Origin of the sequence: Streptomyces sp. NRRL S-337, assembly GCF_000720175.1 — a bacterium.
Lineage (GTDB): Bacteria > Actinomycetota > Actinomycetes > Streptomycetales > Streptomycetaceae > Streptomyces > Streptomyces siderophoricus.
The window spans coordinates 1-57,520 of sequence record NZ_JOIX01000043.1; the positions used below are offsets into that span (position 1 = coordinate 1).

General features: G+C 72.2%; 48 protein-coding genes and 2 pseudogenes (1 of these 50 cut by a window edge). 17 read left to right on the forward strand and 33 right to left on the reverse strand.

Annotation, left to right across the window (positions count from 1 at the left end; genetic code table 11):
- Positions 1-1,460 precede the first annotated feature (1,460 nt).
- A complete protein-coding gene (locus IG62_RS0126290; RefSeq protein WP_030808163.1) occupies positions 1,461-2,042 on the reverse strand; it encodes a Dps family protein in 582 nt (193 codons plus the stop codon).
- 274 nt (positions 2,043-2,316) lie between these two features.
- On the opposite strand from IG62_RS0126290, the gene IG62_RS0126295 reads away from it, so the two are divergent.
- Positions 2,317-3,480 carry a low temperature requirement protein A gene (locus tag IG62_RS0126295; protein ID WP_037839368.1) on the forward strand — a complete coding sequence of 388 codons (1,164 nt, stop codon included), beginning with the start codon at positions 2,317-2,319 and terminating at the stop codon, positions 3,478-3,480.
- A 55-nt stretch (positions 3,481-3,535) separates the two neighbouring features.
- Here IG62_RS0126295 and IG62_RS0126300 read toward each other — a convergent pair whose 3' ends face one another.
- Both IG62_RS0126300 and IG62_RS0126305 read right to left on the reverse strand, forming a co-directional pair.
- Positions 3,536-4,255 (reverse strand): alpha/beta fold hydrolase, encoded by a 720-nt coding sequence (locus tag IG62_RS0126300; protein ID WP_030808167.1) that lies wholly within the window; start codon positions 4,253-4,255, stop codon positions 3,536-3,538.
- A gap of 21 nt (positions 4,256-4,276) precedes the next feature.
- A complete protein-coding gene (locus tag IG62_RS0126305) occupies positions 4,277-5,248 on the reverse strand; it encodes an alpha/beta hydrolase (RefSeq protein ID WP_030808169.1) in 972 nt (323 codons plus the stop codon).
- Positions 5,249-5,611: 363 nt separating this feature from the next.
- Between IG62_RS0126305 and IG62_RS0126310 the strand changes: the two genes are divergently transcribed.
- The 5 genes from IG62_RS0126310 (at position 5,612) to IG62_RS0126330 (ending at position 10,011) form a co-directional block, all read left to right on the forward strand.
- On the forward strand, positions 5,612-7,501 hold the full coding sequence (locus IG62_RS0126310; protein ID WP_030808171.1) for an amidohydrolase: 1,890 nt from the start codon (positions 5,612-5,614) through the stop codon (positions 7,499-7,501).
- Between the two features lie 103 nt (positions 7,502-7,604).
- Positions 7,605-8,267 (forward strand): hydrolase, encoded by a 663-nt coding sequence (locus tag IG62_RS0126315; protein WP_030808173.1) that lies wholly within the window; start codon positions 7,605-7,607, stop codon positions 8,265-8,267.
- Positions 8,268-8,304: 37 nt separating this feature from the next.
- Positions 8,305-8,829 carry a DoxX family protein gene (locus IG62_RS0126320; protein ID WP_030808286.1) on the forward strand — a complete coding sequence of 175 codons (525 nt, stop codon included), beginning with the start codon at positions 8,305-8,307 and terminating at the stop codon, positions 8,827-8,829.
- A complete protein-coding gene (locus tag IG62_RS0126325) occupies positions 8,810-9,547 on the forward strand; it encodes a YoaK family protein (protein ID WP_030808175.1) in 738 nt (245 codons plus the stop codon). The genes IG62_RS0126320 and IG62_RS0126325 overlap by 20 nt, the downstream gene beginning before the upstream one ends.
- A gap of 116 nt (positions 9,548-9,663) precedes the next feature.
- Positions 9,664-10,011, forward strand: coding sequence for a GNAT family N-acetyltransferase (locus IG62_RS0126330; protein ID WP_030808177.1), 348 nt, complete (start codon positions 9,664-9,666; stop codon positions 10,009-10,011).
- Here the strand turns inward: IG62_RS0126330 and IG62_RS0126335 are convergent.
- The 8 genes from IG62_RS0126335 to IG62_RS0126370 form a co-directional block, all read right to left on the reverse strand.
- A complete protein-coding gene (locus IG62_RS0126335) occupies positions 10,004-10,834 on the reverse strand; it encodes a carbohydrate ABC transporter permease (RefSeq protein WP_199812530.1) in 831 nt (276 codons plus the stop codon). The two genes, IG62_RS0126330 and IG62_RS0126335, sit on opposite strands and share 8 nt — an antisense overlap.
- Positions 10,831-11,742, reverse strand: a complete 912-nt coding sequence (locus tag IG62_RS0126340; protein ID WP_030808183.1) for a carbohydrate ABC transporter permease — start codon at positions 11,740-11,742, stop codon at positions 10,831-10,833. The genes IG62_RS0126335 and IG62_RS0126340 overlap by 4 nt, the downstream gene beginning before the upstream one ends.
- A complete protein-coding gene (locus tag IG62_RS0126345; protein ID WP_030808186.1) occupies positions 11,739-12,989 on the reverse strand; it encodes a sugar ABC transporter substrate-binding protein in 1,251 nt (416 codons plus the stop codon). The genes IG62_RS0126340 and IG62_RS0126345 overlap by 4 nt, the downstream gene beginning before the upstream one ends.
- A gap of 115 nt (positions 12,990-13,104) precedes the next feature.
- Positions 13,105-13,869 carry an alpha/beta fold hydrolase gene (locus IG62_RS0126350; protein ID WP_234326750.1) on the reverse strand — a complete coding sequence of 255 codons (765 nt, stop codon included), beginning with the start codon at positions 13,867-13,869 and terminating at the stop codon, positions 13,105-13,107.
- A 125-nt stretch (positions 13,870-13,994) separates the two neighbouring features.
- The gene (locus IG62_RS0126355) at positions 13,995-16,739 is read right to left on the reverse strand and encodes a helix-turn-helix transcriptional regulator (protein ID WP_030808192.1); all 2,745 of its coding nucleotides are present in this window, start codon (positions 16,737-16,739) and stop codon (positions 13,995-13,997) included.
- 192 nt (positions 16,740-16,931) lie between these two features.
- Entirely contained in the window at positions 16,932-17,957 is a 1,026-nt protein-coding gene (locus IG62_RS42320; RefSeq protein WP_051798619.1) for a helix-turn-helix domain-containing protein, read from the reverse strand.
- 120 nt (positions 17,958-18,077) lie between these two features.
- Positions 18,078-18,695, reverse strand: a complete 618-nt coding sequence (locus IG62_RS0126365; RefSeq protein ID WP_030808198.1) for an FMN reductase — start codon at positions 18,693-18,695, stop codon at positions 18,078-18,080.
- The gene (locus IG62_RS0126370; protein ID WP_030808201.1) at positions 18,692-19,777 is read right to left on the reverse strand and encodes an LLM class flavin-dependent oxidoreductase; all 1,086 of its coding nucleotides are present in this window, start codon (positions 19,775-19,777) and stop codon (positions 18,692-18,694) included. Before IG62_RS0126370 ends, IG62_RS0126365 begins: the two co-directional genes overlap by 4 nt.
- 246 nt (positions 19,778-20,023) lie before the next feature.
- Here IG62_RS0126370 and IG62_RS0126375 point away from each other — a divergent pair, with 246 nt between their 5' ends.
- From IG62_RS0126375 to IG62_RS0126395, 5 genes are all read left to right on the forward strand, one after another.
- On the forward strand, positions 20,024-21,391 hold the full coding sequence (locus IG62_RS0126375) for a cytochrome ubiquinol oxidase subunit I (RefSeq protein ID WP_030808204.1): 1,368 nt from the start codon (positions 20,024-20,026) through the stop codon (positions 21,389-21,391).
- A complete protein-coding gene (locus tag IG62_RS0126380; protein ID WP_030808207.1) occupies positions 21,384-22,646 on the forward strand; it encodes a cytochrome d ubiquinol oxidase subunit II in 1,263 nt (420 codons plus the stop codon). Before IG62_RS0126375 ends, IG62_RS0126380 begins: the two co-directional genes overlap by 8 nt.
- Complete coding sequence (locus IG62_RS0126385; RefSeq protein ID WP_030808210.1) at positions 22,643-24,358, forward strand: ABC transporter ATP-binding protein/permease; 1,716 nt, start codon at positions 22,643-22,645, stop codon at positions 24,356-24,358. The genes IG62_RS0126380 and IG62_RS0126385 overlap by 4 nt, the downstream gene beginning before the upstream one ends.
- Complete coding sequence (locus tag IG62_RS0126390) at positions 24,355-25,986, forward strand: ATP-binding cassette domain-containing protein (RefSeq protein ID WP_030808213.1); 1,632 nt, start codon at positions 24,355-24,357, stop codon at positions 25,984-25,986. Before IG62_RS0126385 ends, IG62_RS0126390 begins: the two co-directional genes overlap by 4 nt.
- A gap of 224 nt (positions 25,987-26,210) precedes the next feature.
- A complete protein-coding gene (locus tag IG62_RS0126395) occupies positions 26,211-26,585 on the forward strand; it encodes an SsgA family sporulation/cell division regulator (protein WP_078872249.1) in 375 nt (124 codons plus the stop codon).
- 48 nt (positions 26,586-26,633) lie between these two features.
- Here the strand turns inward: IG62_RS0126395 and IG62_RS0126400 are convergent, their stop codons facing one another.
- A complete protein-coding gene (locus tag IG62_RS0126400) occupies positions 26,634-27,611 on the reverse strand; it encodes an alpha/beta hydrolase (protein ID WP_030808219.1) in 978 nt (325 codons plus the stop codon).
- A gap of 341 nt (positions 27,612-27,952) precedes the next feature.
- Here IG62_RS0126400 and IG62_RS0126405 point away from each other — a divergent pair, with 341 nt between their 5' ends.
- Positions 27,953-28,948, forward strand: coding sequence for a helix-turn-helix domain-containing protein (locus tag IG62_RS0126405; RefSeq protein ID WP_051798621.1), 996 nt, complete (start codon positions 27,953-27,955; stop codon positions 28,946-28,948).
- Between the two features lie 61 nt (positions 28,949-29,009).
- Here IG62_RS0126405 and IG62_RS42325 read toward each other — a convergent pair whose 3' ends face one another.
- Positions 29,010-29,894 carry an AraC family transcriptional regulator gene (locus IG62_RS42325; RefSeq protein WP_078872250.1) on the reverse strand — a complete coding sequence of 295 codons (885 nt, stop codon included), beginning with the start codon at positions 29,892-29,894 and terminating at the stop codon, positions 29,010-29,012.
- A 209-nt stretch (positions 29,895-30,103) separates the two neighbouring features.
- On the opposite strand from IG62_RS42325, the gene IG62_RS0126415 reads away from it, so the two are divergent.
- A complete protein-coding gene (locus tag IG62_RS0126415; RefSeq protein ID WP_234326751.1) occupies positions 30,104-32,863 on the forward strand; it encodes an AAA family ATPase in 2,760 nt (919 codons plus the stop codon).
- On the opposite strand, the gene IG62_RS0126420 is transcribed toward IG62_RS0126415, so the two are convergent.
- The 8 genes from IG62_RS0126420 to IG62_RS0126450 form a co-directional block, all read right to left on the reverse strand.
- Positions 32,790-35,630 (reverse strand): LuxR family transcriptional regulator, encoded by a 2,841-nt coding sequence (locus IG62_RS0126420; RefSeq protein WP_051798624.1) that lies wholly within the window; start codon positions 35,628-35,630, stop codon positions 32,790-32,792. The two genes, IG62_RS0126415 and IG62_RS0126420, sit on opposite strands and share 74 nt — an antisense overlap.
- Positions 35,631-35,750: 120 nt before the next feature.
- Positions 35,751-35,966 (reverse strand): DUF4232 domain-containing protein, encoded by a 216-nt coding sequence (locus IG62_RS47950; protein WP_199812531.1) that lies wholly within the window; start codon positions 35,964-35,966, stop codon positions 35,751-35,753.
- Positions 35,963-36,238 (reverse strand): DUF4232 domain-containing protein, encoded by a 276-nt coding sequence (locus IG62_RS47955; protein WP_199812532.1) that lies wholly within the window; start codon positions 36,236-36,238, stop codon positions 35,963-35,965. The genes IG62_RS47950 and IG62_RS47955 overlap by 4 nt, the downstream gene beginning before the upstream one ends.
- Before the next feature lie 29 nt (positions 36,239-36,267).
- Entirely contained in the window at positions 36,268-36,408 is a 141-nt protein-coding gene (locus tag IG62_RS47960; protein WP_234326752.1) for a hypothetical protein, read from the reverse strand.
- Entirely contained in the window at positions 36,405-37,382 is a 978-nt protein-coding gene (locus tag IG62_RS0126435; protein ID WP_234326753.1) for a hypothetical protein, read from the reverse strand. Before IG62_RS0126435 ends, IG62_RS47960 begins: the two co-directional genes overlap by 4 nt.
- Positions 37,383-38,130: 748 nt before the next feature.
- Entirely contained in the window at positions 38,131-39,459 is a 1,329-nt protein-coding gene (locus tag IG62_RS0126440) for a class I SAM-dependent RNA methyltransferase (protein ID WP_030808237.1), read from the reverse strand.
- Positions 39,460-39,607: 148 nt separating this feature from the next.
- Positions 39,608-41,659 carry an APC family permease gene (locus tag IG62_RS0126445; RefSeq protein ID WP_030808240.1) on the reverse strand — a complete coding sequence of 684 codons (2,052 nt, stop codon included), beginning with the start codon at positions 41,657-41,659 and terminating at the stop codon, positions 39,608-39,610.
- A 253-nt stretch (positions 41,660-41,912) separates the two neighbouring features.
- On the reverse strand, positions 41,913-44,051 hold the full coding sequence (locus IG62_RS0126450) for an NAD(P)-binding protein (RefSeq protein ID WP_030808243.1): 2,139 nt from the start codon (positions 44,049-44,051) through the stop codon (positions 41,913-41,915).
- 330 nt (positions 44,052-44,381) lie between these two features.
- Here IG62_RS0126450 and IG62_RS0126455 point away from each other — a divergent pair, with 330 nt between their 5' ends.
- Together IG62_RS0126455 and IG62_RS0126460 are read left to right on the forward strand one after the other, a co-directional pair.
- Positions 44,382-45,050: a potassium channel family protein gene (locus IG62_RS0126455; RefSeq protein WP_030412324.1), complete on the forward strand. Its 669-nt coding sequence runs from the start codon at positions 44,382-44,384 to the stop codon at positions 45,048-45,050.
- Positions 45,047-45,724 (forward strand): potassium channel family protein, encoded by a 678-nt coding sequence (locus IG62_RS0126460; protein WP_030412323.1) that lies wholly within the window; start codon positions 45,047-45,049, stop codon positions 45,722-45,724. Before IG62_RS0126455 ends, IG62_RS0126460 begins: the two co-directional genes overlap by 4 nt.
- A gap of 110 nt (positions 45,725-45,834) precedes the next feature.
- Here the strand turns inward: IG62_RS0126460 and IG62_RS0126465 are convergent, their stop codons facing one another.
- From IG62_RS0126465 to IG62_RS0126480, 4 genes are all read right to left on the reverse strand, one after another.
- A complete protein-coding gene (locus tag IG62_RS0126465; RefSeq protein ID WP_078872251.1) occupies positions 45,835-46,659 on the reverse strand; it encodes a DUF3159 domain-containing protein in 825 nt (274 codons plus the stop codon).
- A gap of 3 nt (positions 46,660-46,662) precedes the next feature.
- On the reverse strand, positions 46,663-47,061 hold the full coding sequence (locus IG62_RS0126470) for an OB-fold nucleic acid binding domain-containing protein (protein WP_078872252.1): 399 nt from the start codon (positions 47,059-47,061) through the stop codon (positions 46,663-46,665).
- Between the two features lie 143 nt (positions 47,062-47,204).
- Positions 47,205-47,888, reverse strand: a complete 684-nt coding sequence (locus IG62_RS0126475; protein ID WP_030808251.1) for a response regulator — start codon at positions 47,886-47,888, stop codon at positions 47,205-47,207.
- A gap of 109 nt (positions 47,889-47,997) precedes the next feature.
- Positions 47,998-50,553 (reverse strand): sensor histidine kinase, encoded by a 2,556-nt coding sequence (locus IG62_RS0126480; protein ID WP_030808254.1) that lies wholly within the window; start codon positions 50,551-50,553, stop codon positions 47,998-48,000.
- A 417-nt stretch (positions 50,554-50,970) separates the two neighbouring features.
- Here IG62_RS0126480 and IG62_RS0126485 point away from each other — a divergent pair, with 417 nt between their 5' ends.
- Positions 50,971-51,504, forward strand: coding sequence for a GNAT family N-acetyltransferase (locus IG62_RS0126485; RefSeq protein WP_030808257.1), 534 nt, complete (start codon positions 50,971-50,973; stop codon positions 51,502-51,504).
- Between the two features lie 166 nt (positions 51,505-51,670).
- Here the strand turns inward: IG62_RS0126485 and IG62_RS0126490 are convergent, their stop codons facing one another.
- The 7 genes and pseudogenes from IG62_RS0126490 to IG62_RS0126520 form a co-directional block, all read right to left on the reverse strand.
- Positions 51,671-52,246, reverse strand: coding sequence for a TetR/AcrR family transcriptional regulator (locus IG62_RS0126490; protein ID WP_030808259.1), 576 nt, complete (start codon positions 52,244-52,246; stop codon positions 51,671-51,673).
- 71 nt (positions 52,247-52,317) lie between these two features.
- Positions 52,318-53,115 (reverse strand): ABC transporter ATP-binding protein, encoded by a 798-nt coding sequence (locus tag IG62_RS0126495; RefSeq protein WP_234326754.1) that lies wholly within the window; start codon positions 53,113-53,115, stop codon positions 52,318-52,320.
- 289 nt (positions 53,116-53,404) lie between these two features.
- Positions 53,405-53,954: pseudogene (locus IG62_RS42335) on the reverse strand (hypothetical protein); the annotation flags it as partial.
- Positions 53,953-54,471: pseudogene (locus tag IG62_RS45225) on the reverse strand (HAD-IC family P-type ATPase); the annotation flags it as partial. The pseudogenes IG62_RS45225 and IG62_RS42335, both read right to left, overlap by 2 nt.
- A 165-nt stretch (positions 54,472-54,636) precedes the next feature.
- Positions 54,637-55,404: a DUF3710 domain-containing protein gene (locus IG62_RS0126510; protein WP_030808265.1), complete on the reverse strand. Its 768-nt coding sequence runs from the start codon at positions 55,402-55,404 to the stop codon at positions 54,637-54,639.
- 1 nt (position 55,405) lies between these two features.
- Positions 55,406-55,927 carry a dUTP diphosphatase gene (gene dut / locus IG62_RS0126515; protein ID WP_030808268.1) on the reverse strand — a complete coding sequence of 174 codons (522 nt, stop codon included), beginning with the start codon at positions 55,925-55,927 and terminating at the stop codon, positions 55,406-55,408.
- Positions 55,924-56,517, reverse strand: a complete 594-nt coding sequence (locus IG62_RS0126520; RefSeq protein ID WP_030808272.1) for a PaaI family thioesterase — start codon at positions 56,515-56,517, stop codon at positions 55,924-55,926. Before IG62_RS0126520 ends, dut begins: the two co-directional genes overlap by 4 nt.
- A gap of 58 nt (positions 56,518-56,575) precedes the next feature.
- Here IG62_RS0126520 and IG62_RS0126525 point away from each other — a divergent pair, with 58 nt between their 5' ends.
- Complete coding sequence (locus IG62_RS0126525) at positions 56,576-57,019, forward strand: DUF3093 domain-containing protein (protein WP_030808274.1); 444 nt, start codon at positions 56,576-56,578, stop codon at positions 57,017-57,019.
- A 54-nt stretch (positions 57,020-57,073) separates the two neighbouring features.
- Here IG62_RS0126525 and IG62_RS0126530 read toward each other — a convergent pair whose 3' ends face one another.
- Positions 57,074-57,520, reverse strand: partial view of a hypothetical protein gene (locus IG62_RS0126530; RefSeq protein WP_030808280.1) — the 3' portion only. 321 nt of this gene lie beyond the right edge of the window; only the last 447 of its 768 coding nucleotides appear in the window; the start codon falls outside the window, past its right edge — the gene reads right to left on this strand; it ends in the stop codon at positions 57,074-57,076.

Consider the following 57,520-nt stretch of genomic DNA (forward strand, 5'->3'; position numbering starts at 1 on the left):
AACATATCTGGCGTTGACTTTTGGCACGCTGTTGAGTTCTCAAGGAACGGACGCTTCCTTTGTGCCTGTTTCACCAGGCTCTCCGGGCGCTTCCCTTCGATCTTGCGTTTCCGACTCTATCAGATCCTTGCGGCTCCGATTTTCGCCGGTGCGTTTCGGCCTTTCGGCTTCTTCGCGGCTCCAACCTTACCAGATCCGTTTCCGTCTCCGGCGCCCTGTTGGAGCGGGCTCGGCCGTTCGGCTTTCGCTTTTCGACCTTTCCGACTGTACCAGATTAAATTTCGCTTCCGTTTCCGGTCGAATTCGATTCTGATTCCCTGTCGGGGTCACTACTTTAGCGAAATTCCTCGGTGACTCATAATCGAGTCCCGATGCCAAATTCGGGCATGCCGAAGCTGTTCCCCGTAAGGGGCCGTGCAGTAGTGGCGTGCCGCGAAGCGGCGAGATGGCTGCCGTGGGACCTGTCGGCTCCGCGGCAACTCGAAGAACTTACACGATCCTGTGGGTGCGGCACGACTTGGGGGCACGTCCGCGGTGGTGAGAGCCATCCCGGGCCCGCTAGGTTGCCCGGCCCAACCGGTCGCTGGGGCACCCACAGGCAGGCGCATTCCGACGAGATGATCTGCCCGGGTCAGCACACTCGCTGTGGGAGGCCGCCGGCGAGGGGTCGTGAGGGGACGCCGCCGCTCCCTCACGACCTACCTGGCCTGCCCGGGCACCTTGACGACTACGTCTGCCTCAGCGCGCCGCAACCGTGCCTGGCAATCACCGAGATCGAGACCGGGGGTGCCAGCCTGGAGCGTCGACGTGGACTCGACAGCCGGCTGGGCGAGCGCCATGACGCTCCGCCAGAATCAGTGTCGAACGAGCGGCAAGATGTTCCCCAGCCGCCCCTCACGAAGTCGTGGTATGGCGCTCCTCACCCGCGTTCCGCTGCGCGAAGCCGCAGGTGAGACACGTGGCGCGAGCCAGCGACACGCTCCACGTGGTGGACTTTGGAGACCAGGTCGAGCACACCCGGCCGCGCCGGGCGAATCCGGACGAACCCGCAGGTCAGCGCTGCTTCCGTGCCCGCTCCAAAATCACCACACACTCCACATGATGCGTCATCGGAAAGAGGTCGGCCTGAGCCGATCTGCGAAAAGACCAGGTCAGCGCCCATATTTTGGCGCGTTGTCCCGTGTTCGGGTGCCAGGAGCGTCAAACGAGCGTCAGGACGACATCCCTCCCTCGTCTTCGGGCGGAACTGCCCGGGCCGGCCGGGTGCGCAGATCCTCAACCGGACCCTTCGGCAAGGACATCGACCAGGCGCGGCTGGACCGCGTGGCAGGGTCGGTATCACCTCGTCCACGTGGGTCTCGCTGTCGGCGCCCCGGGCTCGTGATCGGTGCAGCCTGCCGCTCATACGCTTGCGGCGCGCGAACGACGGGCGGGCGGTTCGAAGCGCGATGAGGAGGCGCTCAGGCACGGACACGGACCAAGGGCGTATCGACCAGGTGTTCGGCGAGGAACCACGCCTGGAGTTCGCCGGTCCGGATCACCTGGGAGACCAGTAGGTCGTTGGTGCCGTCGTCGCCCAGCTCGGCGGTGCGGGTGGCCGCGTCATGGGCCTCCGTCAGGATGGCCTCGTGGGCCTCCAGCAGTCGCGAGAGCATCGCCGGGACCTCCTCCACACCGTCCGGAGGGCGCGGGATCGACGTGATCTGGGCGACGTGCCGGGGATCGCCCACAGCGACACCGCCCAGGGTCTGGACCCGTTCGGCGAGGGCGTCGACGAGTTCCAGCTGTTCCCCCGCGTGCTTGTCCAGCACCAGGTGGAGCTGGTAGAAGGTCGCCCCGCGCATCAGCCAGTGGTGCTTCTTGTAGAGGCCGTAAAGGATCTGGGTGTCCGCGAGGACCTTGTTGAGGCGCTGGCAGGAGTACATGCGCGTCTCGTAGGACAGGCCGAGGGGGAACTGCTTCACGGTCCCGAAGTCCTGGATGATCTCGCCCTTCTGGTGCAGCCACGGCTGGCTGCCGACGTGCTGGGATTTGATGGTCATGTTCCGCCTCCTGCTGTCTGGCTGTGGACACGAGTGACGCTAGGTGCCGACACGGTGGGTGTGTTGCCCGGAAGCGCACATGCACGTGCTCGGGAGCGCACGGAACGAGCCGTGCGCGCCCTGGTTCACTCTCGGGCAAGCCCCCGTGCGCCGGCGGGCACGGCCCAGGTCCTCGTCCCGCCTAACGTCGCTGACGACGTGGGCCGGGGGGACGACGAGGAGAGGCATGATGCCGAGCGAGCAGCGGAGGGTGGATCGCGCTCCGGGAGCCTCTGTGCTGAGCCTGCGGGGGCGGGACCCGAGGGAGGCGCACAGAACCGCCACGACGCTGGAGTGCTTTTTCGACCTGTGCTTCGTCATCGCGGTCGCGCAGGCGTCCGCGTGTCTGAGCACGGCGGTGACGAGCGGGCACTGGCTCACCGGTGCCCTGCGCTTCGCGCTGGTCTTCTTCACGATCTGGTGGGCCTGGATGAACTGCACCTGGTTCGCATCCGCCTATGACCCTGACGACGTCCCCTACCGGTTGACGGTGCTGGTCCAGATCGCGGGCTCCCTCATTCTCGCCGCCGGTGTCCCCAGCGCGTTCGAGGACGGCGATCTGCGCGTCGTCACGTTCGGATACGTCGTCCTGCGTACGACGCTGGCCACGCTGTGGCTGCGTGTCGCACGCTCGGATCCCGGTCGGCGGCGGACCGCGCTCCGCTTCGCCGCGGGAGTGACGGTTTGTCAGGTCGGCTGGGTCGGGGTGCTTCCCCTCCCGGCCCTGGCGCGCCTGCCGGCCATCATCGCGTTGATCACTGCCGAGGTCTGCGTTCCGGTGTGGGCGCAGTCCGCCGGAATGACCCCGTGGCATCCGCACCACATCGCCGAGCGGTACGGGCTGTTCGTCCTCATCGTGCTGGGTGAGTCCGTCGCGGCCGCCGCGGCGGCGGTCCGCGGTGCCCTGAACCGGGACCATGGCACCGCGGCCCTGTACCTGCTGGCGGCGGGTGGCCTGCTTCTCGTCTTCGCCCTGTGGTGGCTGTACTTCGCCCGGCCGGCCCACACCCTGCTCGCCACCTCGCACCAGGCCCATCGCAGGAGGTTCACCTGGGCGTACGGCCACTACCTGATCTTCGCCTCGGCAGCCGCCGAGGGAGCCGGTCTGGCGGCGTACGCCCAGCTGATCACAGGGCGCACCGGTGCCCCGCCGTTGTCGGCGGGTGGCGCGGTCACGGTGCCGGCGGCGGTCTTCCTCGTCACCGTATGGGCCGTGCATGTCCGGCCGCACCGGCGGAGCCGGGTCGAACAGCTTGCCTTTCCCGCGGCGGCGGTGGCCGTCCTGACGGCCACTCATTCGCCGGCGCCGGCCCTTCTCGCCGCTGTGGCCGCGGCGGTCCTGGTCGTCGTGGTCACGCTGGTCGACCGGGCCGAGCGGGTACGGCGAGAGGAGCCGTGAGACGGAAGGGGGTGCCGCCCGGAGTACTTCTCCGTGCGGCACCCCTTTCCCCTGGTCAGCTCGTGGCGCGCACCGCCTCGCGGATCAGGTCGGCGACCTGCTTCGGCTGGGAGACGGCGACCGCGTGCGAGGCGCCCTCGATCTCGACGACGGTCGCCCCCGCGCGCTTCGCGCCGAAGCGCTCCACCTCGGGGTTGATCGCGTTGTCGGCGCCCGCGATCAGTGCCCAGGACGGCTTGGCCTTCCAGGCGGCCGCGGGGGCCGTCTCCTCGAAGGCGGCGGCGGCCAGCGGGCGCTGCGCCACGGCCAGGACCGTGGTGACATCTTCGGGGACGTCCGCGGCGAAGACCGAGGGGAAGGCGTCCGCGGCGATGGTGACCTCGACGGCCGGGTCGCCGTCCGCGACGGGGTACGTCCACTGCTTGAGGTTGCTCACCAGCGGGGAGAGCGGGAAGCGGCCCTGCAGCTCGCCGAGGCTCTCGCCCTCTTCGAGGACGTAGGCGGCCACGTAGACCAGCCCGACGACGTTCTCCGTGGTGCCGGCGACGGTGATCAGCGCACCCCCGTAGGAGTGGCCGACCAGCACGACGGGGCCGTCGATCTGGGCGGCCACGGAGGCGATGTACGCGGCGTCCGAGGCCAGGCCGCGCAGCGGGTTCGGCGGGGCGATGACCGGGATGTCGTGGCGCTGGAGCTCCTCGATGACGCCGGACCAGCTGGCCGCGTCGGCGAAGGCGCCGTGGACGAGGACGACGGTGGGAGTGGTGGTGCTCATGTCTGCTGGATCTCCTCGCGGTCAGGCGGTGTGCAGAGCGGCGCGCAGGGTGCCGGCGGCCATCGTGATGGCGGCCCGGGCGGCGTGGGTCCCGCACAGGTCGTTGAGCATCACGAAGTCGTGGATGATGCCCTGGAAGCGCACGGCGGTGACGGGGACGCCGGCCTCGCGGAGCTTGCCCGCGTACGCCTCGCCCTCGTCGCGCAGGACGTCGGCCTCGCCGGTGATGACCAGGGCCGGGGGCAGGCCGGTGAGCTGCTCGGTGGTGGCGCGCAGCGGGGAGGCGGTGATCTGGGCGCGCTCGGTCTCGTCGGTCGTGTACTGGTCCCAGAACCACTGCATGCCGTCGCGGCGCAGGAAGTAGCCGGTTGCGAACTGGTGGTAGGACGGCGTGTCGAAGTTCGCGTCCGTCACCGGGTAGAACAGCACCTGCTGCACCAGGGGGACATCGCCGCGCTCCTTGGCCATCAGGGTGAGGGCGGCGCTCATGTTGCCGCCGACGGAGTCCCCGGCCACGGCCAGCCGCGTGCCGTCCAGGCCCTTGGCGGCGCCCTCCTCCACGACCCACCGTGCGACCGCGTAGTTCTGCTCGATGGCGACCGGGTAGCGGTGCTCGGGCGAGAGGTCGTACTCGGGGAAGACCACCGCGGCGTCCGCGCCGACGGCGAGTTCGCGCACCAGGCGGTCGTGGGTGTGGGCGTTGCCGAACACCCAGCCGGCGCCGTGGATGTAGAGGATCACCGGGAGAGTGCCGGTGACGCCGGCGGGCTTGACGATGCGGGCCCGGACACTGCCCGTGGGGCCGCCGGGGACGGTGATCCACTCCTCGTCGATCGCCGGCTTGTCGATGTCGCCGGACTGCACCTCGTCGACGGCCTTGCGCCCTTCCGCCGGAGGCAGGTCGAAGAGGTAGGGCGGGTTGGCGGTCGCCTCCGCGAAGGCGGCTGCCGCGGGTTCCAGTACCGGCTGAACCGGCTCGACGGTGTGGGACATGTGCCTCTCCCGATGTTCCAAGGGACTGTTTCGTGTGGTGCGCCGGTCACGCTAGGGAGCGTTGCCGGGGCGGGATTCTCCGTGCGCGCACCACCGCTGTTCCGCCAGCGCACTGCGGACTTCCGGCCGCCTTGCGAGCTCGTGGGGGCCTGGGCGACGCAGTGCACTGTGGGACCAAGTCCGGTGCACTGCGGAGACATTGCCGCAGATCGGCCGTGCCTATCGTGAGGGCGAAAGCGAGACCGCGGCCCCTTGCCGGGTCTGCCCTCCATCCCACTGTCGCGGCCCGTATCCCGGACTTCTCCCTGGCGCGCCGCGAGTGGACGGAACCGAACTCCCCTGTCCCGGAAAGGACTTCAAGAGATGTCGACAATGCCGGTCGGCGGGCTCGTTCCGCATGCCGCCGACGATGCCGCAGACCTCGTCGTCCGCAACGCGAAGATCCACACAGGCGACCCGAGACGCCCGCAGGCCGAGGCGCTCGCCGTCCGGGACGGTGTCATCACCGTCATCGGGGACGACAAGGACGTCGCCGAGTACGTCGGTGGCGGCACGAAGGTGGTCGATGCCCTCGGGCGACGGATCGTACCGGGCCTCAACGACGCCCATCTGCACGTGATCCGCGGGGGCCTGAACTACGTGCTGGAGCTGCGCTGGGACGGGGTGCGCAGCCTGCGGCAGGGGCTGGCGATGCTGCGTGAGCAGGCCGCGCGCACTCCGAAGGGCCAGTGGGTGCGGGTGGTGGGCGGCTGGTCCGCGGAGCAGTTCGCCGAGCGCCGGCTGCCGACCGTCGCCGAACTGAACGCGGCCGCCCCGGACACCCCGGTGTTCGTCCTGCACCTGTACCAGTCGGCCGTGCTGAACCGGGCGGCGCTCAAGGCCGCCGGCTTCACCAGGGACACGCCCGACCCCAAGGGCGGCCAGATCGTGCGCGGCCGGGACGGGGAACCGACCGGCATGCTGCTGGCCGCGCCCAGCGCCCTCATCCTCTACTCGACCCTCGCCAAGGCGCCTGTGCTGGAGGGAGAGGACAAGAAGACCTCCACCCGCCATTTCCTGCGCGAGCTGAACAGGTTCGGGCTGACCTCGGCGATCGACGCCGCCGGCGGCTTCCAGAACTTCCCCGACAACTACGCCACCGTCATCGAACTGGCCAAGGCGGGCCAGTTGTCGATGCGCATCGCCTACCACCTCTTCCCGCAGACCCCGGGGCAGGAGGTCGACGATCTCGCCCGCTGGATCGAGATGGCCCGCCCGGAGGACGGGGACGCATGGTTGCGCCTCAACGGCGCGGGCGAGAACCTCACCTGGGCCGCCGCGGACTTCGAGAACTTCGCCGAGCCGCGTCCGGAACTCGCGCCGGACTACGAGGCCGAGTTCGAGAAGGCCGTACGTCTCCTCATGGAGAACGGGTGGGGGTTCCGGCTGCACGCCACCTACGACGAAACGATCCGCCGGGACCTCGCGGTGTTCGAGAAACTTGCCGCGGAAGGGCTCTTCCCGGCCGGTAACCGGTGGCTTTTCGACCACGCCGAGACCGTCTCCGCACACAGCCTCGACCGCGTCGCCGCCCTCGGCGGAGCCATGTCCGTGCAGAACCGGCTGTCCTTCCAGGGCGAGGCGTTCCTGCGGCGCTACGGCCCGGGCAGAGCCGCGGACGCCCCGCCGATCCGGGCCATGCTGGACCGCGGCCTGACCGTGGCCGCCGGCACCGACGCCACCCGGGTCTCCACCTACAACCCGTGGGTGGCCCTGCACTGGCTGGTCAGCGGCCGTACCGTCGGTGATCTGGCGCTGCGCCCGCCGGCGAACCGCGTCGACCGGCAGACCGCGCTCGCGCTGTTCACCCGCGCCGGTGCCGCGCTGACCGGCGAGGAGGAGGTCAAGGGCGTACTGCGGCCCGGATGCTACGCGGACCTGGCGATCCTCTCCGAGGACTACTTCACAGTGCCCGAGCCGCAGATCCCGCACATCGAGTCGCTGCTGACGGTGACCGGCGGCCGGATCGTCTACGCGGCCGGCACGTACGAGGGGCTCGACGAGGAACTTCCGCCCGTCAGCCCTGCCTGGAGCCCGGTGGCCCACTTCGGCGGCTACCAGGCGTCCCGCGGGGCGGCCCTGCTCGGCGCGCGCCAGGCGGAGTCGATCGGCCAGGCCGTCGCCGAGTCGGAGCAGCACCGCCAGTGGCGCATCGCCCGCGGGCTCGTCCCGGAGACCGCGAGCACGCCCTTCGATCCCTGCTTCGACCTCTGAACTCCCGGCATGGGCCGGATCTTGAGCCGGCCCCTGCCGGGCCAACCCACCACACTCCGTCCGCACACGGACGGCTCTGCCGTAACGAGAAAGGCTCACCCCCATGGTCAACATCAGCGACGTCACCGCGGCCCCCAGCCCCGACCTGCTCACCCCCGACAACTGCGCCGTGCTCTTCGTGGACCACCAGCCGCAGATGTTCTTCGCCGCCGCCAGCGGCGACCGCACCTCGATCATGAACGCCACCGAGGGCCTGGCGAAGGCCGCCAAGGTCTTCGACGTGCCGACCGTGCTCAGCACCGTGGCCGCCGAGTCCTTCTCCGGCCCGATCATGCCGCAGCTGGCCGCGGTCTTCCCCGGCCAGAAGATCATCGACCGCACCTCGATGAACGCCTGGGAGGACGTGCCCTTCGTCGAGGCCGTCAAGGCGACCGGCCGCAAGAAGCTGGTCATCGCCGGCCTGTGGACCGAGGTCTGTGTCGTCCTGCCGACGCTGTCCGCCCTCGCCCAGGGCTATGAGGTCTACGTCGTCACGGACGCCTCCGGCGGTGTCAGCCCGCAGGCCCACGAGCACGCGATCCAGCGGATGATCCAGGCCGGCGCGATTCCGGTGACGTGGGTGCAGGTGCTCCTGGAGCTCCAGCGGGACTGGGCGCGCACGGAGACGTACGTCCCGGTCACCGAGGTCGTCAAGGAGCACGCCGGCGCCTACGGCCTCGGGGTCGTCTACGCGCAGGCCGTCATCGGCGCCCACGCCGCCGGCTGACCGCACCGATTCCGATCCAGGAACAGGCAGGAACACGATGGACGCTGGACTGCTGGTCCTCCGGCTGGTGGTGGGCTTGCTCATCGCCGGTCACGGGGTGCAGAAGGTGAGCTTCCGACTCGGAGGCAACGGCTTGGCGGGCGGAACCGAGGAGTTCCGCCGCGACGGATTCCGCGGCGGTGTGCTGACGGCGCTCGTCGCGGGGGCCAGTCAGATCGGTTCCGGCCTGTTCCTGGCCCTCGGACTGCTCACGCCCCTGGCCGCGATGGCGGCGATGGGCGTGATGACGGTCGCGGGCTCGGTCAAGTGGCACAAGGGGCTGTGGGTGCAGAACGACGGCTACGAATACCCCCTGGTCCTCGTCACCGCCTCCGCCGCCCTGACCCTCACCGGGCCCGGACGGTGGTCCGTGGACCACGCGCTGGGCATCACCTCCTGGCCGGTGTGGGTCGCCGTCGCGGCGATCGTGCTGGGTCCGGCGAGCGGACTGCTCACCCGCGTGGTCCTGCACCGGTCGGGCACCGGGACGGAAGGGGTGCGGCATGCGCACGTTGCTGACTGACGCGGTCCGCACCCTCCTTCCCCGCGGCGAGGAACGTCACGGTCCGCTGCCCCCGCTGCTGCTGACCATGACGGTCGTCACCGGCCTGGTGGACTCGGTGAGCTATCTGGCCCTCGGACACGTCTTCGTCGCCAACATGACCGGCAACGTGGTCTTTCTGGGGTTCGCCCTGGGAGGCGCCGAGAGCCTGTCCGCGCTCGCGTCCGTCGTCTCGATGACCGCTTTCCTCCTGGGCGCGCTCGCGGGCGGCAGGCTCGGCACCCGGTTCGCCATGCACCGCGGGCACCTGCTGAGGGCGGCGACGGCGGTGCAGACGATGCTGGTCGCGGTCACCGTGGTGGTCGCCGCGGTGGCCGACGGCCGGGTCACCACCTCCGTGCAGTACACGCTGATCGTGTTCCTGGGGCTCGCCATGGGGCTGCAGAACGCGGTCGCCCGGCGCCTCGGCGTCCCGGACCTCACCACGACCGTGCTGACCCTGACGCTGACGGGCCTGGCCGCCGACTCCACCCCCGCCGGCGGCGAGGCGCCGCGCCCCGGCCGCCGGATCCTGTCCGTGCTCGCCATGTTCCTCGGCGCCCTGGTCGGAGCCGCGCTCCTGCTGCACGGCCATCTGGTCCTCGTCCTGAGCCTCATCCTGGTCCTGCTCGCGGTCACCTCCGTGACCAGCCATTTCCTCTCCGCCGCCGACGCCCCCTGGCTGCGGCCCCGGCCATGAACGCAGCGGTGACCACCCCCGGCTCGGACGCCGGAGCCGGACCTTCGACGCCTCCTCGGGCCCCTCGTCCCGGAGGTCCGGCACACCGCCGACCCGCACCCACCGAAAGGAACCCGATGAGCCGGCCCTCACCCGCCCCGACCGTCGAACGGGCAGACGACAGGCACCGTTACGAGATTCTGGTCGGCGGCCGGCTCGCCGGTCTGACCGCCTATCGCGACCATGCCGAGCAGCGGGTCTTCCACCACACGGAGGTCGACGACGCCTTCGCCGGACAGGGGCTGGCCGCGCGTCTGGTCCAGGAGGCCCTCACCGACGTACGCCGCTCAGGCATGCGCATCGTGCCGGTCTGCCCCTATGTGGCCAAGTACCTGAAGAAGCACGAGGAGTTCGCGGACATCACCGACCCGGTGACCCCGGAGATCCTGCGCCGGCTCGCGACGGAGCTGCGGACCCTCACCTGAGCGCGCCGCTGGTGGCGTCGGCGGTGAGGAAGCGCTGGGCGACGACCAGCAGCACCGCCGCCGGCACCGCCGCCAGGACCGCGGTGGCCATCACCGCGTTCCACTGGGTCGTGTGAGCACCGAGGTACTCGTAGAGGCCCAGGGTGAGCGGCCGGACTGCCTCGGTGGTGGTCAGTGTGAGACCGAAGAGGAAGTCGCTCCAGGTGAAAAGGAAGGTGAAGAGAGCGGCGGTGATCAGCGCGTTCCGGCTCAGCGGCAGCACCACGGCGCGGAAGGTGCGCAGCCTCCCGGCGCCGTCCATGCGCGCGGCTTCGATGATCTCCCGGGGAATGCCCCGCATGAACGAGTGCAGGATGATCACGGCGAACGGGACCCCGGCGGTGGAGTCCGCGAGGACGAGCCCCAGGCGGGAGTTCAGCAGTCCCAGGTCGTTGTAGGCGCTGTAGAGCGCGTTCGCCACGACGATGCCCGGCACCATCTGCGTGATCAGGACCCCGAAGAGTACGAGGCTGGTTCCCCGCAGGGAGAACCGGGCCAGGGCGTAGGAAGCCGGGGCTGCGAGCCCGAGGCTGAACGCGACGCTGCCGAGGGCCACGACGAGGCTGGTGACCAGATTGGGTCCCTGATCGCGCAGTGCCGTGGCGTAGCCGCTGAAGTCCGGGTGGGAAGGGAACCAGCCCGCCCGCAGTGTGGTGCCCGTCGGCTGCAGAGAGGCGTTCACCATCCAGTAGACGGGAAACAGCATCACCGCGAGCAGGACTGTTCCGACGACGGTGGCGAGCAGCCCACGGCGGCGTCCCCGCCGCACCGGACCGCCCCTCATGCGTGCGCGGCGCGCCGGTCGGCACGCAGGAAGACAAGGGCGAGGACGAGCGAGAGGACGATGAGTACGTTGCCCATGGCGGCGCCGCGCCCGAACTCGAACCGCTGGAAGGACAGTTCGTAGGACCGGGTGGCGAGGGTCTGCGTGGCGTCGGCCGGCCCTCCGCCCGTCACGACGAGGATGATGTCCAGGACCTTGAGGGTGTAGACCACGCCCAGCACCAGCACGACGCTGACGGCGGGCCGCAGCAGCGGCCAGGTGATGTGGCGGAACGACGCCACCGGACCGGCGCCGTCCAGCTCTGCCGCCTCGTACAGCTGGGCCGGGATGTTCCGCAGGCCGCTGTACAGGATCGCGGTGTTGAAGGGAATTCCCACCCAGATGTTGACGAGGGTCACCGACACGAGTGCCTGTGAGGTGCCGGTGAGCCAGGGGATGCCGGACGGCACGAGGTGGAGGGCGCGCAGTGCGTTGTTGACGACCCCGTCGTCGGCGTCGAGCATCCACTTCCACGTCGTGGCCGAGACGACCAGCGGCAGCAGCCACGGCAGCAGCAGGAGCGACCGCAGCAGGCCGCCGAGCGGGAAGCTGCGGCGGAAGAACAGGGCCAGGGCGAGACCGAGCACGAACTGCCCGGCGACCGAACCCGCGGTGAACAGGACCGTCGTCAGCAGCGCCCGGGAGAACAGGCCCGACGACAGGATCTCCGCGTAGTTCCGCAGCCCGACGAACGGCGCGGCCCCGGTGTAGAAGGTGGCGGTCGTGTACTGCTGGAAGCTCATCCCCAGGTTCTTGACGATCGGGTAGCCGAAGAACAGCAGCAGGTAGACCGCGGCGGGCACGACGAACAGCCATGGGGCGAGCAGTTCCCGCAAGCGGGTCCTGGGCGCGGCCGACGGCCCGGTCATGAACCGGTCGCGGTCCGCTGCGCGCGTCGGAGTGCCTCCTGCGGCGTCTGCTCGCCGGTCAGCGCGGACTGGATCGCCGTGGAGATCGCGGTCGCCGTCCCGGGCCACTTGACGCCGAGTTCGACGGTACGGGACCGGGCCCGCTCCACGCTGGTGACGAAGCCGGACATCGACGGGACCTGCTCGGCGTACCGGGCCGCCACCGCGGTGCGGGAGGGCACGGTGAAGTGCTCCTTCGCCGAGGCCAGCATGGTCGTGGGGCCGTTCAGGCAGGCCAGGACCTGGGCGGCTTTCTCCTGCCGGGACGGGGAGGAGTTCTGCGGTACCGTCCACACCTCGCCGCCGAGGGGCGTGACGAGCCTCTGCCCCTTCTGGCGGACGGGGAGGGGAGCCACTCCCCAGTGCAGGTCACGGTCCTTGTTCAGCGCGGGGATCCGCCAGGGGCCGTTGACCATCAGGGCGGTCTTTCCGGCGGCGAACTGGTCGTGGAGGTCGGCCTGGGTCCAGTTCAGTGCCGACTTCGACATGGATCCGCTCTTCACCAGGTCGGTCCACAGCCGGAGGGCCTGCGCGGCCTGCGGGGTGTCCAGGTGCTTCTCGTCCCCGCCGTTGGACCACAGGAAGGGCAGCAACTGCCAGGTGCTTTCGGGGGTGGCGTTGGCGGAGACGGCGATGCCGTAGCGCCCCTGGCGGGTCAGGCGGGCGGCCGCCGACTTCAGCTCGCCCCAGGTCCGGGGCACGGCGACACCGGCCTCGGCGAGCATGTCCTTGTTGTAGAAGAGGGCGATCGTGTTGACGGTGGGCGCCAGTCCGTAGACCTTTCCACGGTAGGTGCCCGCCGACAGGATGCCCTCGGCGAAGCCGGTGGTGTCGATGCGGTAGCGGTCCAGCGGCGTCAGGGCGCCGGTGCTCGCGATCTGCTGAAGGTCGGGGTTGTCGAGCATCAGCAGGTCGGGCAGGGTGCGTGACGACGCCTGCCGCAGGACCTTGGGTAGGAGCGACGGCGCCGGGACACTGGTGTGCTCGACCTTGACGCCGGCGGTCCTGCCGCAGTCGGTGAGCCGCTTGCTCCACTGGGCGTGCTCGGTCGCGTCGGTGTAGTAGTCGAGCGCGGTGAGGGAGGTCACCTTGTCCGGGGCCGATGCGGCGCCGGTCCCCCCGCCGCAGCCGGTGGCAGCCAGTGCGAGGGCGACGGTCCCGAGGAGGGTGGTGATCCGTCGCGCCGACGGTCTGGCCGATGAGTTCAAGGTGGTGCCTTCCGAGCGAGCCTGCGGTCGAGGCCAGGCGTCCGCGTCGCCGGGAGAGGCTTTGACACCGGCGTCTTACCGATCGAACAGGGATGTTAACCGATTGACCTGCTCATCAGCTGCGCGGGAGCCCGTAGTCGTCGCCGCGGTCCGTGCCCTGTTCGGCGGCTTCCCGGATCATCGCCGCCACGGCGCCGGGCTGCGACAGGACGACGCCGTGTGAACCGGCCAGCGAGTACTCGGTGGCCGCCATGCGCTGGGCCATGAAGCGCTGGGCCGTGGGGGCGAGCATCCGGTCGGCGGCCGCGATGGCGTACCACGACGGCTTGCAGGCCCAGCCCGGCGGCCCCGACGCACCGGTCAACGCCCGTCGCGCGATGGGGCGTTGGGTCACGGCCAGGGCGTCGGTGACGTGCGGTGGCAGGTCGGCGGCGAACGTCGCCCCGAACTGTTCCTCGACGAGGTACATCTCGTCCTCCGGGCCGCCGGAGAACCGGGCGGGCAGCGCTGCCGTGAGGGTGGTGTCGGTCACCGGCGCGGGGGCGAAGCGGCTCAGGATGTCCAGGACGGACTCCCCGGCGTCCAGGCCGAACGCCGCGACGTAGCACATGGCCACGATCTGGTCGGAGTCGCCGGCGGCATGGGTGATGACCGCGCCGCCGTAGCCGTGTCCGACCAGGACGACCGGGGCGTCGATCTGACGCACCACGCTCCTGATGTAGGCGGCGTCCTGCGCCAGTCCGCGCAGCGGGTTCGCCGGGGCGAGCACGGTCAGACCGGCGGCCTGCAGGAGGGGGACGACCCCGGCCCAGGAGGAGGCGTCGGTGAACGCCTCGTGCACGAGCACGACGGTCGGGGGGTGGGGGGCGGGTCCGTTCACGTTCCGATGACCTCCGGGTGAGTCCTGGCGTGCCAGCCAAGCGCATCGGGTCACCGCGGGCATCGCGTGAACGTACCAAGACGTGCCGGACGTACCGGATGTGGCAGACGTACCGGCGGATCCGCTCAGTCCTCGGGCAACGCCATGACCACATGGGTCAGTTGGACCCTTGAGTTGACCGACAGCTTGCGGAAGGCGGAGGTCAGGTGCGTGTTGACCGTGTGCGGGGAGACGACGAGCAGGTCGGCGGCCGACCGGTTGGTGTGGCCCGCGGCGACCAGGCGCGCGATCTTCTTCTCCGAGGCCGTGAGCGCCTCCCAGCCCTGGACCGGGCGCGGCGTGGCCGCCCTGCGGCGGCCGGCCCCGGCACGGTCCAGATCACGCTGCACGCGTGCCGCCGCGGCGTGGGCACCCGACTCGGCGAACAGGCCGTGGGCACGGGTCAGGGCGGCCTTGGCCTCGGCTCCCCGGCCTGCCGTCAGCAGTGCCCGGCCGAGGTCGGCCTGGGCTCCGGCCCGGACCAGCGGGCGCGGGCTTTCCTCCAGGAGTGTCACCGCGCGTTCCAGCAGGGCGAGGTCGCCCCGCACCAGGCCGGCGGCCTGGGCGGCGATGCCCGTGGCGGTGGGCACGGCCGGGTTGCGTGCGCCGTGGGCCTCGGCCTGTGCGGCCAGATCCTCGGCCAGCGCGTGGTCCGCGCCGCTGAGGGCCATGCGTATCGCGCAGTCGACCCAGGTGCGCAGCAGCCGCCAGCGCATGAAGGGACCTTCCTGCTGCATCTGCCGGATCCTGTCGAGGGCGAGCACGGTGTTCCCCTCGTCGTCGGCGATGAGCGCCTCCAGGAAGCGCACCGCTGCCGTGTTGCCCGGGTTCGGTTTGGTCGCGCGTCGTTCCCGCGCGGCGGTCAGCTGGTGCCGCGCCGCTTCCCGGTCGCCGCGCAGCAGGGCGATCCAGGAGCGGATCACCCGGGCGTTCACCTGCTGGACGCAGATGTGTACGTCTTTCTCCAGGCGCTCCATGGTGACCAGGTCGGCCTCCGCGTCGTCGAGGCCGCCCAGCCCCAGATGCTGCGAGGCCTGCGCCCACAGCAGCATGGTCTGCCGCACCGCGCCACCGTCGTCCGCCGCCCGCAGCAGCAGCCGCCGGCCGGTTTCGAAGTCGTCCATGTGCTGGTGGGCGACGATCTCCTCGGGAAGGAAGGCGGGGTCGACGGCGCTGAGCGCGGTGAAGCGTTCCAAGGCGACGGCGTTCGCACCGGCGTTGAGAGCGCTCTCCCCGAGCCCGAACAGGGCCAGGACGTGTGCCTCCCGGTCGCCGGTCGCGATGGCCGCACGCAGCGCGTTCTCGCCGGCGTCCAGTGCCACGCCGAGATCCTCGCCCCGGGAGAGGGCCAGCGCGCGCAGGGCGGTGAGCCGTGCCTCGACCTCCGGGGCGGCTCCGCCGAGCGCGAGGGCCGTCTCGGCGCGGCGGCGCAACTCCTCGGCGACGTCCATGTTCCACAGCGTCCCGCCGAGGGCGGCCTGGATCCGGCCGAACGTCTCCAGCGGCGGCCGGGCGGCCAGCAGCCGGTCGCCGGTCGCCAGCGCCTCGCGGTTCCGGCCGGCCCGGGTCAGACAGACGATCGCCTGCACACCGACGTCGTACCACAACGGCCGTCCGGGAGGCACCAGTTCAAGGGCGCGCGTCATCAGGTCGGCCGCGAGGCCCGGCGTGACCGACAGGACGTCGTCGGCCGCCTGCCGCAGCAGCGCCACCGCTTCGTCGTCTCCGGGCTGGGCGCCCCGGAGAATGTGCGACACCGCGTCGATCGGCCGGTGCCCGGCCGAGACCAGGTGTCCCGCGGCCTCCCGGTGCAGGGCCTTGCGGGCCGACGGCGGGATGTCCACGTAGACGGCCTGGCGCAGCAGGTCGTGCCGGAAGACCAGCTGGTCGCCGTCGTCGTCCAGGAGGCCGGCGCGCACCGCCTCCTCCAGCTCCGCGAGCAAGCCGGCGGACGGTTGACCGTAGAGCGCGGCGGCGTCGAGGAAGCCGAATCTGCGTCCCAGCACCGCTCCCATCTGCAGGAAGCGCAGGGTGCTGGGCTTCAGTGACCTGAGTCTGCCGCGGACGCCCACCACGAGCCCCTCGGGCACGGTCTCCCCCGACGGGCCGGTGGTCCGCAGTCCCGTGAGCATCTCGACCGCCAGGAACGGGTTCCCGCCGGCTCCGTCGAGCAGCTCCCGTACCCGCTCGTCGACGGCCGCGCCCAGGGTGTCGCCGGCCAGCTGGCCGATCGCCGTGCCGGAGAGCGGCCCCAGGGGCACGGTGACCGTCAGGAGCCTGTCCTCGGCTGCCGCGACGATCTCCTGCGCCGGGCCGTCGGGATCCTGCCGCCCGGTGAGCACCCACAGGACCGGCGATGTCCGCAGGCGTGTCGGGAGTTGCTTCAGGGCGAACCGGCTCAGTGAGTCGGCCCACTGCACGTCGTCCAGAGCGATCAGCACGGGCATCTCGGCGGCCCTGGCCTCGATCGCTTCCGCCACCCGCTCGACCAGCCAGATCCGCTGGTCGTGATGGCGGGTGAGGTCGGCGAACGCGTCACTGGTCAGCAGCGGCCGGTCACCGTACAGGAGGCAGGCTGCCAGCGACGAGAGCGGGACGATGTGGTGCAGCTCGTCGGCCTTGCCCAGACCGACCGAGAAGCATGCCGCGCCGGCCGTGGTGACGACCTCGCCGAGCAGCGCGGTCTTGCCGATGCCCGGCTCCCCTCGGAGCAGGACCAGCGCGCCACTCCCGGTGCGGACGACCGAGGCGAGCACGGCGCGCAGCTGTTCGAGTTCGGCCTCTCGGCCGCGCAGACCGCGCCGGGACAGCGACCCGTCCGACCGCTCCACCCACGCCCCTCTGTCCGCACTCGCCGACCGCCTCCGGTCCAGGCCACGCGGAGCGGCGATGTCGCCCTTCGCCGTCGCCCGCCCGCCCAGGTGGGGCCGGCAGGGGCACGGACGGCGCTCCGCGTGTCCACTATCGCAAGAACCGCAGCTCAGTGCATACCCCGGGGGTGCGTCCAGGGCCGTGCGGTGGCTCTAGGCGGCCGGTGGCGACGTGCGCGTACGACGCTCAAGTGCCGCGCAGTCCCGCCACTCGACGGGGGACATCCCGTAGGCGGCCCGGAACGCCCGGCTGAAGTGGGCGGCGCTGATGAAGCCCCACCGTCGGCCCACCGCGGCGATGGTCCGGCTCGCCGCGTCCCGGCGGGCCAGCTCACGTCGGCACTGCTCCAGCCGGCGGCCCTGGATCCACCGGCGGACGGTGGTGCCCTCGTTCTGGAAGAGGTTGTACAGGTAGCGCAGGGAGATCTGGTTGGCCCGGGCGATGGCCTCCGGGGCCAGGCCCGGATCCGCCAGGTGACGGTCGATGTACGCCTGGACCCGCATCAGCAGCACGCGGGCGGCGCTCGGTGTGCCCGTGGTGTCACCGCCGCGTCGCTCGTCGGCCAGCACCGTGAGCAGGTCCAGGACGTTGCGGGCGATCAGTTCGCCGACGTGCTGCGGATACGCGCCCGCGGTGTCCACGAGCCGGGACAAAAAGGGTGACAGCAGCTCGCCGAGGGGCGTCGTGGAGTCGAGGGGAGAGGCCGTGATCCGGCACAGGTCCGGCTCCCTCAGACTCAGCAGGTGCCGGGGCAGGACGAGGGCCTTCGTCTGGAAGGTATCGGGGAAGGTCAGCCGCAGGGGACGCGCCCGGTCGTAGACGAAGAGCTGCCCCGGCTCCACATACGCGTCGCGCGCGTCCTGCTCGACCCTGGCGAGACCTCTGCTCAGCAGCATCACGACCACGTGGTCGTCGCCGGTGGACCCTGCGATGAGCCGCGGTGTGCGCACGGTCTGCATGGCGTCGCTGTCCACCGTGACGCCCCGGGTCCGGCCCATCGGTGACGCATGGATCGTGCCGGAGAACACCTCCTCGGCGAGCTTGATGTCCACGGCTCCGAAGGTGTGGGCCACGGCGTCGCGCCAGTAGATCCGTCTTCGCTCCCTGGGCACCCCGTCCGTGGTGTAGAAGGTGCCCGCGGGCTGCTCCCCCGTCCCCTTCACCGATACGTCCGACATGATCTCCGCCCTTCAGCCGGTGTGCGTTGCGGACACCGTGCCAGCGGGGCGCTGGGTGGCGCATCGAGTGAACGCACTAGATCCGGGACGCGGGGCGGAGATGAAGGGGACCGCGAGGCCTCAGTCGAAGCGCAGGTCGGACAGCTGCCGTTCGAGGGCGGTGACCTCGTCGTCGGGCGTCGCCTCCGACGCCGGGCGCGCCACCATGGCGGCGGCCAGTTCACCGCCCGCCCGCTGGATGCGGGCGGGCAGGCCCTCGGTGTGGTCGTCGCCGCCGGACCCCCAGTCCTCGGACGCCGCGTACACCGCGGTGGGGACGACACCGGCGCGCAGGTAGGCGAAGAGCGGGCGCAGGGCGTGCTCCAGGACCAGGGAGTGGCGGGCCGTGCCTCCCGTCGCCGCGATCAGGACCGGAGTGCCCGTGAGGGCGTGCGGGTCGATGAGGTCGAAGAAGGACTTGAACAGCCCGCTGTAGGAGGCGGTGAACACGGGCGTCACGGCGATCAGGCCGTCCGCGCCCGTCACCGCGTCGATCGCGGACGCCAGTCGGGGCGGCGGGTAACCGGTCACGAGGTGGTTGGCGACGGCGACGGCCAGTTCGCGCAGCTCGATGACCTCGGCGTGTACGTGGTGGCCCTGAGCGGCCAGTTCGGCGCGGGCCGACTCGGCGAGCCGGTCGGCGAGCAGGCGGGTGGACGACGGGGTGCTCAGGCCCGCCGAGACGGCGACGAGCTTCACGCGGCGGACACCTCCCGCGCGGTCCGCAGGGACTCGTGGGTGGGCGCGTCCGGCACGTCGGCCGGGCGGCCGGTCGCGAACTCCTTGCGCAGCACCGGTACGACCTCCTCGCCGAGGATGTCGAGCTGCTCCAGCACGGTCTTCAGCGGCAGACCCGCGTGGTCCATCAGGAACAGCTGCCGCTGGTAGTCGCCGACGGTCTCACGGAAGGACAGCGTCCGCTCGATGACCTGCTGCGGTGACCCGACCGTCAGCGGAGTCTGCTCGGTGAAGTCCTCCAGGGACGGGCCGTGGCCGTAGACCGGCGCGTTGTCGAAGTACGGGCGGAACTCCCGTACCGCGTCCTGGGAGTTCCTCCGCATGAAGACCTGCCCGCCCAGGCCGACGATGGCCTCATCGGGCCGGCCGTGGCCGTGGTGGGCGTACCGTCGCCGGTACAGCTGGACCATCCGTCGCGTGTGGTCGGCGGGCCAGAAGATGTTGTTGTGGAAGAAGCCGTCGCCGTAGAAGGCGGCCTGCTCGGCGATCTCGGGCGAGCGGATCGAGCCGTGCCACACGAACGGCGGTACGCCGTCCAGCGGGCGGGGCGTGGACGTGAAGCCCTGCAGGGGCGTGCGGAACGTCCCCTCCCAGTCGACGACGTCCTCGCGCCACAGGCGGCGCAGCAGCGCGTAGTTCTCCTTGGCGAGGTTGATGCCCTGCCGGATGTCCTGCCCGAACCACGGATACACCGGCCCGGTGTTGCCCCGCCCCATCATCAGGTCCACCCGGCCGCCGGCCAGGTGCTGGAGCATCGCATAGTCCTCCGCGATCTTCACCGGGTCGTTGGTGGTGATGAGTGTCGTGGCGGTGGAGAGGATCAACTTCTCCGTGCGGGCCGCTATGTAGCCGAGCATCGTGGTCGGGGATGACGGCACGAACGGCGGGTTGTGGTGCTCGCCGGTGGCGAAGACGTCCAGGCCGACCTCCTCCGCCTTGAGCGCGATGGCGACCATCGCCTTGATGCGCTCGTGCTCCGAGGGGGTACGGGCGTTGGTGGGGTCGGGGGTGACGTCCCCCACCGTGAAGATTCCGAACTGCATGGGCGCCTCTTCGTTCCGGCGGACTGTATGGATGCCGGAAATGTAGGCAGGGCTCGGGCGGTGCCCCTTGCCCGTGCGTGCAGCGGAGCTGGTCCCTCAGTGCCCTCCTGCGGCCCACGGGGTGAGCAGCCGCCCTGCCGTCCCCGACTGTGCAGCGTGGGGTCAGTGCACGGGCGCTGAGAGGCAATTCGCCTACCCGGTCGGCTGCCTAGCGTGGCAGTCCCCTCTGCCTCCCCCGGAGTACCCATGGCTTCCACAACCGTCGTCGAACTGTCCCGATGGCAGTTCGCGATCACCGCGATCTTCCATATGACCTTCCCCGCGCTCACCGTCGGCCTGTCCGTGCTCCTCGCGGTCGTGTACACGGTCCACGTGCGCACGGGGAACCCCCTGTATCTGCAGATCTTCCGGTTCTGGAAGAAGATCTTCGCCGTCGGCTTCGGCCTCGGCGTCGTCGCGGGCACGGTGATGACGTTCGAGTTCGGCCTCAACTGGGGCGTCTACGCGCACGCGGTCGGTCCGGTCATCGGGGTCACGATCGGCATGGAGGTGATCACCGCCTTCTTTCTGGAGGCGGGGTTCATCGGCCTGATGCTCTACGGCGACGGACGGATCCGCCCGCGCACCATGGCCCTGGCGAGCTGGATGGTCGCCTTCGGCACGCTGCTGTCCACCACCTGGATCCTGTCGGCCAACAGCTGGATGCAGGATCCCGTCGGCTACGAGAAGGCCGACGGCCAGTTCCACGCCCGGGACTGGATCGACATCCTGCTCAATCCCGCCTTCGCCCACCGCTTCCCGCACATGCTGCTGGCCGTGCTGATCAGCGCCGCCTGGTTCGTCGGCGGGATATCCGCCTGGTACCTGGTGAAGAAACGGGTGCACGCCCGGCCGATGGCCCGCCGCTGCCTGTCCATCGCCCTCGGCGTGCTGGGCGTACTGATGCCGATCCAGCTGTACGTGGGGGACGGCACGGCCGTCTTCATGGGGCAGCACCAACTCCCCAAGCTGGAGGCGTTCGAGGGCAACTGGAAGAGCGACAACAACGGCTACAACCTGCTCGTGGTCCCCGACACCGACAAGGGCGAGAACAGGCTGCACGTCGAGATCCCCTACCTCGGCTCGGCCATCGCCCAGGACCTCAGCGGCAGGACGAACACGCCCGGCCTGCTGCGGACCCCGCCCGAGGAACGCCCCAACATGTGGACCACCTTCTACGGCTTCCGCGCGATGTACTTCACCGCACTCCTCATGTTCGGCACGGCCTTCGCGGGCGTGGTCCTGCGCATGCGGCGCCGCCTGTTCGACTCCCCGCGCTTCCTCAAGTGGCTGGTGTGGACGACCCCGGCCGGGATCATCGCCATCACCGGCGGCTGGATCGTCGCCGAGACCGGCCGTCAACCCTGGGTGGTCTACGGCCAGTTGCGCACCGCCGACGCCGTCTCCCAACTCAGCGTCCTCGAAGTCGCCGTCAGCCTGGCGGGGTTCGTCCTGCTCTACGTCACCTTGCTGGCCATCTGGGCCCGCTACATCGTCCGCACGGTCAAGGCCGGCCCCGAGGCCCTGCCCACGGGCTCCGCCGCGCCCGACGCATCGGAGGCCCACGTTGCTTGAGTACGCCAGTTACGCGCTCGTCCTCTTCTCCCTCGCCCTGTACGTCGTCCTCGACGGCTACGACCTCGGGGTGGGCATGCTCAGCCTCGCCGCGCGTCCGGAGCGCCGGCGGGAGTACGGCGAGATCGTCGCCACCGCCTGGGACGCCAACGAGAGCTGGCTCATCCTGGCCGGGGTCGTCCTGTGGGCCGGACTGCCGGGTGTCTACGCCGTGCTCCTGCCCGCCGTCTACCTGCCGCTGATCGGCATGCTGATCGCCGTCATCCTGCGCGGCCTCGGCCTGGAGATGCACAGCGCGGCCGGCGGCTACCGGCGGGGCTGGGCGCTGCTGTTCGGCGGGGCGTCGCTCGCCGCGACCGTGTGCCAGGGGCTCGTCCTCGGGACTGTGCTCACCGGCCCGCACCAGCGCGACGGCGTCTTCCAGGGCGGGGCGTTCGACTGGCTCAGCCGCTACGGCGTGCTGTGCGCCCTGGGTCTGGTCGCCTTGTATCTGCTGGCCGGTGCCGCCTGGCTGCAGGACAAGACCGAGGGATGGTCAAGGCCGGAAGTCCGTCGCACCGGACGGGGGTTGCTGGTGGCCACGGCGCTCATGGCGGTCGTCCTCGGCCTGCTGCTGCCGGGCGCCGACCCGCAGCGGTTCGCCCTCGACCAGCCCCTGCGGGCCGTACTGTTCTGGCTCGCGGTCGGCGCCGCCGCGGTGGCCGGGGCGGTCGCCTGGTACGGCTTCGGGCGGCGCCCCGACTGGCGGCCGTTCGCCGCGGTGGCCACGATGACGGTCTGCGGGATGCTGGGTCTGGTGGCGCTGACCGCACCGGTCGTCGTGCCGCCCGCGCTCACCGTCCACCAGGCCGCGAGCCCGCACTCCTCGCAGCTCTTCCTGGTCCTGGGCGTCGGGCTGTGCATGCCGTTCGTGCTGGCCTACAACCTCTACGCCTGGCGGAGTTTCCGCGGCAAGTACACCGATCCGGTGGAGCGTCCGCTCCCGCCGCTGCCTGCCCGCGCCCACCCCTCGACGGCCCCCGCCGTGCCCGAGGGCGGCGCGCGGACGGTCGTGCGGCGGATCCTGCTGGTGGTGCTCGGCATCCTGGCGGCCGCTCTGTCGCAGGACGTCTTCGGCGGTGTGGCGGACTGGATCGGTCCCGTCGGCATCACCGTCCTGGGCGGTACGGCACTGGCGGCCTGGATCGCGGGGGACCGCCGGGACCGGCGTGCCGGGTACTTCGATGCGGACGCCGAGGCGGAGAGCACCTCATGACCACCTCGGACCTGCTCCTGGATGAGCTGGCCGGGGACGCGGTGCCTGCCGCCCGGCTGAAGGAGTGGGCGGACGCCGGCCGGGCGGAGCTGTGCAGGGCGGGGCTGCTGCGCGGCGCGGCCCAGCTCGGCACGGTCCTGTGGGCGGGCGGGCTGTCCTGGGGCGCCGAGCGCGGCCTGTCCGCACTCCATGGCGACCCCGCGTCCGCCGTGCTGCCGCCCGCGTTGCTGGTCGCGGGCGGCGTCGCCCTGCGCGCCGTCCTGCTGGCCGCGGGCGACGCCGCGGCCGCGCGCGGCGCCCGTACCGTACGGGAGGCCCTGCGCGGGAGGCTTGTCGAGACGGCGCTGCCCGCCCACGGCCCGGCCCCTGCCGAGGTCGGGGACGCGACTGTGGTCCAGGCCGTCGATGGCGAGGTGGACGAGCTGACCGACTGGCTCACCGACTACCTGCCCGCGCGGACCACCATGCTGCTCGGCAGCGGCCTGGTCCTGGCGGCGATCGCCGCCCGCAGCTGGTTCGTCGCCCTGCTCGTGCTGGCCGCCACTCCCCTGCTGCCCGCCAACCTCAAGGTCATCGGCCTCGGCACGCAGGCCGCCGTACGCGCCCAGCTGACCGCGATCCGCGGCCACCGCGCCCGGCTGCTGGACCATCTGCGCGGCCTGCCCACCCTGGTCGGACTCGGGGCGCACGACCGGGCGGCCGACGAGCTGGCCCGGCACGACCGGGAGGTCGCCGGGCGCACGGAGAAGGTGCTGCGCATCGCCTTCCTGTCGACCGCGTGGGTGGAACTGCTCATCACCGGCACCCTCGCCGTGGTGGCGACCTACTGCGGACTGGTGCTGCTCGACTATCTGGACCTGCCCGTCGTACCGGACCACATGAGCCTGTCCGCCGCCCTGTTCGTGCTGGTCCTGGTGCCCGCCTACTTCGCGCCGGCCCGGGAACTGGCCGCCGGGTACCACGCCCGCGCGCGGGCCGGCGCCGCGGCGAGCCTGCTGGGGCAGGTGCTGGACGCGGGGCCTGAGGTCACCGCGGTGCCACCGGCTCCACCATGTGTCACCGCGCCGCCCGGACTGCGCCTGGAAATGGTGACGGCCCATCACCCTTACTGCAGGACACCGGCGTTGGAGGGAGTAGAGCTGCGCCTTGCGCCGGGGCGGTGCCTCGCGGTGACCGGTCCCAGCGGGGCCGGGAAGTCCACGCTGCTCGCCGTCGCGGCCGGGCTGTACACGCCGCGCGGCGGACGCGCGTTCCATGTGCTGGACGGCCGGCCCGTCCCCGCCGACCCCGGCCGGGTCGCCTGGGTGGGCCAGCCCGCGCACCTGCTGCCGGGCACCCTGCGCGAGAACCTGCTGCTGGCGAGGCCCACCGCGAACGACGACGACCTGCTGGACGCCGTCGCCGCCCTCGGCTTCGAGGACCTCCTCGCCGCGCTGCCGCGGGGACTGGACACCCCGCTCGGCGAACGCGGCTCCGGCCTGTCCTCCGGCCAGTCCCAACAGCTCGCCCTGGTAAGGGCGTTGCTGCGGGACGCGCCGCTGCTGTGCCTGGACGAACCCACCGCGCACCTGGACCCGGAGGCGGAGCGGCGCGTCCTGTCCGTGCTGCGCACGCTGGCCCGCGGCCGTACGGTCCTGCTCGCCACCCACAGCCCCGCGCTGCTGACGCTTGCGGACCAGGTCGTCAGGCTGGATCACGGGAGGACCCGATGAAGCCGGTGAACGGGATCAGCGCCTGGCGGCTGCTGCGTACCGCGGGTTCCTGCCGCGCCCTGCTGACCGGCGTGGTGTACGCCGCCGCGGCGGAGGTCAGCGGGGCCGCGCTGCTCGGGGTGTCCGGCTGGTTCCTGACGACGTGCGCCGTGGTCACTCTCCAGGCCAACACCACGTGGTCCTGGATGTATCCCTCGGGCGCGGTCCGGGCCCTGGCCCTCACCCGCACCGGTCTGCGCTACCTGGAACGCCTGGTCAACCACCGGACCCTGCTGGGCACCCAGGTGGCCCTGCGGGCCCTGCTGGCACGCGGCGCCGCTGGCCTGACGCCTCGTCAGTTGCGCGCCGAGCGCGACGGAACGCTGCTCACCCGGCTCACCGCCGATGTGGAGACCGTCGCGGGCCTGCCGGCGAACGCCCTCGCCCCGCTGACAGCGGCGCTCACGACCGCGGGCCTGGTCGACGTCCTGCTGCTGTGGGCGATGCCGGTCCTGGGCCTGGCCGAACTGGCCGTCTGGGCGGTCGGCCTCGCCTGCGTCCGCCGCTTCCATTTCCGCGCGTGCACCCACCTCGCCGACGCCGCCGCAGCCAGGGCCGCGCTGCGTACCGTGTTGCTGGGCAGCCGGACGGCCTTCAACGAGTTGCGGTGCCTGGACGCGGTGCCGTTGGCGCGGCTAACGGCCACGCGCGCCATGGCGGCGGTCGAATCCGCCGAGTGGGCCGCGGCCCGGGCCGAGCGGCAGGGCCGCCTGGCACTGCGTCTCCTCGCCGCGCTCGGCCAGGCGGCGGTCCTGGTCATCGCCCTGCGCGCCGCCCCGGCCCAGCCGATCGCGGTGGCGGTCGGCGAGGTGCTGCTCGTCGCCGCCGGATGGGAGCTGCTGGAACGGCTCCCGCGACTGGCGCAGCACCTGACTCAGGCCAAGGACGCGGCCGGGCGGCTGGCCCCCCTCGCCACCGAGCCGCACCCGGCGGGCCGGCGGCAGGCGGCCGACGGCATCCTGGACGTGGTCGGCCTTCCGCTCGCCGGCTCCCCCACGGCACTCACCCTGACCGCCGCGGGTCCCGCCCTCGTCCTGATCACCGGCCCCAACGGCAGCGGAAAGTCGACCCTGCTCGGCCAACTCGCCGGGCGCGTACCGGCGCCCGCCGGCACCGTCCTCCTCGACGGCACTCCCTTGCACGACCTGTCCGCCGAGGCCGCCGCCGAGACGCTCACCCTCGTCGAGGCCGACGACTGGCTGGCCGACGACACGGTCGCGGCCAACCTCCGCCAGGCGGCACCGTCGGCCGACGCCGCCGCGCTGCGGGCCGCGCTGGACCTGGTCGGCCTGTCCGCGCTGCCGTTGGAGACCCCGGTGGGTCCCGGCGGCCGTCTGCTGTCCCAGGGGCAGCGAAGGCGCCTCGCCACGGCCCGCGCCGTGCTGAGGCGTCCTCGGATCCTGCTGCTCGACGAGCCGGTGGCGGGCCTGGACCGCGCCACCGCCGAGGCGCTCCTGGCCGCGCTGCCCCGGGCGTTGCCGCGGACCGCGCTGGTGATGGCGCTCCAGGAACAGGACCTCGGCCTGCTGGAGGGCGCCGCGGACGCCGTCGTACGCCTCGGACGGGCCGTGGAGCGGGCGGGGCCATAGGGCGAGGGGCGAGCGGAATCCGCGCACTCCGGGAATACGCATGCCGCACACGTGCCTTTTCGGACAACCCCCGGTGCACTTGTCGACAAGGCAACGAAGCAGCCGCGGCTTACGGTCGTCCACAACCGTACGAACAGTCAGATACAGGGGGCGGAGTGAAAATCCCTCTTTCCGATTCCGCGGATGCGTGCTCGATCGTCTTTCCCACGGAAGTCCATATCAGCGTGGCCGGCGAAGCGTGGGTACCACTCCCCGCCGAACTCCGTTACGACATGGCCGACCCCTATGCCATATGCCTGTCCATGGGCGCCCCCGCGGCCCCTTCCGTCGACTGGGTCTTCGCCCGGTCGCTGCTCGCGGAGGGACTCCACCGGCCCACGGGAATCGGAGACGTGGTGGTCATCCCGCGGCACCGCCGCCGTCCGGAGTCGGTCCGCATCCTCTTCAGGACCCGCACCGGGGCGGCGCTCCTCGCGGTCCACGCCCTCGTGGTCACGGACTTCCTGCGCCGGTCCGAGGCGCTGGTGCCGCCGGGCACCGAACACCACCACATCGATGTGGACCGCGTCATCGACCGGCTCACGGCCGGCCACGAGTGAGACTCCGCCCGGCGCGATCCGGGTGCCGGCCTACCGGCACAGCCGGGGTCAGGCCGCGTGCAGGACGGTGTACAAGGTGTCCGTCACCTGCACCCGGGCCGCCCGGGAGGCGTGCGTGCCGCGGAGCAGGTCGAACAGCACGAATCCGTGGATCGTCCCGTGGTAGCGCATCGACACGACCGGGACCTCGGCCTCCCGCAGACGCGCCGCGTACGCCTCGCCCTCGTCGCGGAGCACGTCGGCCTCGGCGATGAGGACGAGGGCCGGCGGCAGGCCGCGCAGCCGGCGGGACGGTGCGCGCAGCGGGGAGACCATGCCGTGCGTCCGGGTTTCCGGGTCCGGCGCGTACTGCTGCCAGTACTCGGACATGGCGGCCCGGGTCAGGAAGTACCCGTCCGCGAAGTCCCGGTAGGAAGGGGTGTCCATGGCCGCGTCGGTCACCGGGCAGACCAGCACCTGGTGGCGGAAGCTCGGCCCGCCGCGCTCCAGCGCCACGATCGTCAGCGCGGCGGCCTGATGAGCGCCCGCGCTGGCGCCGACGACCGCCATCCTGCTCCCGTCCAGCCGGCACTGCTCGCCGTGGCGAGCGATCCACCGGGCGACGGTGTGCGCCCGCTCGACGGCACTCGGATGCCGCGCGTCCTCCGGTACGTCGTACTCGGGGACGACCACGGCGGCGTCCGCGCCCAGCACCAGGTCCCCCACCAGGTGCCGGTGCGCGTACGCGTCGGTCAGCATCCAGCCCAGCCCGTGCAGGTACAGCACCACCGGGAGGGGTTCGTCGCTGCCGGCGGGGCGGAGGATCCGCACCCGGATCCGGGTGCCGTCGTTTCCCGGCAGGGCGAGCCATTCCTCCTCGATGTCGGGCTTGTCCCGCCCGCCTCCACTCCACAGGGCAGCCATGCGCGCCCTGGCCGCGGCCGCGTCGCCGGTCGAGGAGGTGGGGCAGACGTACGCCTCGGCGAAGGCCCGCGCCGGTCCTTCGAGGACAGGCGTCGCCCGGAAGGGCGGTACATCTTCTTCCAACGGAACTCCTGCGTGGGGGCGAATCGCTGACCGACCGAGGAGCGGCAGCCCGGCCACGGCCGGGCGGCCAGGCGCTCGGTACCGGAAGTGGCTTGTCGGCAGGCGGAACCCACCCTAGGCGTCCCCGGCGGGACACGGGCGGTGCCACGGTATTCACCCATGCCGCTGAGTGCACAGTTCGGCGGCCGTCCGGTCCTTTCACCCCGCCTGCGCCAAGTGCAGTCATATGACCTAACACCTCCTCGGCTCGCCGGCGGAGACTTCAGCATGCGCGTGAAAGGGAGTGACCGTCCCCCTCTCACGCACCCTGCACCGCTTCTGGACGGCTGGAGGAAGTCCTCGTGAGCAGCGCTCTACCCGGAACGACCGTCTCCCCGGGCGCCGGGGCATCCGGCAGTGCCGTCGCGACCGTTTCGCAGTGGCTGGCGCCCGTCCTGGGGCGCACCCGGCAGGACGGATCCGCGACGGGCTCGGTGTCCCTGCACCATTTCGGCTACCTGCGACTGATCGTCTGTGAGACGGGACCGCTGTGCCTCACGCGGGGCGCGGGCTCGATCGCCCAGGACTCCGGGGACGCGATCGCCGTGCTGAGTCCGCGGCACGGGACCGTACGGCTGGTCCAGGACGGCCGCGGCGGCCTCGTGGAGAGCGGGCAGCTGGCGCTGATCGACCTGCGCCGGGCCTTCTCGGTCGAGCAACGGGAGCGGACCCGGTTGCTGTTCTTCCGCCTCCCGGCCCACGCCCTGCACCTTCCCGTGAGCGCCCTGCGGACCGTCACCGCCCGCGCCCTCGCCCCGACGGGCGGGGTGGCCGCGCTGCTGGGACCCCTCCTGCTGAGCCTGGAGGAGTCGGCCGCCCGTATGCCCGCCGCGGTGGGAGAGCGGCTCGGCGGCATCGTCACCGAGCTGGTGGCCGCCCTGGTCCAGGAGTGCACCGAGTCCGCCGAAGAGGGGGACGACTCCCCTCGGACGGGACGCCGGCAGCTGATCGACACGATCCGGGAGTACATCGACCGGCACCTTGAGGACCCCGAACTGTCCGCGGAGCGCATCGCCGCCGCGCACTTCATCTCGGTCCGCTATCTGCACCGCCTCTTCGAAGGCGAGGGCGTCACCGTGGGCAGGCTGATGCTGCGCCGGCGGGTCGAGGAGTGCGCTCGCGAACTCGCGCGGCGCGCGCGGGTGAGCCGCTCGATCTCCGTGGTGGCGTCCCGCTGGGGTTTCCGCAACGCCGCCCACTTCAGCCGTGCCTTCAGGGCCGTCTACGGATGTTCGCCGCAGGAGTGGCGGCGGGAAGCCGTGGCCCAGCCCGGCGTCGGGCCCGGCGCGGCTGCCTGAGGCCGCACGCGAAAGTCCCGTCGCCCTCCTTTCGGGCGACGGGACTTTCGCGCCTCAACGCTCAGCCGTCCGCGTTCCGGGGCGCCCCGGGCAGCCGGGTCCGGTCGTCCCGCCAGTCACTGGGCGGGACCCCGTACGCCGCGCGGAAGCTGCGGCTGAAGTGGGTGGCGCTCGCGAACCCCCAGCGCCTGGCGACCGCGGCCACCGTGGTCTCGTTGGTCCCCGGACGCCCCAGCTCCCGCCGCGCCTCCTCCAGCCGGCGGTGCTGGATCCATCGGCCGATCGTGCTGCCATGGCTCTCGAAGAGCTTGTGGAGGTAGCGGATCGAGATGTGCTGGGCCGCGGCGACCGTCGCGGGGGTCAGCTCCCGGTCCCACAGGCGGGCGTCGACGTGGGAACGGATCTGCCCGACGAGGTCCTGCCGGTCCTGCCCGCAGTCCCGGGGTCCGGAGTCGACGCCCTCGACGGCCAGCAGGGTCACCAGCTCGGCCACGCTGCCGGCCAGATGGAGTGCCGTCCGTGGCGAGTACCCGGACACGGCGCCGACGAGTTCCCGCAGCAGCGGAACGAGCAGCGGCGCCACGGCGCCACCGGCGAACGGGGCCCGGTGGCCGAGGGCCCGCGCCTGGCTGTCGGTGAGCGCCAGGGCGCGGCGCGGTATCCACACCAGGTGCAGTTCGAAGCTCTCGGACGGGTGGAGGGCGAAGGGTTCCGCCGCGTCGCGCACGAAGAGATCCCCGCTCCGGAAGCGTTCGGCCGTCTCCCCGCGGAGCAGGGTCGCCGTGCCGGAGGAGAGCAGGCCCAGCACCAGGTGCGGGTCGGCCGGAGCGCCGCCCGGCTCGCAGACGAATGGCTGTGCCGCTCCCCGGACCGTGCTCACCTGGAGGAAGCCAAGTGCGGTGCGGGTGGCGGCGGGCGCGGGCGGCGGACTCAGCGGCGGACTCATGGGACCCCCTGATCGAAGCGTCGGTACAGGTGCCGGGGGTGGTCCGGCGTCGGGACCGCACGTGACGCGGGGTCCCCGGCCCACCCTGGGGGGTCGCGGTGGGGAGCAGAAGGCCGTTCGGCCGTCTCCGCGGACCGGGGCAAGGATCGTGCACGCTGAGGCAACACGGCGGTGTCACGCTGGCCGGGCGGCACGAGAAGGGAACATGCGTGGACAGCGGCCTGGGCGACACGACACTGGTCGGGCGACGGCGCGAGCGCACGCTGCTGGAGGGGTCCCTGGAGAGGGCACGGTCCGCGGCGGGCGGCTCGGCGATGGTGCTGCGCGGCGACGCCGGCATCGGGAAGACCGCGCTGCTGGACTGGACGGCCGCACGCGCCGGGCAGAGCGGCTTCACCGTTCTGCGGGCCGGGGGCAGCGAGGCGGAGGTCGGCATCGCCTTCGGAGCGCTGCACCAGGTACTCGGGCCCCTGCTGGAGAAGACCCGCGCGCTGCCCCAACAGCAACGGGCCGCACTGGAGCGGGCGTTGGGGCTGCGCGACGGGCTGCCCTCGGGCGGTTTCATGGTCGGCGCGTCCGCACTGGCCCTGCTGGCGAAGGAGACCCGCCGGCGTCCCGTGCTCATCCTGGTGGACGACCTGCACTGGGTGGACTCCTCCAGTGCCGCCGTCTTCCTCTTCCTGCACCAGCGGATCACCGACCTGCGGGCGGTGATGGTGTGTTCGAGCCGCCCCGACGGCCCCGCACTGGACGGCTGGCCCGCGCACCCGGTGGACGTCGAGGCATTGTCGGGCGAGTACTCCCGTGCGCTGCTGCGGCGCTGGCATCCCGCGCTGGCGGCCGCCACCGCCCAGCGGGTGGTGGACGAGGCCGCGGGCAATCCCCTGGCGCTCGCCGAGTTGCCCGGCCAGCTGGCGAGCGAGCACCGCATGGGCATCGTCCCGCTGCCGGAGCGGCTGCCGCTCGGCAAGCGGCTGGAAGCGCTGTTCGTACGACGGCTGGGCCCGCTTCCCCCGGACGCGGCGAGGCTGCTGCTGCTCACCGCGCTCGACGGTGCCGGCGGCGCCCTCGCGGAGCCCGGGTCCGGTGCGGACCGTACGGAACAGGTCCTCGGGCCCATCGAGGCCGGCGGGCTGGCCCGTCTGGACCACGCCGGACGGCTGGTCTTCCGCCATCCGCTGGTCCGCAGCGCCGTGCTCGCCTCCGCCTCACCGGACCAGCTGCGGGCGGCACATCGGACGCTGGCGGAGCGGTTGCACGAGGACGACCCGCGCCGGCTGCTGCACGAGGCCGCGGCCACCGAGGGTCCGGCCGAACCGCTCGCCGCGCGGCTGCAGGAGGCCGGCACACGCATCGCGCTGCGCGGCGGTGACGCAGAGGGCGCCCTGCTGCTGGACCGCGCGGCGGCCCTCAGCGCCGATCCCGAGGCGCGGGCGCGGCGGCTGACCTGGGCGGCCGTGATGTCGGCCCGGGGCGGACGTCTCGCGTACGCGGCGCGGCTGGTGGAAGAGCTCAAGCGGGGACCGGTACCGCAGGATGTCGCCCCGCTGTTCGCCTATGCGGTCGTGTACGTCGACCAGAGCCACCACGTCGACTTCGGCTCGTCGTTCTCGCTGCTGCCCGCGGCCCTGGCCGCGCTGACCGCCCCCGGCGCACCGGGAGCGCCGGTGTACGGGGACCTCGTGGAGCAGATGTTCTTCAAGCTGCTGCTGGCCGCCACGTACACGGGCGACCCCCGGGGATGGGAGACGCTGGAGCGGCATCGCGAGCATGTCTCACCGGCGGCCCAGCTGTGCCATCGCGCCTGGGCGGACCCGCCGCGAACGGCGCACGGCGTGGAGGCGGAACTGCGGGCGACGGTGGCGCGTATGGCGGCCCAGCGGGAAACCGGCCACGCCTGGCTGCTGCTGTGGGCCGCCGCGGCGGTGGACGGCGCCGGCCCGGATCTGTGGCGCCTGTTCAGCGGGGAGCACGCGTACGCCACTCAGGGATCACTGGCGAAGGCGAGGTCCCATCACGCCTTCCTGCGGGGCCGTTGGGACGCGGCGGAGGACTGCCTACGGGAGGCCGACACCGCCGAGGAACTCGGCTATCACACCAACGCCCTGCTCTTCCGGCACTACTACGCGTATTTCCTGGCGGGCCGCGGCGACGAGCAGGGGCTGCGGGAGGTAAGGGAGCGGATCGAACCGGCGGCACGGGCGGCCCGGATGCGGTTCGTCACGGACCATCTGGACCACCTCCAGGCGCTGGCCGCCCTGGCGCACAACCGGCACGAGGAGGCGTACGCGCGGCTGCGCCGCATGACGACGCCGGGTGAGCTGCCGGGCGAACTGACCTGGTTCCACCTGCCGTTCTTCGACTTCGTGGCAGCCGCACTGCACTGCGGTCGCCGTGCGGAGGCACTCGCCCACGTCGCGGCGGCACGGGCGGCCCGGATGGCGGAGATCTCGGCGCACCATGCCTTCCTGCTGGCCGCGGCGACCGCCCTGGTGGCCGGCGACGACGAGGTGGACGCGGCGTGTGCGACGGCGTACGCGGTGCCGGGCGCCGACCGGTGGGTCTTCGATGTGGCCCGGCTGCGGCTGGCCCACGGTTCCCGACTGCGCCGCCTGGGGCGGCGGGCCGAGGCGGACGAGCTGCTGCACGCCGCGTTGCGCACCTTCCGCGAGCTGCGGGCCGCGCCCTGGGCGGAGCAGTGCCGGGCCGCACTGCTTGCCGCGGACGGCCTCCCGGTGGCTACAGCGGCCGGGGCCGACGCGCTCACCGCCCAGGAGCTGCGCATCGCCCGACTGGTGGCCACCGGGCTGACGAACAAGGAAGTCGGTGCCGCGCTGCACCTGTCCCCGCGGACGGTCGGAGCGGCCCTCTACCGGATCTTCCCCAAACTGGGGATCACCTCGCGGGCAGCCCTGGCCCGGGCGCTGCCTGCTCCGCCAGGGCACGGGCCACTCCGGCCCGGGTCGTGATGCCCAGCTTGGGGAAGACCCGGTACAGATGTGCACCAATCGTCCGGGGGGACAGCCCGAGCCGCTCACCGATCTGCCGGTTGGTCAGGCCCTCGGCGGCCAGCTCGGCGATCCGCAGCTCCTGTGCGGTGAGCAGCTGCCGTCCGGCGGCGGAGCCGGGCGGCACGGTGCCCGCGACCGCCGCCGTGTGTTCCCGGGAAGCCTGCTCGGCCCAGACCGGAGCACCGATGCGGGTGAAGGCGGCGAGCGCGGCTTCGCAGTGGACGGCGGCGGCCTCGCCCCGGCCGTGCCGCCTCAGCCACGCGCCGTGAGCCAGTCGGGCCCGGGCGAGGGGAAAGGGCCAGGTGGCCGCGCCGGGAGCGGCGTACACGGCCGCGTACCGCTGTTCCGCCTCCTCGTCGTCGGCGGCGAGCGCCTCGGCGACGGCCACGAGGAAGGCGTGGTGGGCCGAGACGCGGGCGATCCCGGCCATCCGGACCGCCCGCAGATGGCGCTGGGCCTCCGCCCTCCGCCCGCTGTCGACGGCGGCCTGCACCCAGTCGACCAGCGAGAGCGGGAACCACGGGCTGCGGAGCGGGACGGTACCGGGCGCAGTGAGCATCCGCGCCTGCTGCCAAGCCTCTTCGGTACGGCCGTGCGCCAGGGCGCACAGCACCTTCAGGCCCGTCAGGCGCTCGGTGACGGAGCGCATCCGCCGCTCGCGGGCCGACGCGCCCAGGACCGGCTCCAGCTCGGCGAGCCCGGCACGGTCCCCGCGGGCGGCCAGGACCTGGGCCACGTTCTGCAGGAACAGCATCTCGTTGAACGCATGACCGCAGGCTGCGGAGGTCTCGGCGCCCTGGCGGGAGACGGCGAGGGACGCGTCCCAGTCGCCGTGCAGAAAGTCGTCGTGGGCACTCACGATGTCGAGGAACGCCTGCATCGCGTACGCGCGGCGGCGCGCGAAGCGGCTCCACAGCCCGTCGTGCTCGCTGACGCCGTCGACGGCGGCGGCCGTCCACAGCAGGAGCCAGGCGGCGGAGGTCTCCCGGTGCTGCGGCAGCACCGCGACCGCCGCACGCAGCCGGCGCTGCACCTCGTGACCGGTGTCCCAGGGGCCTGCCCACGCCCGGCGGCACAGCACCGCGAGTGCGGAGCCGTCCGCCAGGGGGTGCTCGGTGGCGGCCCAGGCCCGCTCGTCCCCGGTGTACACGGCGACGACGACGAGCAGGAACAGCACGGAGTCGAGCAGGGCTGCGCGCTGCTCCCCTGCCTCCGGTGCGGCCAGCAGGTCCAGCGCCCGAGGGAGCAGCTCGATCGACGGCGTCGGATCACCGTCGAGCTGGAGCCGGGTGCAGGCGATGACGAAGGCGTGCACGGCGGCGGGCTCCGGTCGCCCCGGACCGGCCTCGCTCTCGGCCTCGGCGACGAGGTCCGCCGCGAGGCGCAGGTGTCCGCTGCGTGCGGCCAGCGCGGCGGCGGCGACGAAGCGCGCGGCCCGGCTCGCCGCGTCCGGGCTGAGGCCGGCCGCCCGCGCCATCGTGCGCGCCGCCTCCGCCTGCGCGCCCCGGGCGGCCACCCTGTCCGCTTCCTCGTGCACCAGCGCGGCGAGTGCACCGTCCGTGCCGGCGGTGGCCGCCGCCAGGTGCATGATCCGCCGCGGACTCCCGGCGGGCAGGGCGTCGGCGAGCAGCCGGTGCGCCGCCCGGCGCTCCGCGGGCGAGGCGATGTGCACCAGACCGGCGCGGACCAGCGGATGGTGGAACACCACGCGGCCGGAGTCCGGATCGACGTACGCCAGCCCGGCGGCCTCGATGCGGTCCTGGAAGTCCGGCCGGCTCGTGTCCGCCGCACGGTCCGCCACGTCCCGTAGCACGCTGACACGTTGGGCGAGCGAGCCGCCGAGGGCGGCCACCAGCAGCAGACGGCGGTCGCCGTCCGGCAGGGCGCGCAGCCGGTCCTCGTACAGCCGCCCGAGCCGTTCCCCCAGGGGCAGTTCGTCGAACAGCTCGGTCATGCCGCTCGCCGGCGGTTCCTCCAGGTATGCGGGATCTTCTGCGGCCGCGTCGCGGATCCGCGCCGAAAGCTCGTGCAGCGCGAGCGGATTGCCGCCGGCCGCGCGCAGCACCCGACGGCGCGCCCCGTCGGGCAGCCGCGGCTGGAGGGTGCGCAGGAGCCGTTCGGCGTGCCGCTCGTCCAGCGGCTCCAGATCGATCACGGGGCCCGGCAGCCCCTCGGTGCCGTCCCCCCGGCCGGCGGCTGCCGTGTGCCGCGTCGCCCCGATGACGACGACGGGCACCCGGGCCAGGTGCATCCGGACATGCCCGAACACGGCGGTGCTGGACGGATCGGCCCACTGGAGATCGTCCAGCAGCACGACAACGGGCCGGCGCGCCGCTGCATCGGCGAGCAGGGTCAGGGCCGCGCCCGCCACCGTGAAGCCCGCGGGGGGTGTGCCCTCACACAGGCCCAACGCGCTGTCCAGCGCGTCGCGTTGTTCCGCCGTGAGCGCCCGGGTGTCGTCGAGCAACGGCCAGAGCACCTGGTGCAGCGCGGCGAACGGCAGGCCCGACTCCGCCTCGGCGCCGGTCATGCGCAGCACGCGCAGGCCCGCGCGCCGAGCCGCCGCCTCGGCCACCTTCAGCAGCGCGGTCTTCCCCATGCCGGGATCGCCGCGCAGCAGGACGGACGTGCCGGTGGAGCGGATGTCCGCCAGCGCCGAGCCGATGACCGCGATGTGCGCGTCCCGTCCGGTCAGGACGGGTACGGCCCCGCGGTCCTCGGGCATGCTCACCGCCCTCATGTTCTCGTCTGCCCCGCCCTCTCCGACGACCGTGGCACCGATGCCGTTTCTCCGGGTCGCCCGCTCAGTAGACCAGACGGTGAGTTCTGGGCGCCGTCGTCGGGGTCAGCCGCCATCGCCGGGCCGAAGGGGGCTCACCTGGGGAACCGATGCCTTGCCCGTGTCGGAGACCTCTCCGCCGCTCCAGCGGTCTCTGATCGACGCTGTCTCGCCGGGCGGGGTGACGAGCAGGGCGGCCGGCGTCACGGTGGTGACCCCGAAGGCCGCGGGATGGGTGAAGGACAGCGCCGACCAGGCGCACGCTCCCGGGGCGAGCGTCACGGCACGCGCGTCCTGCCCGCCGGCGGCCCGCTCGGGGTCCGGGTGACGGCCTGGCCGGCGCCGTCGACGAAGGCGAGCCCTGGGAAGCCGTCCACCGTGCAGGTGCGGTGGGAGCCGTTCGTCAGGACGACGGCGAGGTTCTCCTGTCCGGCTCCCGGGTGGTTCGGTCCGACGGACGCCCGCAACCCGGTGCTGTGGCACCGGGATTCCGCCGGAGTCGGGGCAGCGGATTCCAGACCGGTGATGTGCACCGGGTGGTCGTCCGCGGACACCGGCTGGCCCACCGCGGTGTGAGCGCCCGTCAGGGAGCGGCTGGGGCCCGGAAGACCTCGCCGATGCGCAGGTCCCAGAAGGTCCGGGCCGGAACGACCAGGAACGCGTCGGGGTCGAACCCGGCCTCCGCGGCGCCGGCCGGTGACCCGGTGCTCTGCTCCTCCCTCACTCGGCTCGCTCGATGCGGGCGGCGAGCAGGTTGGGGTCGTTGTCGGTGAAGTAGGCGGCGCTGGCGACGTAGGCCGTGCTTCCCCGTACGGCGAGGGACGTCGGACCCTCCAGCCCGTCGGCGGCGGTCAGCACCGTCGTGTGGCTGCCGTCCGGCCTGACGAGAGCGACCGCGTTGTCCGCGTTGATCGCGGCCAGCAAGGTGTCCCCCGTGCCGGTGAAGGCGAAGTCGTCGATATTGACAAGGCCCGTGGCACGCGTCTCGACGGGGCCGGCGACGCCGTGACAGCCGATCGGTATGCGCAGCACGGTGCCCCGGTCCAGGTTGGACACCCAGGCCGCACCGTCGTGGATCTTGATGCCGTTGGCGCCGAGGAATCCGGTGGGCTCCAGTTCAGGCGCGGTCGCCCACTTCACCGGCGTGCCCCCGCCGACCGGCACGCGCCAGAGCGTGCCCAGGGCCGAGTCGGCCACGTACAGCCGGCCGCTGCGCCGGTCGAGGGCCAGGCCGTTGGGCAGGCTGTCGGCCGGGAGAGCGGCGATGCGCTGCGGGCTGCCGCCGGGACGCAGCCGCCATACGCCGGTCAGATCGCTGGTGCCGGTGGCGTACAGGAAGTACAGGGTGCCGTCGGCGGTGCGGACGATGCCACCGAGGAACGGCGCGGACAGGACCGGGGTGCGGGCCCCGGCCGGCGGCGCGGGCAGGGTCGCGAGGACATGTACCTGGCCGTCGGGGCTGATCCGGGCGACCTGGCGGCTGAACGCGAAGGTCACGTCGGCGCCGCCGCCGGGCTCCAGAGTGATGTTCTCCGGCCGTTGGCCCTCGGACATGTTCAGATGCGCGACGACGCGCACGTCCGACAGTGCGGTGGTGCTCGCGGCAGCCGGACCTTCCGCAATCAGGGCAAGCGCCGCGGCCACGGCCACGACCACGGCCAGGCGGCTGGTCCCCGCCCCCGTCATGCTTCCTGGCATGTGTTTCCCTTCCGTCCTTCTGGTGCACGTTCGGCCGGTACGTCGCGCCGGTTTCGGCGGCTTCGATTGATCGTCGCCCAGTCCGGTCACCGGCAGGGCAACCGCGAAGGTTCAGTGCACTGGCAGTACAGGACTTGTGCACCCTGCACCGGAAAGATCACCGATGACGACCTTCGAGGTGCTCTGCGCAGAGCCGGCCAGGAACGATTCCCGACCGACCTAGGCGATGTGCCGGTGTGCTGGTGTGCTGGTGTGCTGGTGCGCCCAACACACATGCGAAGCCGCAGGTCAGACCGGACGATCTGAGAGGAAGGCGCTCTCGATGTCGGCCGTGGGATCGGCTCGGTTCGGCGGCCAGTTGCCCGGGCCGTCTGCGCTGCCACCGGGCACGCCGGCGAAGACCAGCTCGCCAGGTTCGGCCGCCGGCAGCAAGCCAGGTCGATGCCGTCGGTATCAACCAGGGAACCGCTCGCAGGCCTGAGCCGACATAGCGCAACTGCCACCCGGAGCCCCCCCCCGTCCGGCGCGACAGCGCTGACAGACAGTCAGAAGGAGCGTCGACTGAGCGTCAAGACGACCTGCCGCCGAGCGAACCCCGACCCCGAGAGATATATCCGTCGCCCCGGCATGGCTCGCAAAACAGCAGGCCAATGACGTTCACGGGCACCTGACGTGGTTCACGTCGTCCACTTCGGGAAACAGGTCGAGCACAACCGGCCAAGCCTCAGGAACCCAATAAAACCGCAGGTCAGACGCCCTTGGCCGCCTTCTCCAGAATCACCACGCACTCCACGTGATGCGTCATGGGAAACAAATCAAAAGCCCGCATCCGCCGCGGCACATACCCCACCTCCGCGAAGTACTTCAGGTCGCGGGCGAGGGCCGCCGGGTCGCAGGCTACGTAGGCGAGGCGGCGGGGGGTGAGGGAGGCGAGGTGGTGGACGGTGGATTTGCCGGCGCCGGCTCGGGGTGGGTCGAGGACGACGAGGTCGACGTCGCTGATGCCGGTGCGGGGGAGGACGGATTCGACCTTGCCGTGTTCGATGCGGACGCGGTCCAGGTCGGCGAGGTTGTGGCGGGCGTCCTCGACGGCGCGCTTGCCGGACTCGATGCCGAGGACCGCGCCCTTGTCGCCGACGCGTTCGGCGAGGGCGCCGGCGAACAGGCCGACGCCGCAGTAGAGGTCGAGGGCCATGTCGCCCTTCTTCGGCATCAGGCCCTGCATGACGGCGTCGACGAGGAGGTCGGCGGCCTTCGGGTGGACCTGCCAGAAGCCGCCGTTGCCGACGCGCCAGGTGCGGCCGGCGGCGCGTTCGCGGACGAAGGGGCGGCCGTGGACGCGGTGGACCTGTTCGTCCTTCTCGCCGATGCGCAGGACGGAGACGGGCTTGTCGAGTTCGACGATCGGGAGGCGGCCGCCGGGGCGGGGGGTGAGGATGACCTGGCGGTCGTGGGAGCCGGTGGCGGCGATCGCCTCGACGGTGGCGATCTGGGGCCAGTCACGCTTCTCGACGCCGAGTTCGGACACGCCGGGGGCGGCGATCATGCAGTGGGTGACGGGCTCGACGTCGTGCGAGCGGTGCTTGCGCAGACCGGCGCGACCCTCGGCGTCGACGGCGTACTGGACGCGGGTGCGCCAGGCGGGGACCTCGCCGGGGCCGACCTTGTCGCCGGGGGCGGGCTCGACGGTGCCGTCCCAGCCGGCCGCCTCGGGAGTCAGTCCGGCCAGCCGCATCAGCTGCTCGGCCACCACCTCGCCCTTGAGGCGGCGCTGCGCGCCCGGCTTGGCGTGCTGCCAGTCGCAGCCGCCGCAGCGGCCCGGGCCGGAGAAGGGGCAGGGGGCCTCGACGCGGTCCTTGGAGGGCTGGAGGATCCGTACGGCGTCGGCGCGGAGGAAGCGTGCGCCTTCCTCGCCCTCGGTGACCTTGGCGATCACGCGCTCGCCGGGGAGGGTGTGGCGGACGAAGAGGACCTGGCCCGCTTCGGTACGGGCGATGCAGTGGCCGCCGTGCGCGACCGGGCCGATCTCGACCTCGTACTCCTCGCCGACCAGCGACTTCTTGGGTTCTGCCTGCATGGCGGGAGGGCTCCTGAGGTGGGTGGTACGAGGGAACGACGACGGCCGGCCTCCGGGGGGAGGCCAGCCGTCAAGTCTACGTCCCGGCGCGGTGTGCCCGGTCGCGCGCCCGGCCGGTGGTGCGCCGGCCCGCGGCCGCGGCCGGCCGCTACTTCTTGGTCGCCGTCTTCTCCTTCTTCGGCTGGGTGACCGGGCCGCGGCGAACCGCGCCCGGGGCGTTCCACTCGGCGCGCTTGCGGGCGCGCAGCTTGGCGGCCTCGGAGGAGTCCAGCTGCCAGGGCACGGAGGTGACCATGACGCCGGGGGTGAAGAGGAGGCGGCCCTTGAGGCGGAGGGCGCTCTGGTTGTGCAGGAGGTGCTCGTACCAGTGGCCGACGACGTACTCCGGGATGTAGACGGAGACGGCGTCGCGCGGGCTCTCCCGGCGGAGCGACTTGACGTAGTCGATGATCGGGCGCGTGATCTCGCGGTAGGGCGAGGCCAGGACCTTGAGCGGCACCTCGATGCCGCGGCGCTCCCACTCCTCGCGCAGGGCCTTGGTGTCGGCCTGGTCGACGTCCACGCTGACCGCTTCGAGGGTGTCCGTGCGCATCAGCTTGGCGTAGTTCAGGGCGCGCAGGGTGGGCTTGTGCACCTTGGAGACCAGGACGAGGGAGTGCACGCGGGAGGGGCGGGCGACGTCCTCGTCTGCGGTGTCCTCGGCGGCGATCTCGTCGGCGACCCGGTCGTAGTGGCGGCGGATCGCGGTCATGGTGGCGAAGAAGATGACCATGCCGAGCAGGGCCACCCAGGCGCCGTGGGTGAACTTCGTCAGCAGGACGACGACGAGGACGAGCCCGGTGAAGAAGGCGCCGAAGGCGTTGATCGCCCGGGAGCGGTGCATCCGGTGGCGCTTGGCCGGGTCCTTCTCGGTGAGCAGGTGGCGGTTCCAGTGGCGGACCATGCCGGTCTGGCTGAGCGTGAAGGAGACGAAGACGCCGACGATGTAGAGCTGGATGAGGCGGGTGGAGTCCGCGCCGTAGAGGTAGACGAGGACCGCGGCGGCACCGGCCAGCAGCACGATGCCGTTGGAGAAGGCCAGCCGGTCACCGCGGGTGTGCAGCTGCCGCGGCAGGTAGCGGTCCTGGGCCAGGATCGAGCCGAGCAGCGGGAAGCCGTTGTAGGCGGTGTTGGCGGCCAGGAACAGGACCAGCGCGGTGGCGGCGGCCAGGACGACGAAGAGGAAGCTGCCCTTGCCGAAGACGGCCTCGGCGACCTGGGAGATCACCGGGTTCTGGGTGTAGCCGGAGCCCAGCGGCTTGCCGTTGTTGAGCAGGTCGGTGGCCGGGTTCTCGGCCATCCTGACCCGCGTCGTCATGGCCAGCGCGATGATGCCGCAGAACATGGTCACGGCCAGGCCGCCCATGAGGGCCAGCGTCGTGGCGGCGTTCTTCGACTTGGGCTTGCGGAAGGCCGGGACGCCGTTGGAGATCGCCTCGACACCGGTCAGCGCGGCACAGCCGGAGGAGAAGGCGCGCAGCAGCAGGAAGATCAGCGCGAAGCCGGCCAGACCGCCCTGTTCGGCGTGGATGGTGTAGTCGGCGGTGGGGGCCTTCATCGTGTCGCCCATGACCGCGGAGCGGATGACGCCCCAGATGATCATGATGAAGACGCCGGCCACGAAGACGTACGTCGGGATCGCGAAGAGCTTGCCGGATTCCTTGACCCCGCGCAGGTTCATCAGGGTCAGCAGGACGATGACGGCGATCGCACAGAGCGTTTTGTGCTCGACGACGAACGGGATCGCGGAGCCCAGGTTCTCGATGCCGGAGGAGATGGACACCGCGACGGTCAGCACGTAGTCGACGAGCAGGGCGCTGGCGACGGTGAGGCCGGCCTTGGGCCCGAGGTTGGTGGTGGCGACCTCGTAGTCACCGCCACCGCTCGGGTAGGCGTGCACGTTCTGCCGGTACGACGCGACGACGGTGAACATCAGCACCACGACCGCGACCGCGATCCAGGGGCTGAAGTGGTAGGCCGACACTCCCGCGACGGACAGGACGAGCAGCACCTCGCCCGGCGCGTAGGCCACGGAGGAGAGCGGGTCGGAGGCGAAGACGGGGAGTGCGATGCGCTTGGGGAGCAGGGTCTCCCCGAGCCGGTCGCTGCGCAGTGCGCGCCCGATCAAGATCCGTTTGGGCACGTCGGTCAGTTTGGACACGCAGAGGATGCTAAGGCTTGGTCAAGCCGCCTGCCCACCCGCCACCCGCACGGGGGAGCAACCCGCCGTGGCGCGGACCACACCGGGCCAGGTCGTGAGCGGTCCCAACTCCCGTGCCTGCACAGGATCCGCACGTCGTACGCACAGCACACCCGCCGGGCCCGGGGTGCCGGCGGGCTTTCGTGGCCTTCGTCACGTGGGGCGAAGCCGGTCGCGAGCGCTCCGCCGCGCGCCACGCTCCGTCTGCCCGTCGTCACGCCGAGCCGCTCGCCGCTCCCCCGGCGCGTGCCGTGGCCGCCGGTCCGGGGCCGGACGGGCGGGGGCGCCGGGAGTGCAGGGCGCCCAGGCCCTCGCGGGTGGCGACCAGCAGCACCCGGTCCTGGGGCCGCAGGACGTAGCCGTCGCCCAGCTCGTGGGCGAGATGGGCCGGCTCGCGCTCGGCGGGCGGCGTCGGTGCGGCGGCCGTGGCGTTCGGGTCCGGGTCGTCGGGGGCCGAGGTGTCGACCGCCAGCACCCGCAGCCGGCCCGGCCGGCGGACCTCGCCGACCGTGCGGCCCTCCAGCGCGGCGTGCCCGCGGACCCCGACCCGGGCGACCAGCACCACCCGGCGTTCGACCGGGATCGCCCCCAGGATCTGCCGTCCCATCATGGCGCCGGCGAAGGCGGGCGCGGCCAGGAAGGAGACGCTGCGGCTGCGGGTCAGCGCCCGGGGGTGGGCGGCGCGCAGGGTGCGGTAGACGGCGGTGGCGAAGCGGTCGTCGAACAGCCGGAGGGTCACCCGAAGCTGCGGGGTGACCGAGCGGGCGTAGAGGGCGGCCTCCAGGTTGGTGGTGTCCTCACTGGTCAGCGCGAGCAGGCCGGACGCCCGCCCGATCATCGCGGCCTCCAGGACGCCTTCGTGGGTGACGTCCCCGAGGACGGTCGGCACCCGCAGCCGCCGGGCCAGTGCGAGCCCCCGCGCGTCCGGGTCCGCCTCGATGCACACGACGGGGATGCCCATCTCGTGCAGCCGGGCCAGCACCCGGGTGCCGACCTTGCCGAGGCCCAGCAGCACCACGTGGCCCGACAGCCCGCGCGGCGGCCGGCGCAGTGCCGAGGCGCTGCGGAACGTGCCCAGCCCCTCGAACGCCGCGGCGACCAGCACCGGCAGCAGCAACAGGCCGGTCAGCCCGGAGAGCAGTTGGATGATCTTGCGGGGCAGCGGTTCGCCGAGCGCCGGGTCGTTGATCGCGAAGAGGTCCAGCAGCGTGAGGTAGGTGGCGTGCAGCGGGTCCTCGCCGGTGGTGAGCGAGGAGGCGACGGCCAGGGCCAGCACCGCGCCGACGATGCCGGCCAGCGACCAGCGCAGCCGTCGGGAGAACAGCGAGGCGAGCGGGGCGCCGCGGCCGCGCAGCCCTCGCCGGCGCACCGGCCGCCCCGCGCCCGTACCCGCGGAAGGATCCGCACCCGTGGAGGAGCCCGGACCCGTGGAGGAGCCCGTGCCCGTATAGGAGACGGTCTCCAGGACGATGCGGGCCCGGCCGGTGGCGGCCTCGGCCGCCTCGTCGTCCGGCAGCAGCACCGGCCCCTCGTCCGGCAGGGCGCCCGAACTCGGCATTCCCTCAAGGGAGTTGGCGGCAGCGGGCGTACGCGGGACGGTAAAGGAGTCGGAGCCCCCGGCCGCTTCCGGGTCGCCGGCGGAGGCCGGGAGCACCGCCAGCGTGCACAGCTCCGGGTCCCCGGACCGGCCGGCCTGCACCGGCGTACGTTCCACGGCGCGCAGCAGCAGCCCGTCCGCCTCGATGACCTTGCTGGTCCCGGCGACCGCGGTGGCGACCAGCGCGGGGGCCACGGTGTCGGCGTCGGACAGCACGGTCGTCGAGGTATCGATCCCGGCCGGACCGTCGACGAGCCCGGCGGGCCCGTCCACACCGGCACCCAGGGCGGCGACCGCCGCGGCCTGATCGAGCAGCTCCTCCAGGTGCTGGCCGAGTTTGCGGTTGTAGAGGCGGATGACCAGCCGCAGCCGGGGATTGAGCCGGCGGGCCCGCAGCGCGGCGTGGATGTTGAGCTCATCGTCGTCGTAGACCAGGGCCAGCGCCTCCGCACCGGCGATGTCCGCCTCGATGAGCGCGGCGTCGTCCGGCTGTGCGGCCTCCAGGATCCGCAGCGGCTCGGGCGGCGGTTCGGGGCCCTCGCCGGGCGGCTCCGCGGGCAGCGCGGTCCGCGTCACCGCCGCCGACACCCGGCCGAGCAGTGCACCGGCCCGGCCCAGCGGGCTGGCCGGCGGCGGGATCCGCGGCCGGTGCGGCTCGCGGGCGGAGGGGGTCACCAGCGTCACCCGTTCGCCGTAGACGTCCCGGAGCTCGGCGGCGAGCCGGTGGGCGAGCGCATCATCGCCGCAGACCACCATGTGCGGGGCGGCAGAGCCCTGTTGGGGCTGGAGAGGCAGGTTGGGCACACCACGTAGCGTGCCTTACCGGCGGCGGGCGGCGCAGCCCGGCGCGGGAGGCCGTCGCTCCGCCCGGCCGATGAGCCCCCAGCTGGTGCCTACCGCGCCCCCTACAGGAGCCGCTGTTGCGGCTACGGTTGTACCGGACCACCGGTGCGACCAGCGTGCCCGTTGCCGCACCCGGTCCGTATCGCGAGCTGTGGCTTCGTGTCGCCGGTACTGGGAGAAGGAAGTAGTGAGCAGGGTGTTTGTGCAGGTCAGCGCGCTAGTACAGGGCACGGGGTAATCAGCATGCACATCGTCATCATGGGGTGCGGGCGGGTCGGATCCGCGCTCGCGCAGACCCTGGAGAGCCAGGGCCACACCATCGCGGTGGTCGATCAGGACCCGACCGCCTTCCGCCGCCTGGGCTCGTCCTTCGGCGGCCGCCGGGTGACCGGCGTCGGCTTCGACCAGGACACCCTGCGGGAGGCCGGTATCGAGGAGGCGGGCGCCTTCGCGGCCGTCTCCAGCGGTGACAACTCCAACATCATCGCCGCCCGGGTGGCCCGCGAGATGTTCGGGGTGGAGAACGTCGCGGCCCGGATCTACGACCCGCGCCGCGCCGAGGTCTACCAGCGGCTGGGCATCCCCACGGTCGCCACCGTCCGCTGGACGGCCGACCAGATGCTGCGCCGGCTGCTGCCGTCGGGCGCCGAGCCGCTGTGGCGGGACCCCAGCGGCGGCGTCCAGCTCGCCGAGGTGCACACCGCCCCGGCCTGGGTCGGCCACAAGATCAGCAAGCTGCAGGAGGAGACCGGCGTACGCGTCGCCTTCCTCACCCGGCTGGGCGAGTCGATGCTGCCGACCTCCCAGACGGTGCTGCAGGAAGGCGACCTGGTGCACGTCATGATGCGCACCGACGAGGTCGAGAAGGTCGAGGCGGCATTCGCCACGGGTCCCGAGGAGGCGCACGCATGAGGGTCGCAATTGCGGGCGCGGGCGCGGTGGGCCGTTCCATCGCGGGCGAGCTCCTGGAGAACGGGCACGAGATCCTGCTCATCGACAAGGCGCCGACCGCCATCTCGGTCGAGCGGGTGCCGCTCGCGGAGTGGCTGCTGGCCGACGCCTGCGAGATCACCTCGCTCGACGAGGCCGCGCTGCAGCGCTGCAACGTCGTCATCGCGGCGACCGGCGACGACAAGGTCAACCTCGTCGTCTCCCTGCTCGCCAAGACCGAGTACGGCGTGCCGCGGGTGGTTGCCCGGGTCAACAACCCGAAGAACGAGTGGCTGTTCAACGAGTCCTGGGGCGTCGACGTCGCGGTCTCCACGCCGCGTCTGATGTCCGCCCTGGTCGAGGAGGCGGTCAGCGTCGGCGATCTGGTCCGGCTGCTGCGCTTCAGCCACGGCGACGCCAACCTCGTCGAGCTGACGCTGCCCCCGGAGGCCGCGCTGGCCGGCACCCGGGTCGGCGATGTGGCCTGGCCCGAGGACACCTCCCTGGTCACGATCATCCGCGGTACGCGGGTGCTCACGCCCAACAAGGAGGACGTCCTGGAGGCGGGCGACGAGCTGCTGTTCGTCGCGGCCCAGTCCCGTGAGGAGCAGCTGGAGGACCTGCTGTCGGTCCGGCGCGAGGACGCGGCGGGCTAGCGGGCCCGGTCGTACGGCCGGCACCCGGCTTACGGCACGAGCACGGACGAAGGGCGCTCCCGGAGATCTCCGGGAGCGCCCTTCGTCGCATGCGGGAGCGGAAGCCGTGGCTAGGACTCGCGGCGGTGGCGGCCCGTCGTCGACCCGCCGCCGTCCTTCGCCAGTGCCGCCTTGCCTTCCTGCTCAGCCAGCTCGGCCGCCTCCATCTCGGCGAAGACGTCGATCGGCGGCGGCGCCTTCACCAGGAAGACCCAGGTCAGATAGACCGCGAGCAGGAACGGCGGGATCTTCAGCGCGATCAGCACCCAGCCGAGCTGGGTGGTGTCCGCCCACCAGTACAGCGGGAAGAGGATCGCGCACTTGCCGAGCAGGATCAGTCCCCAGGCCCAGCTGGCCTTGGCGTACGCCTTCTTCCGGCCGGGGTTGCGGGTGCGCCAGGAGAGGTTCTCCTTGAAGACCGGGCCCAGGATCAGGCCGATCAGCGGCACGCCGGCGAGCGTCGTGACCATGTAGGCCACGGCCAGGCCGAGGGTGTAGAGCATGCCGGGCAGGTAGAAGTCCTTGGCGTTGCCGGTCATCATCGCGAAGACCACGCCGAAGGCCACACCGAAGACCCCGCCGAAGGCGTGCTTGACGGTGTCCTTGCGGACCAGGCGGACGGCCGCCAGCACCAGCGAGACGGCCAGCGCGGCGATCGCCGAGACGTGCAGGTCCTTGTTGACCGTGAAGATCGCGACGAACAGCAGGCCGGGGAGCACCGTCTCCACCAGGCCCCGCACCCCGCCGAACGCCTCGAACAGCGCCGCCTCGGTCACCTCCCGGCCGGCTCCGCCACCGTCGTCCGGCGGGGCCGGGGCGGCGGGGGCGGGGTCGGTGCCGGGGGTGGCACCGGCGGCGGCGTGCGGATCGGTGGTCGGTCGGTCGTAAGACGGCACCGGCTACTCCTGTCCGAGCGGTCGGAGTTCGTACTTCGGATTGAAGAGCACCCGGCGTCCGTGACTCAGCGAGATCCGGCCCGAGGCGATGAGCTTACGGCCCGGCTCGATCCCGACGATGGAGCGGCGGCCGAGCCACACCACGTCGAGCGCGGCGGAGCCGTCGAACAGCTCCGCCTCCAGCGCGGGCACACCGGCGCGCGGCCGCAGCGTGACATGCCGCAGGGTGCCGGTGACCTTGACTATCTGGCGGTCGTCGCAGTCGCAGATGCGGGTGCACCCCGCGTCCTCCGCGTCCTGCTGCAACTCGGCGGACTGCAGCTCCTCCTCGGAGGAGGACAGCCTGTCGAGCATCCGGCGAAAGCGACCGGCCGGCTTCTCGGATCGGGTCCCAGCACTCATAAAGCCAGCGTACCGGTGCCCGGGTCCGCGGATCACGGTTGTCCACAGGGAGGTCTCGCCCCGCCTTCCCCGCTCGGCTTGGCCCTCCCCGCACGGTTCGGTCCTCCCCGCCCGGCCGGCTCCTCCCCGTCCACCCGCCCGGCTCACTGCTCGAAGCGGTACCCCATCCCCGGCTCGGTGATGAAGTGCTTCGGGTGCGAGGGGTCGCTCTCCAGCTTGCGGCGGAGCTGGGCCATGTAGACCCGCAGATAGTTCGTCTCGGTGCCGTAGGACGGGCCCCAGACCTCCTGGAGCAGCTGCTTCTGGCTGACCAGCCGGCCGGCGTTGCGGACCAGGACCTCCAGGAGGTGCCACTCGGTGGGCGTCAGGCGGATGTCCCGGCCGCCGCGGTTGACCTTCTTCGCGGCGAGGTCGACGGTGAAGCCCTCGGTCTCCACGACCACGGCGGTGTCGGCCGGACCGGTCGGCTCGGCCCGGCGCACCGCCGCCCGCAACCGGGCCAGCAGCTCGTCCATGCCGAACGGCTTGGTGACGTAGTCGTCCGCGCCCGCGTCCAGCGCCTCCACCTTCTCGTCGGAGGTCTGCCGGGCGGAGAGCACCAGGATCGGCACCCGGGTCCAGCCCCGCAGCCCCTTGATCACTTCGACGCCGTCCATATCGGGCAGGCCGAGGTCCAGGACGATGACGTCGGGGTGGCGGGCGGCGGCGAGCTTGAGGGCGGTGGCCCCGTCGGGGGCGGCGTCGACCTCGTACTTGCGCGCCTTCAGGTTGATCACGAGGGCGCGGACGATCTGCGGCTCGTCATCGACCACAAGCACCCGGTTCACTGGCGATCTCCTCGTGGTGTGGTGTCGTGACCCGGCGGGGCGGGGTCGGTGCGTTTCCCGGCGGGGCGGCGCGCGGGAGGTGGGGTGGAGGGCGGCGGTGGGGTCCGGCTCATGTCGTGACCTGGGCCGGGAGGTCGGGCCGGACCGGCGGCCGGCCGCCCGCGGCCCGGAGGGTGAGGACCATCGTCATACCGCCTCCGGGCGTGTCCTCGGCGGCGAGCGTGCCGCCCATCGTCTCCGCGAAGCCCCGGGCCACGGCGAGCCCCAGTCCGACGCCGGCGCCGCGCGGCACGTCGCCGTAGCGCTGGAACGGCTCGAAGATCCGGTCCTTGGCGCTGTCGGGCACGCCCGGACCGCGGTCGGCGATCCGCAGCTCCACCCGGTCGCCGAGCGCGCTGGCCGCGACCAGCACCGCCTCGCCGTCCGGGCTGTACTTCACGGCGTTCTCGACGAGATTGGCGACCGAACGTTCCAGCAGCCCGGGGTCGACCGCGACCATCGGCAGCTCCTCCGGGATGTCCAGGGTGACGCTGCCCTCCGGTACGCCGCCCAGCGCCATCGGCACGACCTCGTCGAGGTCGATCTCGCGGATCAGCGGGGTGACCGTGCCGGTCTGCAGCCGGGACATGTCCAGGAGGTTGCCGACCAGGTGGTCCAGCCGGTCCGCGCCCGCCTCGATACCCGCCAGCAGCTCCGCCTCGTCCTCCGGCGACCAGGCCACATCGTCCGAGCGCAGGGACGTGACCGAGGCCTTGATGCTCGCCAGCGGCGTCCGCAGGTCGTGGCTGACCGCGGCCAGCAGCGCCGTCCGGATGCGATTGCCCTCGGCCAGCTCCCGGGCCCGTTCCGCCTCGCCGACCAGCCGCTGCCGGTCGAGCACGACGGCGGCCTGGGCGGCGAAGGCGGCCAGCACCCGGCGGTCCTCGGCGGGCAGCACCCGCCCGGTCAGCGCCAGCGCCATGTGGTCGCCCACCGGCATGTCGACGTCCGCGTCCTCGGGGCGCAGCAGCGGCTCGCCCTTGTCCGGGCCGCCGGCCCGGCCCGCGCAGGTCCACGGGTCGACGTCGCTGCGCCGCTCCAGCAGCGCCACGGTGTCCATGCCGAAGGTCTCCCGCACCCGCTCCAGCAGGGCGCTCAGCGTCGTCTCGCCGCGCAGCACACTGCCGGCGAGGAAGGACAGAATCTCCGACTCGGCGCGCAGCCGGGCCGCCTGGTGGGTGCGGCGGGCGGCGAGGTCCACCACCGAGGCGACCGACACCGCGACCGCGAAGAAGATCGCGATGGCGACGATGTTCTGCGGGTCGCTGATGGTGAGGGTGTGGGTCGGTGGCGTGAAGTAGAAGTTCAGCAGCAGCGAGCCGACCGCGGCCGACGCCAGCGCGGGCAGCTGCCCGCCGAGCAGTGCCGCCACGACGGTCAGGAAGAGGAACAGCAGGACGTCGTTGGCCAGCCCGGGGCCGTTGGCGAGGCCGGACAGCAGCAGCGAGAGCAGTGCCGGGCCCACCACGCCGACCAGCCAGCCGGCGATGATCCGGGCCCGTCCCAGCCGCGCGCCGCGCGCCACCGGCAGCCCGCGGCCCTTGGCGACCTCCTCGTGGGTGACGATGTGCACGTCGAGGTCCGGCCCCGATTCTCGGGCGACGGTCGCCCCGACCCCCGGGCCGAAGACGTACTGCCAGGTCTTGCGGCGGCTCGACCCCAGCACGATCTGTGTGGCGTTCACCCCGCGTGCGAACTCCAGCAGCGCACTCGGTATGTCGTCCCCGATGACGTGGTGGAAGGTCCCGCCGAGGTCCTCCACCAGCGTCCGCTGGACGGCGAGTTCCTTGGGCGAGGCGGAGGTCAGCCCGTCACTGCGGGCTATGTAGACGGCGAGCACCTCGCTGCCCGAGCCCTTGGCCGCCATCCGGGCGGCGCGGCGGATGAGCGTACGGCCCTCGGGGCCCCCGGTCAGGCCGACCACGATCCGCTCGCGGGCCTGCCAGGTCGACCGGATCGAGTGCTCCGCCCGGTACTCCTGCAGGTACTCGTCGACGCGGTCGGCGACCCAGAGGAGCGCCAGCTCGCGCAGCGCCGTGAGGTTGCCCGGCCGGAAGTAGTTCGACAGGGCGGCGTCCACCTTGTCGGGCTGGTAGATGTTCCCGTGCGCCATCCGGCGCCGGATCGCCTGCGGTGACATGTCGACCAGCTCGATCTGGTCGGCCCGCCGCACCACCTCGTCCGGTACGGTCTCGCGCTGCCGGACGCCCGTTATGGACTCCACGACGTCCCCGAGGGACTCCAGGTGCTGGATGTTCACCGTCGAGATGACATCGATGCCGGCTTCCAGCAGCTCCTCGATGTCCTGCCAGCGCTTGGCGTTGCGCGAACCGGGCACGTTGGTGTGGGCCAACTCGTCGACCAGGGCCACGGCGGGCTTGCGGGCCAGCGCCGCGTCCACGTCCATTTCAGTGAAAACCGAGCCGCGGTACGTCAGCTCGCGGCGCTGGATCTGCTCCAGGCCGTGCAGCATGACCTCCGTACGGGGCCGCCCGTGGTGCTCGACGAACGCCACCGCGATGTCGGTGCCCCGCTCCACGCGCCGGTGTGCCTCGGACAGCATCGCGTACGTCTTGCCGACGCCGGGCGCCGCCCCGAGATAGATCCGTAGCTTGCCGCGTGCCATGGCCCCATTGTCTTACGTGAAGGCCGCCCCCACCGGGCTGGCCTGCTGCGACCCTACCGACCCACAAGGGAACAAAAGCCGCAGTTGACGACTTCACCCCCGGTCTTGACGCGACTCTGATACGAGGCTCCGACCCCGGCCCGGCCCGGGACTCCCGCTCGCGATTCCATGGCCCGCGCTTCCGGCCCGCGACTTGCGACCAGCGCCAACGACGGCCCCTCCAGGCCCGCCACCTCGCCCTTCCCCGGCGGTCCCCTCCGTTCCACTCCCCCGCCCGTTCCGCGCGGCGGAAACACCTCGCCGGACGACACGACCGACTGCGACGATGCCCTCATGACGGACACCGCGCCCGCATTCGAGCCCGCCCCCAGCACCGGCCACTGCCCCGCGCCCGGGGGAGATCTGACGACGGGCCGCATGCCGGCGGTGCGGGTCGCCCACACCGCCGACCTGGATGCCGCAACGCTCGGGGCGGTGCACGCCCTCCTCCACGACGTCTTCGACGACATGACCGAGGAGGACTGGGACCACGCCCTCGGCGGTCTGCACGCCCTGGCCTACGAGGACGGCGAACTCATCGGCCACGCCTCCGTGATCCAACGCCGGCTGCTGCACGGCGGCCGGGCGCTGCGCTGCGGTTACGTCGAAGGGGTCGGCGTACGCGCGGACCGCCGCGGCCGCGGTCACGGTGCGGCCGTGATGGCCGCGATGGAACGAGTGATCCGCGCCGGATACGACCTCGGCGCGCTCGGCGCCTCCGACGAGGCCGCCGCCTTCTACGCCGCCCGCGGCTGGCAGCAGTGGCGCGGCCGTTCATGGGCCCTCACCCCGTCCGGCGTCCGACGCACCCCCGACGAGGACGACTGCCTCTACGTCCTGCCGACCCCCGCCGCCACCCTGGACCTCGACTCCGACCTCACCTGCGACTGGCGCGAAGGCGACGTCTGGTAACGGCGCGCGGGACGGGGCTGACGCACCACCAGCGGGTGGCGGCGGGTGGCTGGTGGTGGGCGGCTGGCAGCGGGTGGCCGGAGACCGGCAACGGGTGGCCGGAGGCTGGCAGCTGGTGGCTGGAGGCCGGCAATCACCCACCCGCCGGGGCTCAGCCGTATCGCTCTTACCTGGGAACGAAGCGGTCGACCAGGAGGGTGAGGCGGTCGGCGACCCGGTCGGCGGGCAGGCGTCCGGCGCGGGTGAGGGTGACCAATCCGTGCAGCGCGGCCCAGAACGTCTCGACGAACAGCCCCGGTTCGTCGGGGTGCGCATGGTCGACGAGCGGGTCCAGCAGTGCCTGGAACGCCTCGCGCAGCGGTGCGGGCGTGGCCTCGTCGGCGAACGGGAGGCCGTTGTCGAGGCTGAACATCGCGTCGTACAGGGCCGGATTGCGCGCGGCGAAGTCGGTGTAGGCGCGGGCCGGCGCCGCCACCGCCTCCCGGCCGGCGGGCCCTTCCGGCACCGCGGCACGCAGCGCGGTCGTCAACCCGGCGAACCCCTCCAGCGCGACCGCTCCAATGATCTCCTTCTTGCCCCGGAAGTGGCTGTAGAGCACGGGCTGGCTGTACTCGATCTGTTCGGCGAGGCGGCGCGTGGTGACGGCGTCCCGTCCGTGCGCCTCGGCCAGCTCGCGGGCCGTACAGACGATCAGCTTGTGGCGGTTGGCCCGCTCGCGTTCCTTGCGTTCACGTACCGACACACGATCGCCCTTACCTAACGCCGCGCCAGGCCGCTGCCACCCTCTGCTGCCTGCTGCCCTGCTGCCGCTGTTTACAGCGGCCCCTGAGCCCGCCGGGAGCGGCCTCTGTTCACAGCGTCGCCCCCTTCATCGCCTCCATCGCCTTCGCCCCCTCCATCGCCGTCATCGCCTTGATCGCCTTCATCGCCCTCGTGCTCCTCGCGGATCAACCCGTCGTTCAGCGTCAGGACGCGGTCGGCCAGGCCCAGGAGGGTGTTGTCGTGGGTGGCGACCAGGGCCGTGACGCCCTCGCTGCGGACGACGGCGCGGAGGAGTTCCATCACCTCCAGACCCGTTTCTGCGTCGAGTTGGCCGGTGGGCTCGTCGGCTATGAGCAGGGCGGGGCGGTTGGCGAGGGCGCGGGCTATCGCGACGCGCTGTTGCTGACCGCCGGAGAGTTCGCCCGGGCGCTGTCGGGCGTGGTCGGCGAGGCCGACCAGGGACAGCAGGAGCGCGACCCGTTCTTCTCGCTCACGCGCCGGGACCTTGCGGAGCCGCATGGGCACTCCGACGTTCTCGGCGGCGCTCAGGATCGGTATCAGCCCGAACGACTGGAAGACGAAGCCGATGCGGTCGCGGCGCATGGCGAGCAGTCCGGTCTCATCGAGCTCGGCGAGCGGGGTACCGTCGACGGTGATCCGCCCCGAGTCCGGGGAGTCCAGGCCGCCGATGAGGTTGAGCAGTGTCGTCTTGCCGGACCCGGATCGGCCGCGCAGGGCGACCAGTTCGCCGCGCGGGATCCGGCAGGAGACTCCGCGGAGTGCGTGGACGGCGCCGGCGTCACTGCCCTCGCTGCCGTAACTGCGGTGCAGGTCCTCGACGATGACCATCGCGGCGGAAGCGGAATCGGCCGCCTCCGCGCCGGCTGTTTCTGACGCTGTGCTGGTTGCGCTTCCCCCGCTTGTGCTTCCCCCGCTGTGCATCTTCGCTCCCCCAGTCCCCTTGCGGCTTCGGTCCGCATCGGCCCGCCGCGCCGGCCGGCCCCCCGGCGGTGCCTGCCGATGGCGTCAGTATGCGGACACCGCAGTTCGGCAGGCAACGCCTGTGGATAACTCCCGGACCGGCCCGGGGAAGGGCAGTTGGGCCGGTGCGAGGGTCAGTTCGGGTTCTGGGTGAGGGTCAATTCGGGTCCTGGGCGTGGGGCAGGGTCTCCCAGGCCACGAAGAGGTTGTTGGAGCCGGCCGGGCGCTGCTGTTCGGTGAGCTTCTGGGTGTTCGGCATGGCGTAGTGCAGGCGGTTGTGCAGGGCGTTGTAGCCGACCTCGGTGACGGGGCCCAGGCCGCGCTTGACGGTGCCGCCGCACAGCCAGGACGGCGGGGCGGTGCCGAGTTCGTAGGTGGCCTGGAAGCCGAGGGGCGCGGCGCAGTCGTTCGGCGACCTCGGGGTAGAGGTCCTGGCCCTGGAGCCGGGTGGTCTCGGCGATGTGGGCGATGGCCGACAGGCCGTATCCGGTGTGCGTGAAGTCGCGGCAGGTTTCCTGGGTCAGGCCGTCGACGAAGGTGGACTGGCCCTGCCAGTACTTGATGATCTTCTCGCGGGTGTTCAGGCCGCTCCCCGGTGTGGTCCTGGGCAGATCGCCGTCGGACGTGAGGTAGATGTACGCGGGGACGCGGGCGCGGAAGGTGGCGAGGGCCTTGTCGTAGGAGGTCTTGTCCTCCAGGAAGACGGAGCAGGTCGATGGGTTTGATGCCGAGGAAGGGGGCGATCAGGCCGCCGAGGCCGTAGACGGTCAGGTTGCGGCGGAGCATCCGGTCGGCGCTGACCGGGCGGTACCGCACTCCCTTGAGGGCGAGTGGCACCAGCGCGACGATGATCAGCGCGTTGAAGATGATCGCGGACAGGATGGCGGAGTTGGGGCTGGACAGCCGCATGATGTTGAGGGTGTCCAGGCCCGGGTAGGCCACCGCGAACATCGCCGGGATGATGGCGAAGTACTTGGCGACGTCGTTGGCGATCGAGAAGGTGGTCAGCGCGCCCCGGGTGATCAGGAGCTGTTTGCCGATCTCGACGATCTCGATGAGCTTGGTCGGGTCGGAGTCGAGGTCGACCATGTTGCCGGCCTCCTTGGCGGCCGACGTACCGGTGTTCATCGCCACGCCGACGTCCGCCTGGGCCAGGGCCGGGGCGTCGTTGGTGCCGTCGCCGGTCATGGCGACGAGCTTGCCGCCGGCCTGTTCGCGCTTGACTTCCCTTACGGCCATTGGCGCCCTTGACGGATCTCCTACGCCGCTCGGCCTGACCTGCACAAACACGGAGGGCCCGCGCCCCCTCCAAGGGGGTGCGGGCCCGTATGACCGTCGTGTTCCGGCCGGTCCTGGCGCCCTTTCGGGCCCCGCCGGCCGGAGCGTGTGTCAGCGGATCTCCGTGATCTCCGGTCCGCGCTCCAGTCGCTCCACGCCGCCGCCGAAGCGGGACTGCTCGGCCGGCTCCTGCTGCACGCCGTCCGGCACCATCTGGGCGTCGTCCGGCAGCTTCAGGACGATCGGGTCGCGCGGCGCCATCGGGCCCTCGCCGCGGACGATGACGGTGTCCCGGAAGATGTGCTCCAGCACGCCCGCGGCCTGCGGCTGCACCGCGCCCTGGCCGGAGATCACGCCGCGCAGGAACCACCGGGGGCCGTCCACGCCGACGAAGCGCACGACCTGCACGCCGTTCGTGCCGTCCGGCAGCTGTACCGGCACCTGGGCGCGCAGCTCCCAGCCCAGCGGGCCCTCGACCTCGTCGATGATCCCGCCCTGCTGGGTGATGCCGGCCGCGATCTCCTCGCGGACCTCGCCCCAGATGCCCTCGTTGCGGGGAGCGGCGAACGCCTGCAGCTGGACGGCGCTGTCCTGCAGCACCACCGTCGCGGCGACGATCGCGTCGCCGGCGACCTCCACCCGCAGCTCCATGCCCTCAACCCCGGGCACGAACAGTCCGCCGAGGTCGACCCGGCCCTCGCCGGGGTTGGTGACCTCGGAGGAGTCCCACGGCCCGTCGGGGCGCGGCGCGGGCGGAAGATTGACCCGGCTCTGCTCCTCGTCGCTGACCTCCTCGGCCGGCGCGCCGGTCACCGTCTCCTCGGCGAGCCCCGCTGCCGACTCCTCAGGAGTCTTGTTCTTCTTGCGACGTCCGAACACGTCACTGTCCTTCCCGGTCGGCACCGACCGCTGCGTATTCATTCCCGCCCGTGGAGCCGCCCACCGCCGCATGACCGCCGGTGGAACCGAATCCCCCCTCGGCCCGCGCCGAGCCGGGAAGTTCCGCCACCTCGTGGAAGCGCACCTTCTCGACCTGCTGGACGACAAGTTGGGCGATCCGGTCGAACCTCTCGAACCGCACGGTCTCCCGCGGGTCCAGATTGACCACGATCACCTTGATCTCTCCACGGTACCCGGCATCCACCGTCCCGGGGGCATTCACGAGCGCCAGTCCGCAGCGCGCGGCGAGCCCGGACCGCGGGTGCACGAACGCCGCGTAGCCGTCGGGCAGCGCGATCGCCACGCCGGTGGGCAGCACCGTGCGCTCCCCCGGCGCCAGCTCGGCCGCCTCGGTGGTCACCAGATCGACGCCGGCGTCGCCGGGATGCCCGTACGCCGGAACGGGCACCTCCGGGTCGAGCCGCCGCAGCAGTACGTCGACGGGGTTGCGTACCTCACTCACGGGTTCACCTCGAAGGCTCGCGCGCGCTTGACCTGGTCCGGGTCGGCCATCGCCGCCTGGATCTCCTCGGTCCTGCCGTTCTCGATGAAGTGGTCGACCTTCACCTCGATGAAGACGGCGTCGGCGCGCACCGCGACCGGACCGTCCGGGCCGCCTATGCGTCCCACCGCCGTCGAGTAGATCTTCCGCCCGTGCACCGCGGTGACCTGCGCGTCCAGGTGCAGCACCGTGCCGAGCGGCACCGGCCGGACGAAGTCGGTCTCCAGCCGGCCGGTCACCGCGATCACCCGCAGCAGCCAGTTCAGCGAGCCGAGTGTCTCGTCGAGCGCGGTGGCCAGCACCCCACCGTGGGCCAGGCCCGGGGCGCCCTGGTGGGCCTCCTTGACCGTGAACTCGGCCTGGACGCTCACGCCCTCGCCGGCCCGCGCCTCCAGGTGCAGACCGTGCGGCTGGCCGGTGCCACAGCCGAAGCAGCGGTCGTAGTGCGCGCCGAGGAGCTCTCCGGGCGCCGGCGCCTCGGCGTGCCGGACCGGAGCGACGGCGTCCGTCGGTGGCGTCAGCCCCGGTCTCGTTCTGTCAGTTCCACTCACGAGTGCAGACCCTACCCGCGCGGCCAAGGGGCCCGCGCCGCCGTGCCAAGCTGGAGCCATGCAGTCGTACGAAGAACGTCTCACCGCGCCCCGGTCCTGGTGGCTGATCGCCGGGCTGATCGGCGTCGCCTGTGCCCTGATGCTGCTCCCGGTGGGGACGCTGCCGATGCTCGGCGGGCTGATCGGCGGGGCGGCGCTGTCCGCCGTGGCAGTGAGCGCGTACGGGTCGGTGCGGATCCGGGTGGTGGGCGGTGCGCTGATCGCCGGTGACGCGAAGATCCCGGCGTCGGCGCTGGGTGAGGCCCGGGCGCTGGACGCGGCGGAGGCGCTGGCCTGGCGGACGCACAAGGCCGATGCCCGGGCGTTCATGCTGCTCCGCAGCTATGTGCCGACCGCGGTGCGGGTGGAGATCACGGACCCGGACGACCCGACGCCGTACGCCTATCTGTCGACGCGGGACCCGGAGCGTCTGGTGGCGGCCCTGACGGCCGTACGCGCCTGACGCGCAGGCCGGGCCCATCGGGCCGAGGGCGCCGGTCCCCTTCAGCGGTCCGCTTCAGTCGACGGGCGGGAGCGGGGCCGGTCCGGGCGGCGGGGACGCGGGGAGGTCGGGCAGCGCGTCCCAGGGCACCTGCTTGGCGCGCAGGTCCTTGCGGATCTTGTTCGCCACCCTTCTGGTGTCGCGGCGGTTCATGACCCCGCCGACGGTGGCGCCCACCATGAACGGGGTGAGGCTGGGGAGGTTGCGCAGCGTGCGCTTCATGATCTGCTGGCGCAGTTCGCGCTTCATCTGCCCGCCGAGCGCAGCGTTCAGCGACGCCGGTTTCGCGATGTCGATGCCCCGCTCCTCCGTCCAGGACGTCAGAGCGGCCATCGCGCGCTGGCGGAGGTTCCCGGGCGGCCGCAGGCCGTAGACCTCGTGCAGCTCGGCGATGAGCTTGAGCTCGATCACGGCGACGCCGATGATCTCGGTGGCCAGCTCGGCCGGCATGGCGGGCGGTAC

What these genes read in the sequence shown, in the direction of transcription:
- IG62_RS0126305 (WP_030808169.1), bottom strand. Translation starts at nt 5,248, where the DNA reads ATGTCCCACACCGTCGAGCCGGTTCAGCCGGTACTGGAACCCGCGGCA.
- IG62_RS0126470 (WP_078872252.1), bottom strand. Translation starts at nt 47,061, where the DNA reads ATGAGTGCTGGGACCCGATCCGAGAAGCCGGCCGGTCGCTTTCGCCGG.
- IG62_RS0126485 (WP_030808257.1), top strand. Translation starts at nt 50,971, where the DNA reads ATGCCGGCGGTGCGGGTCGCCCACACCGCCGACCTGGATGCCGCAACG.
- IG62_RS0126385 (WP_030808210.1), top strand. Translation starts at nt 22,643, where the DNA reads ATGACCACCTCGGACCTGCTCCTGGATGAGCTGGCCGGGGACGCGGTG.
- IG62_RS42325 (WP_078872250.1), bottom strand. Translation starts at nt 29,894, where the DNA reads ATGAGTCCGCCGCTGAGTCCGCCGCCCGCGCCCGCCGCCACCCGCACC.
- IG62_RS0126310 (WP_030808171.1), top strand. Translation starts at nt 5,612, where the DNA reads ATGTCGACAATGCCGGTCGGCGGGCTCGTTCCGCATGCCGCCGACGAT.
- IG62_RS0126315 (WP_030808173.1), top strand. Translation starts at nt 7,605, where the DNA reads ATGGTCAACATCAGCGACGTCACCGCGGCCCCCAGCCCCGACCTGCTC.
- IG62_RS0126525 (WP_030808274.1), top strand. Translation starts at nt 56,576, where the DNA reads ATGCAGTCGTACGAAGAACGTCTCACCGCGCCCCGGTCCTGGTGGCTG.
- IG62_RS0126340 (WP_030808183.1), bottom strand. Translation starts at nt 11,742, where the DNA reads ATGACCGGGCCGTCGGCCGCGCCCAGGACCCGCTTGCGGGAACTGCTC.
- IG62_RS0126300 (WP_030808167.1), bottom strand. Translation starts at nt 4,255, where the DNA reads ATGAGCACCACCACTCCCACCGTCGTCCTCGTCCACGGCGCCTTCGCC.
- IG62_RS0126320 (WP_030808286.1), top strand. Translation starts at nt 8,305, where the DNA reads ATGGACGCTGGACTGCTGGTCCTCCGGCTGGTGGTGGGCTTGCTCATC.
- IG62_RS42320 (WP_051798619.1), bottom strand. Translation starts at nt 17,957, where the DNA reads ATGTCGGACGTATCGGTGAAGGGGACGGGGGAGCAGCCCGCGGGCACC.
- IG62_RS0126460 (WP_030412323.1), top strand. Translation starts at nt 45,047, where the DNA reads ATGAGGGTCGCAATTGCGGGCGCGGGCGCGGTGGGCCGTTCCATCGCG.
- IG62_RS0126370 (WP_030808201.1), bottom strand. Translation starts at nt 19,777, where the DNA reads ATGCAGTTCGGAATCTTCACGGTGGGGGACGTCACCCCCGACCCCACC.
- IG62_RS0126325 (WP_030808175.1), top strand. Translation starts at nt 8,810, where the DNA reads ATGCGCACGTTGCTGACTGACGCGGTCCGCACCCTCCTTCCCCGCGGC.
- IG62_RS0126480 (WP_030808254.1), bottom strand. Translation starts at nt 50,553, where the DNA reads ATGGCACGCGGCAAGCTACGGATCTATCTCGGGGCGGCGCCCGGCGTC.
- IG62_RS0126455 (WP_030412324.1), top strand. Translation starts at nt 44,382, where the DNA reads ATGCACATCGTCATCATGGGGTGCGGGCGGGTCGGATCCGCGCTCGCG.
- IG62_RS0126435 (WP_234326753.1), bottom strand. Translation starts at nt 37,382, where the DNA reads ATGCCAGGAAGCATGACGGGGGCGGGGACCAGCCGCCTGGCCGTGGTC.
- IG62_RS0126450 (WP_030808243.1), bottom strand. Translation starts at nt 44,051, where the DNA reads ATGGTGGTCTGCGGCGATGATGCGCTCGCCCACCGGCTCGCCGCCGAG.
- IG62_RS0126335 (WP_199812530.1), bottom strand. Translation starts at nt 10,834, where the DNA reads ATGAGGGGCGGTCCGGTGCGGCGGGGACGCCGCCGTGGGCTGCTCGCC.
- IG62_RS0126420 (WP_051798624.1), bottom strand. Translation starts at nt 35,630, where the DNA reads ATGCCCGAGGACCGCGGGGCCGTACCCGTCCTGACCGGACGGGACGCG.
- IG62_RS0126375 (WP_030808204.1), top strand. Translation starts at nt 20,024, where the DNA reads ATGGCTTCCACAACCGTCGTCGAACTGTCCCGATGGCAGTTCGCGATC.
- IG62_RS0126440 (WP_030808237.1), bottom strand. Translation starts at nt 39,459, where the DNA reads ATGCAGGCAGAACCCAAGAAGTCGCTGGTCGGCGAGGAGTACGAGGTC.
- IG62_RS0126330 (WP_030808177.1), top strand. Translation starts at nt 9,664, where the DNA reads ATGAGCCGGCCCTCACCCGCCCCGACCGTCGAACGGGCAGACGACAGG.
- IG62_RS0126495 (WP_234326754.1), bottom strand. Translation starts at nt 53,115, where the DNA reads ATGGTCATCGTCGAGGACCTGCACCGCAGTTACGGCAGCGAGGGCAGT.
- IG62_RS0126290 (WP_030808163.1), bottom strand. Translation starts at nt 2,042, where the DNA reads ATGACCATCAAATCCCAGCACGTCGGCAGCCAGCCGTGGCTGCACCAG.
- IG62_RS0126390 (WP_030808213.1), top strand. Translation starts at nt 24,355, where the DNA reads ATGAAGCCGGTGAACGGGATCAGCGCCTGGCGGCTGCTGCGTACCGCG.